The sequence below is a fragment of the Pseudoalteromonas sp. J2K-J979 genome, from assembly GCF_058169715.2.
Window position 1 is genome coordinate 2,070,001 of the sequence record NZ_CM200281.1, and the last position, 57,671, is coordinate 2,127,671.

At 41.3% G+C, this 57,671-nt stretch carries 50 protein-coding genes and 12 tRNA genes (2 of these 62 only partly in view); 29 read left to right on the plus strand and 33 right to left on the minus strand.

From position 1 onward, the window contains the following. On the plus strand, positions 1–1,248 hold the 3' portion of the coding sequence (locus AC3KVK_RS09470; protein WP_490313755.1) for an alanine/glycine:cation symporter family protein. The gene continues 165 nt to the left of window position 1, outside the view; only the last 1,248 of its 1,413 coding nucleotides appear in the window; its start codon lies beyond the left edge, outside the window; it ends in the stop codon at positions 1,246–1,248. Between the two features lie 41 nt (positions 1,249–1,289). Here the strand turns inward: AC3KVK_RS09470 and AC3KVK_RS09475 are convergent, their stop codons facing one another. The 17 genes from AC3KVK_RS09475 to AC3KVK_RS09555 all read right to left on the minus strand — a co-directional run bounded on the left by AC3KVK_RS09475 (position 1,290) and on the right by AC3KVK_RS09555 (position 7,748). Continuing rightward, positions 1,290–1,817 (minus strand): hypothetical protein, encoded by a 528-nt coding sequence (locus tag AC3KVK_RS09475; RefSeq protein ID WP_490313754.1) that lies wholly within the window; start codon positions 1,815–1,817, stop codon positions 1,290–1,292. A gap of 87 nt (positions 1,818–1,904) precedes the next feature. Next, positions 1,905–1,991: transfer RNA gene (locus tag AC3KVK_RS09480), tRNA-Leu, on the minus strand. A 30-nt stretch (positions 1,992–2,021) separates the two neighbouring features. Next, positions 2,022–2,095: transfer RNA gene (locus tag AC3KVK_RS09485), tRNA-Cys, on the minus strand. A 16-nt stretch (positions 2,096–2,111) separates the two neighbouring features. Beyond that, positions 2,112–2,187, minus strand: a tRNA-Gly gene (locus AC3KVK_RS09490). A gap of 35 nt (positions 2,188–2,222) precedes the next feature. Next, positions 2,223–2,309: transfer RNA gene (locus AC3KVK_RS09495), tRNA-Leu, on the minus strand. A 38-nt stretch (positions 2,310–2,347) separates the two neighbouring features. Further along, positions 2,348–2,423: transfer RNA gene (locus tag AC3KVK_RS09500), tRNA-Gly, on the minus strand. A 41-nt stretch (positions 2,424–2,464) separates the two neighbouring features. Next, positions 2,465–2,551, minus strand: a tRNA-Leu gene (locus AC3KVK_RS09505). A 40-nt stretch (positions 2,552–2,591) separates the two neighbouring features. Then, a tRNA-Gly gene (locus AC3KVK_RS09510) sits at positions 2,592–2,667 on the minus strand. A gap of 41 nt (positions 2,668–2,708) precedes the next feature. Then, a tRNA-Leu gene (locus AC3KVK_RS09515) sits at positions 2,709–2,795 on the minus strand. Positions 2,796–2,828: 33 nt separating this feature from the next. Then, positions 2,829–2,904, minus strand: a tRNA-Gly gene (locus tag AC3KVK_RS09520). 46 nt (positions 2,905–2,950) lie between these two features. Next, a tRNA-Leu gene (locus AC3KVK_RS09525) sits at positions 2,951–3,037 on the minus strand. A gap of 34 nt (positions 3,038–3,071) precedes the next feature. Beyond that, positions 3,072–3,145, minus strand: a tRNA-Cys gene (locus tag AC3KVK_RS09530). A 13-nt stretch (positions 3,146–3,158) separates the two neighbouring features. Continuing rightward, positions 3,159–3,234 (minus strand) — tRNA-Gly (locus AC3KVK_RS09535). 173 nt (positions 3,235–3,407) lie between these two features. Beyond that, positions 3,408–3,959 (minus strand): CDP-diacylglycerol--glycerol-3-phosphate 3-phosphatidyltransferase, encoded by a 552-nt coding sequence (gene pgsA, locus AC3KVK_RS09540; RefSeq protein ID WP_490312329.1) that lies wholly within the window; start codon positions 3,957–3,959, stop codon positions 3,408–3,410. A 41-nt stretch (positions 3,960–4,000) separates the two neighbouring features. Beyond that, on the minus strand, positions 4,001–5,827 hold the full coding sequence (uvrC, locus tag AC3KVK_RS09545) for an excinuclease ABC subunit UvrC (RefSeq protein WP_490312328.1): 1,827 nt from the start codon (positions 5,825–5,827) through the stop codon (positions 4,001–4,003). An 8-nt stretch (positions 5,828–5,835) separates the two neighbouring features. After that, a complete protein-coding gene (gene uvrY / locus AC3KVK_RS09550) occupies positions 5,836–6,483 on the minus strand; it encodes a UvrY/SirA/GacA family response regulator transcription factor (protein WP_490312333.1) in 648 nt (215 codons plus the stop codon). Positions 6,484–6,602: 119 nt separating this feature from the next. Continuing rightward, on the minus strand, positions 6,603–7,748 hold the full coding sequence (locus AC3KVK_RS09555; RefSeq protein ID WP_490312327.1) for a dicarboxylate/amino acid:cation symporter: 1,146 nt from the start codon (positions 7,746–7,748) through the stop codon (positions 6,603–6,605). Between the two features lie 673 nt (positions 7,749–8,421). Between AC3KVK_RS09555 and AC3KVK_RS09560 the strand changes: the two genes are divergently transcribed. Then, entirely contained in the window at positions 8,422–9,306 is an 885-nt protein-coding gene (locus AC3KVK_RS09560) for a LysR family transcriptional regulator (protein WP_490312326.1), read from the plus strand. Between the two features lie 101 nt (positions 9,307–9,407). On the opposite strand, the gene AC3KVK_RS09565 is transcribed toward AC3KVK_RS09560, so the two are convergent. Continuing rightward, entirely contained in the window at positions 9,408–10,163 is a 756-nt protein-coding gene (locus AC3KVK_RS09565; protein WP_490312325.1) for a Nif3-like dinuclear metal center hexameric protein, read from the minus strand. 155 nt (positions 10,164–10,318) lie between these two features. Here AC3KVK_RS09565 and AC3KVK_RS09570 point away from each other — a divergent pair, with 155 nt between their 5' ends. After that, the gene (locus tag AC3KVK_RS09570; RefSeq protein WP_490312324.1) at positions 10,319–10,666 is read left to right on the plus strand and encodes a hypothetical protein; all 348 of its coding nucleotides are present in this window, start codon (positions 10,319–10,321) and stop codon (positions 10,664–10,666) included. 96 nt (positions 10,667–10,762) lie between these two features. On the opposite strand, the gene AC3KVK_RS09575 is transcribed toward AC3KVK_RS09570, so the two are convergent. After that, positions 10,763–11,329, minus strand: a complete 567-nt coding sequence (locus tag AC3KVK_RS09575) for a DUF4136 domain-containing protein (RefSeq protein ID WP_490312323.1) — start codon at positions 11,327–11,329, stop codon at positions 10,763–10,765. Between the two features lie 92 nt (positions 11,330–11,421). Next, positions 11,422–11,844: a hypothetical protein gene (locus AC3KVK_RS09580; RefSeq protein WP_490312322.1), complete on the minus strand. Its 423-nt coding sequence runs from the start codon at positions 11,842–11,844 to the stop codon at positions 11,422–11,424. Between the two features lie 319 nt (positions 11,845–12,163). Here AC3KVK_RS09580 and ccoN point away from each other — a divergent pair, with 319 nt between their 5' ends. The 11 genes from ccoN to ttcA all read left to right on the plus strand — a co-directional run bounded on the left by ccoN (position 12,164) and on the right by ttcA (position 22,012). Beyond that, positions 12,164–13,597 (plus strand): cytochrome-c oxidase, cbb3-type subunit I, encoded by a 1,434-nt coding sequence (gene ccoN, locus AC3KVK_RS09585; protein ID WP_086743093.1) that lies wholly within the window; start codon positions 12,164–12,166, stop codon positions 13,595–13,597. Between the two features lie 10 nt (positions 13,598–13,607). Then, positions 13,608–14,228 carry a cytochrome-c oxidase, cbb3-type subunit II gene (gene ccoO / locus AC3KVK_RS09590; protein WP_193330828.1) on the plus strand — a complete coding sequence of 207 codons (621 nt, stop codon included), beginning with the start codon at positions 13,608–13,610 and terminating at the stop codon, positions 14,226–14,228. A 6-nt stretch (positions 14,229–14,234) separates the two neighbouring features. Continuing rightward, a complete protein-coding gene (locus AC3KVK_RS09595; RefSeq protein WP_086743091.1) occupies positions 14,235–14,420 on the plus strand; it encodes a cbb3-type cytochrome oxidase subunit 3 in 186 nt (61 codons plus the stop codon). Further along, a complete protein-coding gene (ccoP, locus tag AC3KVK_RS09600; RefSeq protein ID WP_490312321.1) occupies positions 14,417–15,382 on the plus strand; it encodes a cytochrome-c oxidase, cbb3-type subunit III in 966 nt (321 codons plus the stop codon). The genes AC3KVK_RS09595 and ccoP overlap by 4 nt, the downstream gene beginning before the upstream one ends. A gap of 93 nt (positions 15,383–15,475) precedes the next feature. After that, the gene (locus tag AC3KVK_RS09605; protein ID WP_490312320.1) at positions 15,476–15,967 is read left to right on the plus strand and encodes a FixH family protein; all 492 of its coding nucleotides are present in this window, start codon (positions 15,476–15,478) and stop codon (positions 15,965–15,967) included. 3 nt (positions 15,968–15,970) lie between these two features. Continuing rightward, a complete protein-coding gene (locus tag AC3KVK_RS09610; RefSeq protein WP_490312319.1) occupies positions 15,971–18,376 on the plus strand; it encodes a heavy metal translocating P-type ATPase in 2,406 nt (801 codons plus the stop codon). Next, positions 18,373–18,540 (plus strand): cbb3-type cytochrome oxidase assembly protein CcoS, encoded by a 168-nt coding sequence (gene ccoS, locus AC3KVK_RS09615; RefSeq protein WP_086743087.1) that lies wholly within the window; start codon positions 18,373–18,375, stop codon positions 18,538–18,540. Before AC3KVK_RS09610 ends, ccoS begins: the two co-directional genes overlap by 4 nt. Next, entirely contained in the window at positions 18,533–19,207 is a 675-nt protein-coding gene (locus AC3KVK_RS09620; protein ID WP_490312318.1) for a sulfite exporter TauE/SafE family protein, read from the plus strand. The genes ccoS and AC3KVK_RS09620 overlap by 8 nt, the downstream gene beginning before the upstream one ends. Before the next feature lie 35 nt (positions 19,208–19,242). Beyond that, positions 19,243–19,977: an FNR family transcription factor gene (locus tag AC3KVK_RS09625; protein ID WP_490312317.1), complete on the plus strand. Its 735-nt coding sequence runs from the start codon at positions 19,243–19,245 to the stop codon at positions 19,975–19,977. A gap of 89 nt (positions 19,978–20,066) precedes the next feature. Continuing rightward, positions 20,067–20,993 carry a universal stress protein UspE gene (gene uspE, locus AC3KVK_RS09630; RefSeq protein WP_490312316.1) on the plus strand — a complete coding sequence of 309 codons (927 nt, stop codon included), beginning with the start codon at positions 20,067–20,069 and terminating at the stop codon, positions 20,991–20,993. A 107-nt stretch (positions 20,994–21,100) separates the two neighbouring features. Then, positions 21,101–22,012 carry a tRNA 2-thiocytidine(32) synthetase TtcA gene (gene ttcA / locus AC3KVK_RS09635; RefSeq protein WP_490312315.1) on the plus strand — a complete coding sequence of 304 codons (912 nt, stop codon included), beginning with the start codon at positions 21,101–21,103 and terminating at the stop codon, positions 22,010–22,012. A gap of 61 nt (positions 22,013–22,073) precedes the next feature. On the opposite strand, the gene AC3KVK_RS09640 is transcribed toward ttcA, so the two are convergent. Beyond that, a complete protein-coding gene (locus AC3KVK_RS09640; RefSeq protein WP_490312314.1) occupies positions 22,074–24,098 on the minus strand; it encodes a S9 family peptidase in 2,025 nt (674 codons plus the stop codon). Between the two features lie 61 nt (positions 24,099–24,159). After that, entirely contained in the window at positions 24,160–25,689 is a 1,530-nt protein-coding gene (locus AC3KVK_RS09645) for a fumarate hydratase (protein WP_490312313.1), read from the minus strand. A gap of 161 nt (positions 25,690–25,850) precedes the next feature. Here AC3KVK_RS09645 and pabB point away from each other — a divergent pair, with 161 nt between their 5' ends. The 3 genes from pabB (at position 25,851) to AC3KVK_RS09660 (ending at position 29,211) form a co-directional block, all read left to right on the plus strand. Beyond that, the gene (gene pabB / locus AC3KVK_RS09650) at positions 25,851–27,194 is read left to right on the plus strand and encodes an aminodeoxychorismate synthase component I (protein WP_490312312.1); all 1,344 of its coding nucleotides are present in this window, start codon (positions 25,851–25,853) and stop codon (positions 27,192–27,194) included. A 3-nt stretch (positions 27,195–27,197) separates the two neighbouring features. Next, entirely contained in the window at positions 27,198–27,758 is a 561-nt protein-coding gene (locus tag AC3KVK_RS09655) for an NUDIX hydrolase (RefSeq protein WP_490312311.1), read from the plus strand. Between the two features lie 76 nt (positions 27,759–27,834). Further along, positions 27,835–29,211 (plus strand): L-serine ammonia-lyase, encoded by a 1,377-nt coding sequence (locus AC3KVK_RS09660; protein ID WP_490312310.1) that lies wholly within the window; start codon positions 27,835–27,837, stop codon positions 29,209–29,211. 110 nt (positions 29,212–29,321) lie between these two features. On the opposite strand, the gene cysB is transcribed toward AC3KVK_RS09660, so the two are convergent. Continuing rightward, positions 29,322–30,299: an HTH-type transcriptional regulator CysB gene (gene cysB / locus AC3KVK_RS09665; RefSeq protein ID WP_490312309.1), complete on the minus strand. Its 978-nt coding sequence runs from the start codon at positions 30,297–30,299 to the stop codon at positions 29,322–29,324. A 175-nt stretch (positions 30,300–30,474) separates the two neighbouring features. Between cysB and AC3KVK_RS09670 the strand changes: the two genes are divergently transcribed. The 3 genes from AC3KVK_RS09670 (at position 30,475) to AC3KVK_RS09680 (ending at position 33,587) form a co-directional block, all read left to right on the plus strand. Beyond that, positions 30,475–32,073 (plus strand): response regulator, encoded by a 1,599-nt coding sequence (locus AC3KVK_RS09670; protein ID WP_490312308.1) that lies wholly within the window; start codon positions 30,475–30,477, stop codon positions 32,071–32,073. A 1-nt stretch (position 32,074) separates the two neighbouring features. Next, positions 32,075–32,761, plus strand: coding sequence for a sensor histidine kinase (locus tag AC3KVK_RS09675; protein WP_490312307.1), 687 nt, complete (start codon positions 32,075–32,077; stop codon positions 32,759–32,761). 61 nt (positions 32,762–32,822) lie between these two features. After that, complete coding sequence (locus tag AC3KVK_RS09680) at positions 32,823–33,587, plus strand: hypothetical protein (RefSeq protein WP_490312306.1); 765 nt, start codon at positions 32,823–32,825, stop codon at positions 33,585–33,587. 605 nt (positions 33,588–34,192) lie between these two features. Here AC3KVK_RS09680 and topA read toward each other — a convergent pair. Both topA and AC3KVK_RS09690 read right to left on the minus strand, forming a co-directional pair. Continuing rightward, entirely contained in the window at positions 34,193–36,841 is a 2,649-nt protein-coding gene (gene topA, locus AC3KVK_RS09685) for a type I DNA topoisomerase (protein WP_490312305.1), read from the minus strand. Positions 36,842–37,085: 244 nt separating this feature from the next. Next, complete coding sequence (locus tag AC3KVK_RS09690) at positions 37,086–39,788, minus strand: Ig-like domain-containing protein (protein WP_490312304.1); 2,703 nt, start codon at positions 39,786–39,788, stop codon at positions 37,086–37,088. 164 nt (positions 39,789–39,952) lie between these two features. Between AC3KVK_RS09690 and AC3KVK_RS09695 the strand changes: the two genes are divergently transcribed. Then, positions 39,953–41,281 carry a dicarboxylate/amino acid:cation symporter gene (locus AC3KVK_RS09695; protein ID WP_490312303.1) on the plus strand — a complete coding sequence of 443 codons (1,329 nt, stop codon included), beginning with the start codon at positions 39,953–39,955 and terminating at the stop codon, positions 41,279–41,281. A 57-nt stretch (positions 41,282–41,338) separates the two neighbouring features. On the opposite strand, the gene sohB is transcribed toward AC3KVK_RS09695, so the two are convergent. Both sohB and AC3KVK_RS09705 read right to left on the minus strand, forming a co-directional pair. Beyond that, the gene (gene sohB, locus AC3KVK_RS09700) at positions 41,339–42,355 is read right to left on the minus strand and encodes a protease SohB (RefSeq protein ID WP_490312302.1); all 1,017 of its coding nucleotides are present in this window, start codon (positions 42,353–42,355) and stop codon (positions 41,339–41,341) included. Positions 42,356–42,461: 106 nt separating this feature from the next. Then, complete coding sequence (locus AC3KVK_RS09705; protein WP_490312301.1) at positions 42,462–44,891, minus strand: VolA/Pla-1 family phospholipase; 2,430 nt, start codon at positions 44,889–44,891, stop codon at positions 42,462–42,464. 193 nt (positions 44,892–45,084) lie between these two features. Between AC3KVK_RS09705 and AC3KVK_RS09710 the strand changes: the two genes are divergently transcribed. Then, the gene (locus tag AC3KVK_RS09710; protein WP_490312300.1) at positions 45,085–45,828 is read left to right on the plus strand and encodes a YciK family oxidoreductase; all 744 of its coding nucleotides are present in this window, start codon (positions 45,085–45,087) and stop codon (positions 45,826–45,828) included. 83 nt (positions 45,829–45,911) lie between these two features. Here AC3KVK_RS09710 and rluB read toward each other — a convergent pair whose 3' ends face one another. From rluB to rnm, 5 genes are all read right to left on the minus strand, one after another. After that, complete coding sequence (rluB, locus tag AC3KVK_RS09715; protein ID WP_490312299.1) at positions 45,912–46,772, minus strand: 23S rRNA pseudouridine(2605) synthase RluB; 861 nt, start codon at positions 46,770–46,772, stop codon at positions 45,912–45,914. Then, positions 46,769–47,359 carry an SMC-Scp complex subunit ScpB gene (scpB, locus tag AC3KVK_RS09720; RefSeq protein ID WP_490312298.1) on the minus strand — a complete coding sequence of 197 codons (591 nt, stop codon included), beginning with the start codon at positions 47,357–47,359 and terminating at the stop codon, positions 46,769–46,771. Before scpB ends, rluB begins: the two co-directional genes overlap by 4 nt. A 100-nt stretch (positions 47,360–47,459) precedes the next feature. Then, on the minus strand, positions 47,460–48,278 hold the full coding sequence (locus AC3KVK_RS09725) for a segregation and condensation protein A (RefSeq protein ID WP_490312297.1): 819 nt from the start codon (positions 48,276–48,278) through the stop codon (positions 47,460–47,462). Positions 48,279–48,284: 6 nt separating this feature from the next. Next, positions 48,285–48,905, minus strand: a complete 621-nt coding sequence (locus tag AC3KVK_RS09730; protein WP_490312296.1) for an L-threonylcarbamoyladenylate synthase — start codon at positions 48,903–48,905, stop codon at positions 48,285–48,287. A gap of 24 nt (positions 48,906–48,929) precedes the next feature. Next, positions 48,930–49,778 carry an RNase RNM gene (rnm, locus tag AC3KVK_RS09735; RefSeq protein WP_490312295.1) on the minus strand — a complete coding sequence of 283 codons (849 nt, stop codon included), beginning with the start codon at positions 49,776–49,778 and terminating at the stop codon, positions 48,930–48,932. A 470-nt stretch (positions 49,779–50,248) separates the two neighbouring features. Between rnm and AC3KVK_RS09740 the strand changes: the two genes are divergently transcribed. The 7 genes from AC3KVK_RS09740 to AC3KVK_RS09770 all read left to right on the plus strand — a co-directional run bounded on the left by AC3KVK_RS09740 (position 50,249) and on the right by AC3KVK_RS09770 (position 57,635). Next, the gene (locus AC3KVK_RS09740) at positions 50,249–51,823 is read left to right on the plus strand and encodes an anthranilate synthase component 1 (protein WP_490312294.1); all 1,575 of its coding nucleotides are present in this window, start codon (positions 50,249–50,251) and stop codon (positions 51,821–51,823) included. Beyond that, positions 51,820–52,410, plus strand: coding sequence for an aminodeoxychorismate/anthranilate synthase component II (locus AC3KVK_RS09745; protein WP_490312293.1), 591 nt, complete (start codon positions 51,820–51,822; stop codon positions 52,408–52,410). Before AC3KVK_RS09740 ends, AC3KVK_RS09745 begins: the two co-directional genes overlap by 4 nt. 4 nt (positions 52,411–52,414) lie before the next feature. After that, positions 52,415–53,422 (plus strand): anthranilate phosphoribosyltransferase, encoded by a 1,008-nt coding sequence (trpD, locus tag AC3KVK_RS09750; protein ID WP_490312292.1) that lies wholly within the window; start codon positions 52,415–52,417, stop codon positions 53,420–53,422. After that, complete coding sequence (trpCF, locus tag AC3KVK_RS09755) at positions 53,415–54,776, plus strand: bifunctional indole-3-glycerol-phosphate synthase TrpC/phosphoribosylanthranilate isomerase TrpF (protein ID WP_490312291.1); 1,362 nt, start codon at positions 53,415–53,417, stop codon at positions 54,774–54,776. The genes trpD and trpCF overlap by 8 nt, the downstream gene beginning before the upstream one ends. A gap of 7 nt (positions 54,777–54,783) precedes the next feature. Further along, a complete protein-coding gene (gene trpB / locus AC3KVK_RS09760) occupies positions 54,784–55,968 on the plus strand; it encodes a tryptophan synthase subunit beta (RefSeq protein ID WP_490312290.1) in 1,185 nt (394 codons plus the stop codon). Next, the gene (gene trpA / locus AC3KVK_RS09765) at positions 55,965–56,774 is read left to right on the plus strand and encodes a tryptophan synthase subunit alpha (protein WP_490312289.1); all 810 of its coding nucleotides are present in this window, start codon (positions 55,965–55,967) and stop codon (positions 56,772–56,774) included. The genes trpB and trpA overlap by 4 nt, the downstream gene beginning before the upstream one ends. A 219-nt stretch (positions 56,775–56,993) precedes the next feature. Continuing rightward, a complete protein-coding gene (locus AC3KVK_RS09770) occupies positions 56,994–57,635 on the plus strand; it encodes a CPBP family intramembrane glutamic endopeptidase (RefSeq protein WP_490312288.1) in 642 nt (213 codons plus the stop codon). A 31-nt stretch (positions 57,636–57,666) separates the two neighbouring features. On the opposite strand, the gene AC3KVK_RS09775 is transcribed toward AC3KVK_RS09770, so the two are convergent. Continuing rightward, positions 57,667–57,671, minus strand: partial view of a sodium-dependent transporter gene (locus AC3KVK_RS09775; RefSeq protein ID WP_490312287.1) — the 3' end only. Its footprint extends 1,420 nt past the window's final position; 5 of the gene's 1,425 nt are visible here — the last part of the coding sequence; its start codon lies off the right edge, out of view; the stop codon is at positions 57,667–57,669.

A 57,671-nucleotide genomic window follows, 5' to 3' on the forward strand; every position in this document is an offset into this window, starting at 1 on the left:
GATGGGATCTCTTCTTTTCAAGCTTTTTGTACCTCATTAGCCGCTCGTGTTGGTACAGGCAATATGGCGGGTGTTGCTGTTGCTCTCTACCTTGGTGGCCCAGGTGCAATTTTTTGGATGTGGGTGATTGCCCTGATCGGTATGGCCACGAGTTTTGCAGAAAGTACCTTAGCGCAAGTTTATAAAACAAGGGATGGTGAGGGTAACTTTCGAGGGGGTCCTGCTTATTATATGGAAATTGGCTTAGGCAAGCGCTGGATGGGGATGCTCTTTTCTCTATGTCTAATCTTAGCATTTGGTTTAGTATTTAATGCTGTTCAATCAAATTCTATCGCTGCTGCATTTGAAGTTGCATTTGATTTACCGAAGCACTATGTCGGCATTGCTCTTGTTATTGGCACTGCTGTGATCATTTTTGGTGGGATCAAAACTATTTCTCGTTTTGCTGAAGCTGTCGTGCCTGCAATGGCCACTTTGTATTTACTGATCGCCCTCTTCATAGTTATCACAAATTACTCTACATTGCCTGATGTATTCATGCTGATCATTAATAGTGCATTTGGGCTAGAACAAGCCGGTGCAGGTGCGATCGGTTATGGGATTATGCAAGCGATGGTTCAGGGAATCAAACGCGGTTTATTTTCAAATGAAGCTGGTATGGGTAGCGCAGCCAATGCTGCTGCGACTGCTACGCCAAACCCTCCACACCCAGCCTCGCAAGGATTTGTGCAAATGCTGGGGGTATTTGTCGATACCATTGTAATTTGTACAGCAACTGCTGCAATAATTCTCATCTCTGGTCAATTGGAACCTAACTCAGGTTTAACAGGTATTGCACTGACTCAAGCTTCGCTAGTCTCCCAAGTGGGCCCTTGGGGCGCTTATTTTATTGCTATCGCGATTTTATTTTTTGCGTTCACTTCCATCGTTGCAAATTATTCATATGCTGAAACAAACCTGTTATTCCTCGAACACAACCACGCCAAAGGAATGATGATATTTAGAATATTAGTGCTCGCCATGGTGATGTTTGGCTCGGTGAGTGAATTAGGGCTAATCTGGACTCTTGCAGATATTTCGATGGGTTTGATGGCTATCGTTAATATTATTTCACTCTTTATGCTTTCAGGTATTGTTTTATGGCTAAGTCATGATTACTTAAGCCAACTAAAAGCGGGTAAGATACCGGCTTTTGATCGTAGTCAACACCCCACTCTTGATAAGCAAATCCCTAAAGACATTTGGTAAATAATTGACACCATAGTGCAGGCACTATGGTGTCAAACGCTCTAGTCATCGACATTTAGTTTGATAATTGTTTCCTTTAAATCTGAAACGATATTATTACTGTTAAAGATTATTAGCTGCTTCACATCAGAGAATATAGAGCTATCATCATGCTTCGAGCTCATCACTACAGCTTTCGATTCCACATCGATCAGCTGCGCTGTTAGCTGAACAGTCGCATAAAACTCTTTTCTAGTCGCTTCAACCCCTTCTGCAGAACTTAAGATAACTCCTTGGGCATTCAACGCTTTGGCTAACTGAAAGATCGCTTTAGTTCGGTTTTGCTTGAAAGCCTCAACTAAATTATATTCAGTCAGAAGAAAAGGCAACATCACAGGAGTTATTACTTCAATGTTGGTAGCGGTAGCCAGTTCATGCTCAAGGACTTCACCTAAAACAAGGCTATATGAACCTGAAGTAGGCGCTAGAATCACTTTACTCCATTTTTTACCAAGATAACGATCATTAAAATTGATTTGAGTACAACCGACAAAAAACACGCAAAGAAATAACGTTAAGAAGTATTTCATTTTTTCCATAGCCAAAAATTATAATAACATTAATGTTAATATAATTGTAACTTAATGAAAAGTCATGATTTAAATGTTATTTTGATTTGGTGCCCGGGGCCGGACTTGAACCGGCACGACTTGTTAGTCGAGGGATTTTAAATCCCTTGTGTCTACCGATTTCACCACCCGGGCATCGGGTTGCTTTCGCAGAGTGAAAATAAATGGAGGCGGAACCCGGAGTCGAACCGAGGTGGACGGATTTGCAATCCGCTGCATGGCCACTCTGCCATTCCGCCGAATTTATTTTTAATTTGGAGCGGCACACGAGGCTCGAACTCGTGACCTCAACCTTGGCAAGGTTGCGCTCTACCAACTGAGCTAGTGCCGCATAAAAATTCGGTATGTTGATAATTAAATTTTATATGGTGCCCGGGGCCGGACTTGAACCGGCACGACTTGTTAGTCGAGGGATTTTAAATCCCTTGTGTCTACCGATTTCACCACCCGGGCATCGGGTTGTGCTTTCGCACTGTGATTAAAAATTAATATGGAGCGGCACACGAGGCTCGAACTCGTGACCTCAACCTTGGCAAGGTTGCGCTCTACCAACTGAGCTAGTGCCGCATCATATTAATTCTTCGGTATAAATTAGCTTTATTCACAAATGGTGCCCGGGGCCGGACTTGAACCGGCACGACTTGTTAGTCGAGGGATTTTAAATCCCTTGTGTCTACCGATTTCACCACCCGGGCATCGGGTTGTGCTTTCGCACTGTGTGATTAAAAATTAATATGGAGCGGCACACGAGGCTCGAACTCGTGACCTCAACCTTGGCAAGGTTGCGCTCTACCAACTGAGCTAGTGCCGCATCATATTAATTCTTCGGTATAAATTAGCTTTATTCACATATGGTGCCCGGGGCCGGACTTGAACCGGCACGACTTGTTAGTCGAGGGATTTTAAATCCCTTGTGTCTACCGATTTCACCACCCGGGCATCGGGTTGCTTTCGCGAATGTGATTAAATTATTGGAGCGGCACACGAGGCTCGAACTCGTGACCTCAACCTTGGCAAGGTTGCGCTCTACCAACTGAGCTAGTGCCGCAAAATAATTTCGGTATTGCTAAATTGTCATTTCACTCAAAAAGAGATGGTGCCCGGGGCCGGACTTGAACCGGCACGACTTGTTAGTCGAGGGATTTTAAATCCCTTGTGTCTACCGATTTCACCACCCGGGCATCGGGTCACTTTCGTGATGTGAAATCTAATAAATGGAGGCGGAACCCGGAGTCGAACCGAGGTGGACGGATTTGCAATCCGCTGCATGGCCACTCTGCCATTCCGCCATATTTATTTAATTGGAGCGGCACACGAGGCTCGAACTCGTGACCTCAACCTTGGCAAGGTTGCGCTCTACCAACTGAGCTAGTGCCGCTTCATAAAAGCTTTTAGTTTGGTGTCCTAGGTGCTTACCCCTAAATTTGTTGTTGGGCTAGTGCCTTTCAACGAGGACGAATTCTACAGAGATTATCTTTATCGTCAATACAAAAAATGTCACTTTTGAACTGTTTGCTTATTTTTTATCTAAAGCGCTGTTTAATTGAACGTTTAAATGCTGCTTTTTCGTAATTCAGACCATGCCGCAACTAGATATTGCACCATAGACCAAAAGGTTAGCAAAGTTGCAATGTAAAATAATGCAAAACTCAACTGTGTCATCCAAGGTTCAAATTGCCAAATCAAGCCTATAATCGCCAACATTTGAGCAGCCGTTTTAACTTTACCCAATTGTGATACAGCGACATTACCTCGTTTACCCTGCTCTGCCATCCATTCACGTAATGCTGAAATCACAATTTCACGACTAATTATAATCATCGCAGGTATGGTTATATAAAGGCTTTGATAATGCTCGACGAGAATCACCAATGCGACACTGACCATTACTTTATCAGCAACAGGATCGAGAAATGCGCCGAAGGGAGTGGATTGTTTTAGCTTTCTCGCTAAATAACCATCTAAAATATCAGTGACTGATGCTAACCAAAAAACAAAGGCCGCAGCAAAAAACGCCCATGAATAAGGTAAATAGAAAATCACCATAAAAACGGGGATTAATGCAAGTCTAAAGGCTGTAAGGGTATTTGGAATATTCCACATAACTACTAGGGGGTATCTTTTTAGTTATCTTGCATGAAGCGTTAGCTTTTGTCATGCAAATGATTAAATATCTTTTCAGCCAACTCAACGCTGACTCCGGGTACTTTTTCTAATTGGCTGGCACTGGCATCAAGGACGCCTTGCATACCACCCAAGTATTTTAACATGGCTTGCCGTCTTTTTTGTCCTACTCCTGGTATTTCTTCTAAAATAGATTGAGTACGCTGTTTTTGGCGTTTATTGCGATGACCAGCAATGGCAAATCGGTGTGACTCATCTCGTATATGTTGTATCAAATGCAAGGCTATTGAATCTGTGCTGAGGTTAATTGTTTTGCGCCCTGCGTCCACTAATAACGTTTCTAGCCCAGCTTTTCGACTCACTCCCTTAGCTACGCCAACCAATAAAGGGAGCTTGTCTAATGACCAATTCGCAAAAAACTGTTCTGCTTGGGAAAGCTGTCCTTTTCCGCCATCTATAAAAATCACATCTGGCACTTTTTCAATGTCGGTCATTTTGCCATAGCGTTTTTTAAGTGCAAATGCCATTGCCGCGTAATCATCACCTCCGGTGATCCCCTCGACATTAAAACGACGGTATTCTTTTTTGTTCGGTCCTTGACTATCAAAAACGACACACGAAGCCACTGTGTTTTCACCCATTGTATGGCTAATATCAAAACACTCCATACGCTGAATATCATCTAAATTCAGTGCATGCTTTAAGGCAGCAAAACGTTTATTAATTGAATCTTGCGCACTTTGCTTAGTGATTATACTATTTAAGGCGTTTTTATTGGCTAACTCTAAATACTGGGCCCGCTCACCTCGCTGTACAATTTTAAGTGCAACCTTTTTCTCTGCTATTTGAGTTAATGCTTCGCTGAGCACCGTCACTTCATCACATGCAAAGGGTAATACTAACTCTTTAGGGATCCGACTAGTACGGCCCACTGATAAATAATATTGCGCTAAAAATGAGGATAATATTTCTGTCCGCTCTGAGTCTTTGGGAATTTTTGGATAAAACGTATTACTGCCTAATATTTTATGATCACGGATCATTAACAAATGAATCGCAGTGAGGCCATTCAATGATTCGAAACCAATCACATCCATCTCTGCCAAATTTCCGCTGACCGATTGCTGCTCTTGCATCTTACGCAGTAACAATATTTGGTCTCGTATTTTTGCAGCCATTTCAAAGTTTAACTCAGCGCTAGCCACTTCCATTTTCTCAACTAAAGCTGCAATTACTTGGGATGATTTACCGCTTAAAAACAATTTTACATAATTTACTTCTTGTTGGTATTCATCTGCAGAGATTTTATCTACACATGGGGCTGAACAGCGTTTTAGTTGATATTGTAAGCAAGGGCGAGAACGAGCTCTGTAATAGGCATCTTCACATTGACGAACAGGAAAAATCTTTTGCATTAACCGTAAACTTTCAGACACGGCCCCGGAACTTGGAAACGGCCCGAAGTATTCACCTTTTTGCTTACGTGCACCACGATGAAATGCAATTCGTGGATGTTTATGATCAGTCACTAAGATATATGGGTAAGATTTATCATCACGTAATAAGATGTTGTAGCGCGGCATATATTGCTTGATCAAGTTATTTTCAAGCAACAACGCTTCAGTCTCAGTGTTCGTTAACGTAATTTCGATATTGGCAATATTTTTAACTAACGCACGGGTTTTGCTTTCTGGAATATTCGCCCGAAAATAGCTACTCACACGTTTTTTTAAATTCTTTGCTTTGCCTACATAAATAACTTGTTGGTCACTATCGAGCATACGATATACACCGGGTTCACTCGATAACGTTTTTAAAAATTCTGCAGGGGTAAATTCGCTAGACAAAAGGTAAACTATTCGGTATCGATTTCAATCATTTTATGACGGATAGCTAAATGTGTGAGTTCGACATCACCGCCAATCCCAAGCTTTTCAAACATCCGGTAACGGTAGCTATTGACTGTTTTAGAACTCAAGTTTAACTGATCGGCGATATTCTGCACCTTTTCACCTCGTGTGATCATCAGCATTATTTGCAGTTCACGATCAGATAAGCTTTTAAATGGGTTTTCATCACTACGACCACTAAATTGCGCCAAGGCTATCTGCTGAGCGATTTCGGGGGCAATATAACGCTGACCAGAATTAACTGCTCGGATCGCATTGACCATTTCATCGTGTCCACCCGTTTTGGTTAAATAGCCATGTGCACCTATTTGCATCACTTTGCTTGGGAATGGATCTTCACAATGTACCGTTAGCACGATGACTTTGACATCGGGGCAATAACGACAGATTTTCTTCGTTGCCTCAAGTCCACCCATGCCAGGCATATTCATATCCATCAACACAATATCTGGATGATTCTGACGACAAAATGTAACCGCTTCTTCTCCGGTTTTGGCTTCGCCTACCACTTTAAAACCACGAATGTCATCTAATATACGTTTTATACCAGTTCTTACCAGCTCATGGTCATCAACTAAAAGTACATTAATCAAAGCAGGTTCCTCATTTACAAATGCCGTCATTAAAAGATCACGATTAAGCCACGATCAAGATACCATAATTAGCTACAAACGCTATCACTATAAACAATTAAATCGATGAGATTAACTGCCTATTTTGATTGTGAAAATTTATCAACCCACAATGCGATAATCCCATCACCCGTTACGTTGCAGGCCGTGCCAAAACTGTCTTGTGCCAGATAAAGCGCTATCATTAATGCGATAGCTGCTTCGTCAAAGCCTAACATGGTTGTCAATAACCCCAAAGCTGACATCACGGCACCACCTGGCGCACCTGGCGCCGCTATCATTACAATACCCAGCATAAATATAAAAGGTAACATTCCTGCTAAGGTTGGTAAGGCTAAATCGGGAGACAAAAACATCACTGCTGTTGCACAAGTCACGATTGTAATCGTCGAACCTGATAAATGTATCGTTGCACACAAAGGAACACAAAAATTGGCTATCGGCTCTTTTACTAGATTCTTTTTACTCGATTGTAAAGATACAGGGATAGTTGCCGCACTCGACATCGTCCCTAAAGCGGTAAAATACGCTGGAAGCATATTCTTAATAAGTTCTATTGGACTGCGTTTTAGAGCAATCCCTGTTGCAAGATATAGTAAAGTTAGCCATAACCAGTGCATGGTCAATGCCATCATAAGCACTAAAGCGAAGGTCTTTAACGTATCAAATACGGTACCTGCCACAGTCATTTCAGCAAACACACCGGCTATGTAAAAAGGTAAAGCCGGAATAATCACTTTTGACAATAAGGTATCTATAACATCACGCCCTTGATCAGATAGTAGTTTTAACTCTGTCAGGCCCCGATTACTTATAGCAATACCAAATACGAAGGCCATTACTAAAGCTGTCATTACCCCCATCAAAGGTGGTATTTCTAACGTAATTAATGCCTGTACTTCTGATGCTGTTTGACTATCAAAGCTTAATTCGCCGCCTAAAGTTGGAATGAGCATACTCGAAATTAAGTAAGCCAACGTCCCCCCGATTATGGTCGAACCATAAGCAAAACCGACTGTTTTACCTAACAGAGAGCCTGAGTTTTGCGGTAAGCTTGCAATTCCTGATGTAATGAAAAACAAAATAATCAGTGGAATTGTAAAACCTATTAACTCACCAATCAGTACTTTGGCAGTATAAATAATCTCAACGACTAATGTTGGGGCGTACATACCAATCAAGAAGCCAGCGATAATACCCAGCACCAGTTTTACGATTAAGTTCATTGTCATTCCCGTATTCGAATCAAGGTTTGTTAATTTCAATGCATCCTTTTATCACTATTTAACGAGTTATAAACAAAAAAAAGTCGAATAACAGGTTAAGTGCTTTGTTTTTAAACAAAGCTGCGGTGTCAACACTTACGCTCGACATTTAAACAAGCCATGAAACGAGATAAAGTGACGTGCTAATACAGACATCTGACAACTCCATAATTAAATATGCCAATTCGATGAGGAAGAGATATTATTTTGCATTTTTCTCTCACATACAGCGGCTATCCACTCTCATCAATTATTAAAAATAAAAGCCATTTTTATGGCTTTACCACTCAGACATAGAAAACTAAACATTATTATCCCTGCTTTATTTAGCTGAGCATGTCATCAGCACTTGTATCAGCGATACCTATTTGAGTGAATAAAATGAATAGTGACGGGATTGATACAAAAACGGTTGAGAATGAAGTTAATTCACATTAATCAATCTAAACTGAAAAACAAAAACGCTGCAAAGTGAAAAATAACTATGACAACGCTGTCTTTTGTTGCATTATTGTTTATATGGAGACATAAAAACACAATTAATAGCCATCTAGATGTTGAAGCATCTAAAAACTAGCAGTATGATACGGTTTACATTATGGTCTCTCACACCCAAACATGAGAAATATTAAAGATGATTGACATTAAACACTTAAAAACCATAGCCACTCTGAAAGAGACCGGTTCTTTAGTAAATACAGCTCGTGAGTTATTCTTAACTCAATCAGCATTGTCACATCAGATTAAAGATTTAGAGAATAAGTTAGATTGCCAACTATTTGAACGTAAAACACATCCTGTACGTTTTACTCCCCAAGGCATGCTGTTGCTCGAGCTAGCTTATGATGTTTTACCTAAGGTTGAAGCAACTAAATGTCGATTAAAAGAAAGTCTAAATCAACCAATTTCACAACTGCGTTTAAGTGTAGAATGTCATGCCTGTTTTCATTGGTTACTTCCTACAATAAAAGAATTCAATAACTTCTGGCCTGATATAAAAGTCGATTATGAACGTGGCTTTAGCTACGATGCTATTCCAGATTTATTGAGCGATGAGTTAGATCTTGTCTTAACATCAGATACACGAGAACCCGATAAACTCGAATACGCCCATCTCTTTGATTTTAAGTTAAAATTAATTGTGTCACCGGACCATCCTCTGGCAAAAAAAGCGTATGTCACTGCACTTGATCTAAAGGATGAAACCATAATTTCATACCCTATACCGAAAGAGCGTCAGGACATCTTTAAGCATTTTATTCAAAATGCTCGCTACGATGGCAATTTAAAAACAGTCGACCAAGGATTACTGATCTTCCAACTCGTCAGTGCAGGAATGGGTGTCGCGGCATTACCTGACTGGCTAGTTACCCCTTACGAAAGCCAAGGGCTAATAAAATCAATCCCATTGGGTGCTCTGGGTTTAACACGGCCCATGTATTTAGCAATGAAAAAAAATATGAAAGACAATCCAGTTTATAGGCATTTCCTAAACACCTGCAAACAAAACAGGCGCTAACAAGCATAATCCATTAACGAAGTGTCAGATTTAAAGCAACATTGAGGTGGACTAGCTGAAGCTAGCACCTCAGTTTATATGGTTTAAAAAAAGAAAAATAATCACACAGGATTATCAATATCTATAAATTGCACATCGAGTCCATATTTTGTGGCCAAATACTCTCCTAATGCTTTAATGCCATAGCGCTCAGTTGCATGATGTCCTGCAGCAAAAAAATCGATGTTTTGTTCCACAGAGCTATGTATCGTTTGCTCTGAGGCTTCGCCAGTTAAAAAAGCGTCAATTCCCTGCTCCGCAGCTAAATCTATATAATTCTGGCCACCGCCAGTACACCACGCAATCGTTTCAATGGGCTTGTTTCGCACGTTTGAAACAAGCGGTTCACGATTTAAAACCTGTGATATTTTTTTTGAAAACTCATCTGCTGACATCGGTGCACGCAGCCGCCCTTTAACAGCAACACTGGGTGATGGACCTGCTTCAAGTCCTGCTTCACACTCAATATCAAGTAACTGAGCCAATTGCGCGTTGTTTCCAAGTTCACGGTGAACATCGAGCGGTAAGTGAAAAGCAAATAAGTTAATATCATTTTTAATCAGCGCAGCGATACGACGTTTTTTCATGCCCGTAATCGGATACGCCTCATTTTTCCAAAAGTAGCCGTGGTGTACAAGAATTGCATCCGCCTTCAACTCAATAGCTGTATCTATCAATGCTTGGCACGCTGTAACCCCCGTCACAATTTTTGTTATGTGCTCCTTTCCCTCTACTTGCAACCCATTAGGGCAAAAATCTCGGATTTGACTCGGTTTTAACACATCATCTAATACCGATATTAATTCACTTCTATGCATATCACTCTCGTCAAATAAATGGTTCAAAACAGCACAATTGTTAGGAAAAAAGCGCCGATAATAAAGAAAAAATCGCAAAAAATTGAAAATTAATGCAAAAATGGGTATAACTAATTTATTCAATACAATCCTCGTATCTAAAAATAGGATATACGATGAGCACTCTTGATAAAACAGAAGTTTTAGCATCTTTCGAAGCCGCTTATGAAGCTGCCAATGGTAAAAAGCCTGACATTACAGCTAAAGCCGGCTGGTATAGCGTTGATGGTGGCAAAAATATGCGTTTAGCTGATCTGAATGATTTAATCGCGACATTCGGCTCTGAGCCGGCCCCTAAAGCGAAAAAAACAACAAAAGAAAAAGATGCGTCACCGGTTGTAAAACCAATGGCTGACTTTACACTTACTCGAAGCAATGACGAAGGCTACACAGCTGAAGAACTGTGGATTGTGACGTTAGCAGAAAAAGATCACGATTGCCGTTTGCCACGTGGAGTGGTGTAAACTGCTAAGCTGTCCATTGATTAAAAAACCTCGTTAACAATAACGAGGTTTTTTTTGTTCATTCGTTAGAAATAATGTTATTTCTAACGAATTTACTTAAAGATTTACCAGAGTCTGGTCAACGACAGTGTTGATTAACAAATCTAAGTTTTCAGTATTACTTTTAGTAATCTTTTGTGTCGCCCAACCATGCCATGCTGGTTGCTTCGTTTTTACATCATACACATCAATAGCCAGTTTACCTTCGGTATAATTACGAACGGTCGTTTCTGTTCCCATACCGATGCTGCCATAACTTCCGTAATAAGGGCTCCCCCAACCAAAACCGCCTCTATACGTCACAGGATAAGAGTCAACCTTAACTTTATCACGGCTTCCCACTGTATAAGAAATGGTTAAATCAGCGTCTTCAGGGTTTGCGACGAGCGTATAACCCTTTGCTTGCATGTTACGCTCTATGGCATTATCGATTCGTACTTTAATAATGGGGTTAAAATCTGCTGGAGCTTCTAAAACATGCGTATTTTTCAACCAAGCAAACGTTTTTGCATTTGAAATATCAACATTTGGGTTTTTATCAAAATTAACACGTGGGCCTGAAGCTGCACATGCAGTTAGCAACATGACAACTGCACTCATAATGACTATTTGTAAACGTTTCATTTTTTCTTCCTTAATGGGGTAAAAATATCTCAAAAGATTAATCACATTGAGATGAACCCATTATTAACGAATAAAATTTAAAGCGCGAGCAATTATTGATTTCGTACCCCAATAAAGTACAAGATTTCTATTACCTGCGCCTTTGATGGTTCTGTTTGGTTTTGTAATAAGATACTAAGCTGCCACATCATATCAGGAGAAGAACATGCACCAACCATAGCTTGCGCATGCCATTGAGGACCGTTTTGTTCAAAAAAAACTGGGATCATCCCCATGTACATATCGACGCCTGTCATTTTGGCGCTTTTTACATGCCAGTTTTCAGGAAGCGTTAATGAGATGTCAAACGGTGTTTCGGGCTGGACATCTTGATTGTCTAGCGAGAGCGCAATTCCACCACTATAGTTACATAATTGATTCGGCCGGCAAGTTGCAGATTGATCTAAATTAATAGGGCTCGGTTCACAGCCTAGGAGTAGAATACTACTCAGAAAATAGAATAAAACACGTACCATGTTCGGTTGACCTTAGTTGAATAACGCGAGGGAGTATAAAGGGAGTGCTTCAAAACATCTAACATTGGTGAAAAATAAAGCGACTAGGCACTAAAAATTTGATTGAAGTCATAAATTTGCCCAATTGCGCTATCTTTTTTTTACTAAAAATTTTATCATTTCCCCGCAAAAATAAGGGTTTCTCGAGTTTATTTTCTGGAATGTTCAAAGGGTTTTGAACGTTTTAGATAACAAACTTGTTGAAAATAAGCAGGCCCCATTCGTAATTGAATGGGAAATTCATTTCTTAATGCAAGTAAATTGCAGCGGAAGCCGGAAAATGAGCCAAACAGTAGCATCACAAACTGAGTACAACTATAACGTTGTGCGCCAATTCACTATTATGACAGTGATTTGGGGTATCGTTGGTATGGCTGTTGGGGTTCTGATTGCTGCCCAGTTAGTCTGGCCAGCACTGAACTTTGATACACCATGGTTAACATACTCTCGACTGCGTCCGTTACACACGAACGCTGTTATATTCGCATTTGGTACGAGTGCACTATTCGCCACGTCTTACTACGTGGTTCAGCGTACATGTCAAACGCGTCTTTTTTCTGACAAATTAGCCGCTTTCACCTTCTGGGGTTGGCAGCTTGTGATCGTTCTAGCCGCGATTACTCTACCGCTCGGTTATACCAGCGGTAAAGAATACGCTGAACTAGAGTGGCCAATTGATTTATTAATCACCGTCGTTTGGGTTTCATACGCCATTGTCTTCTTTGGTACACTAATCAAACGTAAAGTCTCACATATTTATGTGGCGAACTGGTTTTACGGTGGTTTCATTATTACTGTTGCTGTACTTCACATCGTGAATAGCATGGCAGTGCCTGTATCTATGACTAAATCATATTCGATTTATGCAGGTGCAGTCGATGCAATGGTGCAATGGTGGTATGGTCACAACGCAGTAGGCTTCTTATTAACGGCTGGTTTCTTAGGTATGATGTATTACTTCGTACCAAAGCAAGCAGGTCGCCCAGTTTACTCATACCGTTTATCAGTTGTTCATTTCTGGGCGCTAATTTCACTTTATATTTGGGCTGGTCCTCATCATTTACATTACACTGCTTTACCAGACTGGACTCAGTCATTAGGCATGGTTATGTCAGTCATACTATTCGTACCATCTTGGGGTGGAATGATAAACGGTATCATGACGTTATCAGGTGCATGGCACAAGTTACGTAATGACCCTGTTCTTCGCTTCTTAGTGGTTTCATTGTCTTTCTATGGCATGTCGACCTTTGAAGGCCCGATGATGGCGATAAAATCAGTTAATGCATTATCTCATTACACTGACTGGACTGTCGGTCACGTACATTCAGGTGCTTTAGGTTGGGTTGCCATGGTATCTATTGGTGCGGTTTATCACTTAATCCCTAATTTATTCGCCCAATCGCGTATGTACAGTGTCAAACTTGTTAATACACACTTCTGGTTACACACTGTTGGGGTTGTTTTATACATCGTTGCAATGTGGATTTCAGGTGTTATGCAAGGACTAATGTGGCGTGCTGTAAATTCAGACGGTACATTAATGTACAGTTTCGTTCAGTCGTTAGAAGCGTCTAAACCTTTCTACTTCATGCGATTTGTAGGTGGCGTTTTCATCGTTGCCGGTATGTTAATTATGCTTTACAACACGTATCGCACAGTGACAGCCAAAAAAGGTTCACTTCAAGCTGACGCTGAAGTACAACCAGCATAAGGGGTTAGAAATGAGCGAAAATAATTCACAAAACAAACATGAGATTGTCGAAAAGAACGTTGGCTTGATGGCTATTTTAGTCGTCTTTGCTATCAGTTTCGGCGCATTAGTAGAAATCACACCTCTTATGTTCCAAGACGACACGACAAAACCTGTTGACGGCTTACGCCCACTCACAGCGCTTGAAATGGAAGGTCGTGACATTTACGTCCGTGAAGGGTGTTATAACTGTCACTCGCAAATGATCCGCCCTTTCCGTGATGAAGTGGAGCGTTATGGTCACTATTCAGTGGCTGGTGAAAGTGTTTGGGATCATCCATTCCAATGGGGTTCTAAGCGCACAGGTCCTGACTTAGCTCGCGTGGGTGAGCGTTACTCAGATGACTGGCATTATGCTCATTTAATGGATCCACGTTCAGTGGTTCCTGAGTCAAACATGCCAGCTTACCCTTGGTTAGATAAAAATGTACTGGATGGCCAATTAATTGCCAAGAAACTAGAAGTGTTTCAAGGCTTTGGTGTGCCATATACCGATGAGGATATCGCCGGTGCAGAAGCTGCAGTAAAAGGCAAGACAGAAATGCAAGCCCTTATTGCTTATCTTCAGCAACTTGGTACTCACTTGAAGTAATTAATTATGGATTACGGAACATTCAGAGGTATTTTCACTCTGGTTTTATTGGTACTTTTTATTGTGATTGTGTTGTGGGCATACAGCAAACGAAGCAAACGTCGCTTTGATGATGCTGCAAATGCTATTTTTGAAGATGAAAAAGTGCATCACAACACTCTTGGTGATCAGGAAAAGGAGTCTGAGAAATGACTAGCTTTTGGAGTATATGGGTCATCGTACTGACCTTAGCATGTCTCGCTATCTGCCTAGGCCTATTAGTTTGGAACTTGAAAAACTATGCCGGTGTAGAAGAAGGTGAGTCTTGTGGTCATGAATTCGATGGCATAGAAGAATTAAACAACCCCTTACCGAAGTGGTGGACATATATGTTCTTCGCAACGTTTGTGTGGTCTGTTTATTATCTTGCAGCTTACCCAGGTCTGGGTAACTGGGAAGGTTTAGCTAAGTGGACAAGCTCAAATCAAGGTGTTAAATCTTTGGCTGAATCTAAACAAGCTTCGCTTGATGCTCAAGCAGCAGGTGAGACAGTTCAATTAGACGCAGAGATCCAACGCGCAGAAGAACGTTTTGGTCCCTTGTTTGAATCATTTGCCAAGCGTGACATCTTAGATCTTGCGCAAGATGAGCAAGCACTCGAAATCGGCCAGCGATTATTTTCGCAAAACTGTGCTCAGTGTCATGGTTCAGATGCACGTGGTGGAGTTGGCTTTCCAAACCTAACGGATCAAGATTGGTTGTACGGTGGTTCACCAGACCAAATCAAAGCAACGTTATTACATGGTCGTGTTGCTGCAATGCCAGGCTGGAAAGACGCGCTTGGTGAGCAAGGTATCAAAGAAATGACTGCTTATGTGTTGAGTCTCTCAGGACGTAAGGTCAATCAAAAAGATGCTGAAGCAGGTCAAGCGAAATTTGCGATGTGTGCAGCGTGTCATGGAATGGATGGTAAAGGCTCTGTAGCCCATAATCTACCATTTGGTGCGCCAAACCTAACTGACAACATCTGGTTATATGGTGGTTCTCAACGAGCTGTTGAAGAGTCATTAAATAATGGCCGTGCGGGTGTGATGCCTGCGTGGAAAGAGATTTTAGGTGAAGATAAAGTACATATTCTCACCGCCTACGTCTATAGTTTGTCCTTGGACAAATAATTGTGAAAAAGCCTCCGCCTTGGAGGCTTTTTTTTAGGTTTTTATTTCAAATTCCAGTAAAATACCCTCACTTACATTCAGATAGAAACTATTATGCAAACTCTTCCTTGGTATAAACAATTTTGGCCGTGGTTTATTCTTTCTATTCCTGCGATCACTGTCGTTACGTGTATCTTTTTTATTGTCTATTCCGTGCAAAAAGGCCCTGATATGGTGGTTGATGATTATTATAAAAAAGGCAAATCTATCAATCTTGAGTTAAGTAAGTTTCAAAAAGCAAAAGCCCTGTTTCTTCATGGTGATTTGCACATAGATAACGATCGGGTCAGTTTTACATTCACTAAAGGAGATGCCAGTAAAGTAACGGCTTTAAAGCTAGCTTTCTACCACCCCACTCTCAAAGTGAATGATTTCGAAATGACCTTAACTAAAAATAGCCATGGCGCATTCACTGGCTTTTCTGACCATATTACACAAGAGCGCTACACTGTTTTTATTGAGCCGATGGATCAAAGCTGGAAAATGAAGGAAAACATCATCCTACCCGCTACAGAAGCGATTAAAATTTTTCCGGAATACAAATAAATCATGAGCAAAACCTGTTTTCACTGTCTTGAACCCATTCCTCTTGGATTCACTCAACATATTGAATTTAATCACCAACCACAACCTGTTTGCTGTTTAGGTTGCCAGGCCGTGGCCGAAGCCATCATTCAAGGTGGAATGACCGACTATTATAAGTTCAGGACAGAAGCCGCAGGGAAAGTTAAAGAGCTGATCCCCGAACAGCTCGCAATGTTTAAAAGTTATGACGATGAAGACATACAAGCAGATTTTATTACCAGCCAAGATGAACAAGCTGAATTATTGCTCAGTATAGAGGGGATCAGTTGTGCTGCCTGTGCTTGGTTAATTGAAAAGCAATTATTAGGCTTAGCCGGAATTATCCGTGTTGATGTCAACACATCGACTCATCGTGCCCTTATTCATTGGCATCGCCCAAGTATTAAACTCAGTCAAATTATCGAATCTTTAGCCAAAATTGGCTATCAAGCCTACCCGTTCCAAGCCGATGAAGAAGAACAGCAAAAAAAACAAGTGGCTAAATCTTACATCCGCCGCTTAGGTGTTGCTGGTTTAATGACCATGCAAGTGATGATGTTCGCATTTGCTATGTATTTTGGTATGTTTTCAGGCATGGATGAAGACTTTGAACTGTATTTCCGCTGGATCAGCTTCAGTCTTGCCACCCCGGTTATTTTATATTCCGCCATGCCATTTTTAGTCAATGCCATTCGAGGTTTAAAAGCCAAACAACTCAACATGGATTTACCCGTTTCTCTGGCTATTTTTGGCGCTTATGCAGCCAGTAGTTGGGCCACATTTTTTGAAACAGGTGAAGTTTATTTTGAATCTATTTGTATGTTTTCCTTTTTACTTTTATTAGGTAAATATCTAGAATTTAGAGCGCGATTAAAAGCGACCGAATTTACGGCAAACTTACAAAAATTACTGCCCTTAACAGCTCGTTTGGCCAATAATGATGGTGAGGAAAAAGTCATCGCAGCCAAGCGCCTAAAGCTCAATGATTTAATCCTGATCAAACCCGGAGAAACGATCCCAGCCGATGGCATTGTAACCAAAGGTCGCACCACTGTTGATGAGTCGATGATGACGGGTGAACATCAAGCGGTGAGCAAAAAGCAACGCGATCAAGTCTTTGCCGGAACCATCAATCATGATGGTGTCATCACAGTACAAATCAATCAAGTCGGTCAGAATACGCTACTTAATCAAATTGTAACCTTGCAGCACCAAGCATTAGCCAGCCGCCCTAGAATCGCTGAAGTCACTGATAAAGTGGCGCAGTGGTTTGTCGCTATTTTACTTATTTTTGCTTCAATAACGGCCGCAGTGTGGTACCAAATCGATTCAAGTCATGCCTTTTGGATTACGATTGCGGTGTTAGTCGCAACTTGCCCATGTGCTTTAAGTTTATCGGTCCCCACCGGCCTCACTTGCTCGGTGGCTAACTTAACACAAAAAGGTGTATTAATTAAAAAAGCGCATGTGCTCGAAACATTAACTAAGATTGATACTATCGCCTTTGACAAAACGGGGACACTAACCGAAGGTCGATTTACTATCTTGAATCACCGTTTCTACCCTGAGCATTTACCACAGCAATTTAATGAATCACATTTACTGGCATTAGCGCATGTTTTAGAGCTTCATTCAGAGCATCCGATAGCAAAAGCATTTACACAGCCTAGCACTGAAAAACACATTGCAATTAACCCAGCTGACATCGATCATGTCGAAATCCACACAGGACTGGGCATTTCAGCAGAGTATCTCGGTATTCAGATTGCCATAGGGCAAAATGGTTGGTTTGATACAGTCAACACGTCATGTCAGGTGGTATTATATATCGACAAAAAGGCTGTTGCCTCTTTTGAGCTCAGTGATAAAGTCAGAGATCACGCTGAACAGTTACTTCGGTATTGTGACGAACAGCACATCCAGAGTCACATTCTAACCGGTGATTCATCTGAAGCGGGTTCCAAATTAGCCGACACGCTGGCGATAAAATATGTGAAAATTGGCTGTACACCCAGTGATAAACAGCACTATGTTGAAACTTTACGCAGTAAAGGTCACATTGTTGCCATGGTAGGTGATGGAGTCAACGACAGCCCAGTGTTTAATAGCGCCCATTTATCGATTGCGATGGCCAGTGGTGCGGATATTTCTAAAAATACCGCAGATGTTGTATTACTAAACTCTGATTTAGATGCTTTGCAACAACTTCATCAGATTAGTCTAAAGACCAGACGTATCATCAAGCAAAACTTAGCACTGTCATTGTGTTATAACGGCTCTATTCTACCGCTCGCGGCAATGGGTCTTGTTCCGCCTTGGGCTGCGGCCATTGGCATGTCGGCCAGCTCGATCATTGTGATCACTAACTCATTAAGGCTACTAAAAATATGAGTATCATTTATATCTTAATTCCTATCGCTATTTTATTGGTGATCATTGCTTTAGGGATTTTCTTTTGGGCTGTTCGCAGTGAGCAATTCTCTAATTTAGATAAACAAGCTCACAGTATTTTATTTGAAGACGATAAAGAGCAGCACAACAAAAGTAATGATTGACTCTTTTTATCTCACTGCATTTATGATGGGCTTACTTGGTAGCGGCCATTGTGTTGCGATGTGTGGAGGTGTTGCTTCTTCCTTGCAATTAGCCGTAAAAGATCCTAAACAAGCAAAAATATTTACAGTATTTTATAATCTAGGCCGCTTAGTAAGCTACAGCCTGGCCGGTGCATTAGTAGCTGGTGTCGGTAGTTATTTTGCCAGCCAATCTTTACTTCTGTCACAAATTCTTAGTTATCTAAGCGCCTTGTTTATGGTACTGGTTGGTTTATACGTTATGAGGTTAGCGGCAACACTCAATTGGCTCGAGTCACTCGGCAAATTCGCTGTATGGCAACACCTTGTAAAATTTAATCGACACCTAATGCCCCTTGACTCAAAAACAAAAGCATTAGCCTATGGCGCCTTGTGGGGCTGGTTACCTTGTGGCTTGGTGTACTCTGCATTAACGTGGTCTATCTCAGCTTCCTCAGCGCTAGAGGGGGCTTTATTTATGGCGTTATTTGGCTTAGGTACGGCCCCAGCTATGGTATCTTTAGGTTGGACAGCGCACACTGCTGCAAAATGGCTCAACAAACCGATTTTTCGGCTAATCATGGGCAATTTCTTAGTATTTTATGGTTTCTACCTTTTTACTATTGCGGTGCTCAAAGCGGTGCATTAAGCTAGGCAACATTCCCAGTTGTGTATGGATGATCAATGGAATTCAAGAACAAACTCGCGTCAAAATCACAGTGCACGATCAGCTGTAATAACTGTAGCATCAGTCAGTTATGTATCCCATTTACATTAAACAATGATGAAATGGACAAGCTAGATGAAATCATCGAACGTAAAAAACCGCTCCATAAAGGTGACTTTTTATTTGAATCATCACAGCCTTTAAAAGCTATCTATGCCGTCCGTTCGGGGTCATTTAAATCATATACCTTGTCAGAACAAGGTGAAGAGCAAATTACAGGTTTTCACCTTGCCGGTGATATCGTCGGATTTGATGCCATAAACAAAATGCAACATCAAAGTTATGCTCAAGCCATGGAAACAGCGATGGTATGTGAAATCCCTTATACAACGCTTGATGAACTCAGCGGAAAATTACCGAAACTGCGCCAACAAGTGATGCGAATGATGAGTAGTGAAATTAACTACGATCAAGAAATGCTGCTTTTACTGAATAAAAAAACAGCAGAAGAACGATTGGCTGCTTTTTTGGCTAACCTCTCACGCAGGTTTGGTGAGCGCGGTTTTTCTAAAAAAGAGTTTCGCTTAACTATGACTCGTGGTGAAATCGGCAATTATTTAGGCCTCACAGTAGAAACCATTAGTCGCTTATTAAGCCGTTTTCAAAAAGCTGAAGTGATTAAAGTTGAAGGTAAATTCATCACAATCATTAATGCTGAGGAATTAGATAAGATTGCTGCAATTAAACCTTGATCTGACACAAACAAACCCGAGATTTATCTGCTAAACGTCCCATTATCACTTACACTTAATTTAACCTAATTAAGTGTAAGGCTATTGAAATGAATTCAATTAAAAAAATTCTCGCCGTCATTGATCCAAGCAAAGAACAACAAAAAGGATTATTGCGGTCGTTTGAATTAGCAAAAAAATCAGGCGCATCTATTACTGCATTTCTTTCCATTTATGATTTTTCATATGAAATGACGACGATGCTGTCCCATGATGAACGCGATGCAATGCGAGAAGCCGTGATTCTATCAAAGCAGCAATGGATAGAGAGCTTAATCGATCCCTACCAAACGGAACTTACAATCAATTGTGAAGTTATTTGGCATAACCGGCCTTTTGAAGCAATTATCGCCCATGTGATTGATAATGATTATGATCTTGTAGTCAAAGGCACTCATCAGCACGATACGCTAAAATCAGTGATTTTTACGCCCACAGACTGGCATTTAATACGTAAGTGCCCCACACCTGTACTACTCGTTAAAGAACATGCTTGGCCGGAAAATGGCCACGTCTTAGCTGCTGTCCATGCTTCGTGTGAAGATAAACAACATCAAGATCTCAATCATCGCATCATTAAAGATGCGCAATTTGTCGCACAATTAGCAAAAGCAGACGTTCATATCGTTAATTCATACCCCGGCACACCAATAAATATTGCCATTGAAATCCCTGAGTTCAATGCTTCTGAATTCAATGAATCCGTCAAGGCTCATCACCAAACATGTACACAAGCGATCGCTACTCAGTACGATATTGACTTCAAACGATGTCATGTAAAAGAAGGGCTGCCAGAAGATATAATTCCGATGATTGCCAACAAAATAGATGCTGAATTAGTGGTGATTGGTACTGTTGGTCGAACAGGTTTTAGTGCTGCTTTAATTGGTAATACCGCCGAACATGTTATCGATAGTTTAAACTGTGATGTGCTTGCACTTAAACCTGAAGGTTACATCAGTCCCTTGCAAAAATAGCAGTACCGTTACAATAAAAAGTGATATTGATTGATATCACTTTTTAACTGCGCAAAATCCTCCTATAATACGCCCCTTAATTTTGAAGTACGGATCAAGGGGCATCAATGTCACATTCACTCACAGCAAAAGCGAAATATAACTTTAACAAGTTACAAAAACGTTTACGCCGTTATACCGGTCAAGCGATTGCAGATTTCAATATGATTGAAGAAGGCGATCGGATTATGGTCTGTATGTCAGGAGGGAAAGACAGTTACACTATGCTTGATATTTTACAAAATCTTCAACGATCTGCCCCTATCAATTTCGAACTTGTAGCCGTCAACCTAGATCAAAAACAACCCGGCTTCCCAGAGCATATTTTACCCGAGTATTTTCAATCATTAGGTATTGAATACAAAATAGTTGAAGAGGACACTTATAAAATAGTGACCGATATAATCCCCGAAGGCAAAACCACCTGCTCACTTTGCTCTCGCTTACGCAGAGGTATTTTATATCGCACAGCCACTGAAATAGGTGCAACTAAAATCGCATTGGGTCATCACAGAGACGACATGGTAGAAACCTTATTTCTAAATATGTTTTATGGTGGAAAACTCAAAAGCATGCCGGCAAAATTAGCATCAGATGATGGCCAACATATGGTTATCCGCCCACTTGCTTATTGTAAAGAAGCCGATATTGCCGCGTATGCAGAGCAAAAAGAGTTTCCGATAATTCCATGTAATTTATGTGGCTCACAAGAGAATTTACAGCGTAAAAATATTAAACTGATGCTACAAGAGTGGGACAAAACTCATCCAGGGCGTATTGAAACTATTTTTACAGCAATACAAAATGTTACGCCTTCACATTTAGCAGACCCTACTTTGTTTGATTTTGCGAATTTACAAAAATCAGATGTACCTCTTGGTGAAGGTGATATTGCTTTAGATAAACCAGATGTTCCGGCTATTCCTGTCGGATTCGAACACACTGAAGCAACTGATGCCATTGCGATTGAACTGAACTAATAAACAGTCGCAAAAATAAAAAACCCGAGACAACTGCATCGGGTTTTTTAATGGCGTTTGATTATTGTTGAGTGTGTTTTTTCATCCAATTAAATACTTCATCATACCAATGTATCAGGTTGTCTTGATTCAAGATCCAATGATTTTCATCAGGGTAAACCACTAACCGAGAGTCAATCCCTTTACGCTGTAATGTCGTAAACGCACCTAATCCTTGCGCATACGGGACACGATAATCTTTTAGGCCATGGATTACTAGCATAGGTGTTTTCCATTTTTCGACATAGTTTGCAGGATTGAATTTTTTATAATCCCCCTCTTTTTGCCAAAATTCGCCACCCATTTCATGCTCAGCAAACCAGAGCTCTTCTGTGGTTTGGTGAAAACTCTCCATATCGAACAAACCAGCATGGTTTACTAAACAATTGAAACCATCGGTCCAATTCCCTGCAATCCAGTTCATCATATAACCACCGTAAGATGCCCCTAACGCACACGCATTCTTTGCATCTAACCAAGGCTCTTGTTTTGTAATATATGCCATGCCTTTTTTCAGATCTTCTAACGGCTTTCCACCCCAATCACGTGAAATCGAATTTGTAAATTCTTGGCCATAACCGATAGAACCGTGAAAATCTATCATGACAACGCCATAGCCTTGCGCAGCCCACAATTGGGCATTCCAACGATAGTGGAACATATTGCCAAATGAACCTTGTGGGCCACCATGGACTAAAAAAGCAATCGGGTATTTTTGTCCTTCTTGGTAATTCCAAGGTTTGACTAAATAACCATACACTGCTTCTTTGTTCCAACCTGGAAAGCTAAATTGTGATGACTCGCCAAACTGAACCGCTGCTAGATTCGCTTGATTTACATTGGTTAGCTGAACAAGTTCAGAGCCATCAATATTAATTTGAAAAAGGTCTTTCGGAGAGTTTAAGGTGTGACGGCTAAAAATAATTTTATTATCAGCCAATTGCACATCACCGGCGATGCCGTCTGAATAGACCTTTCTTACATCACCAAAATGTGTACTAATTTCGTAGATACTCTTTTGTCCAATATCTTGTGTCGTGACATAAACGGCACGATTATTTGGGGAAAAGGTATAACTCGAAATGCTTCTATCCCAAAGTGGTGCCACTTCATCTAACTTACCAGTTTTTAGATCTTTGATCATTAAACCAAACCGATCGGCTTCAAAACCTGGTTTTTTCATCGCTAGATAGGCCATAAAACGGCCATCAGAAGAAAACTGAGGCTGTGAGTCCCACGCTAAATTATCTTTGGTTAAGTTCTCAATGTCGCCCCCTTGAACAGGTACTTTGAATAAATCAAAGTTTGTTGTCCAAGCTTGATCACGACTGGGGGCTTTCGCTGAAAATACAACATGGCTGCTGTCTGGTGTAAACGTCACTTCCTCCATACCTGAAAAAGGTTTAGCCGGAATGTCGGTATCCCATCCTGCTGTAATATTTTTCGCGTCTGCAATTGGCTGCTCAGTAAGATCAGCAACAAAAAGATGGCTACGCAGCCTATCCGACCAAGTATCCCAATGACGCATTAATAACTGGTCGTATACCATCGCATGGTGTTTTTCGTTATTAAATTCAGCCGTCTTTTTTACTGTACAAGCTATCGTGTCACAACTTGGCACCACTTCAAGCGCAAGTGCGAGTTTTTTGTTGTCAGGTGACAGTGTAAAGCCGTTCACAGAAAGAGCTAAGTCTGTTACTTGTACAGCCTCTCCGCCCGATAAATTTAATGACCAAACTTGAGACTTACCAGAACGATTCGCTAAAAAGAAAATGCTTTTTGCGTCATTGCTCCAAGTGACTGAGTGCTCTGAACTGGGGTGGCTAGTTAACTTAAGATCAGCAGTATTATTGTTTAGCGATTTTAAATATAAATCACTGCCTTTTGGCGTTTTAAGTGAGTAGATAACTTGATCACCTGCTGGCGACAAAGCTATATTGCCAATTTTATTAAATGCATTCAATTTTTCTACGGTCAGTGGCTCAGCCGCTTGCACGTGAGAAGCTAAACTTGCCAGCATAGCAAGACTTAGTGCGCTTTTTATCATCTTACACCTTGTTATTATTAATAATAAAAAAGAGCGCAAATGCGCTCTTTTTTCTTGTCGTTTATTTGCTTAGTTCGTTGTCCAACTCAGCAATTTTTGCTTTCCAAATTGCTGGGCCTTGAGTATGGGCATTAGCTCCTTCACTATCGACAGCCACAGTAACTGGCATGTCTTCAACTTCAAACTCGTAAATTGCTTCCATTCCTAGATCTTCAAAGGCAACTACGCGTGCTTTTTTGATTGCTTTAGATACTAAGTAAGCCGCCCCACCGACCGCCATCAGATAAATTGATTTATTCTGTTTAATTGACTCGACCGTTGCAGGTCCACGCTCAGCTTTACCAATCATGCCAATAATGCCCGTTTTTTCAAGCATCATATCGGTGAATTTATCCATGCGAGTTGCAGTCGTTGGACCCGCAGGCCCAACAGCTTCATCTCTAACTGCATCCACTGGCCCGACGTAATAAATAAATTTATTATCGAAGTCGACACCTTCAGGTAGCCCTTGACCTGAGTTGATCATATCTTGTAGACGTTTATGAGCCGCATCACGACCCGTTAAAATTTTGCCTGAAAGTAGGACTGTTTCGCCCATTTTCCATTCTTGCGTATCTTCTTTAGTCAACGTATCTAAATTCACTCGACGTGTATCTGCACCGACTTCGAATGTCACTTCTGGCCAATCTTCCAGTTTCGGAGCTTTTAATTCAGCAGGCCCTGAGCCATCTAAGGTGAAGTGCACATGGCGAGTTGCCGCACAATTTGGGATCATCACAACAGGCTTAGACGCCGCATGGGTTGGCGCTGTTTTGACTTTTACATCAACAACTGTGGTTAACCCACCTAGACCTTGCGCACCAATGCCTAATTTATTCGCGCGTTCGAATATTTCAAGGCGAAGCTTGTCTTCAGTCGTCTCTGCGCCGCGCTCCATTAATTCATGAATATCAACCGGGTCCATTAAGGATTCTTTTGCAAGTACCGCGGCTTTTTCTGCCGTGCCGCCAATCCCTATTCCTAACATCCCTGGCGGGCACCAGCCAGCTCCCATTGTAGGTAACGTTTTTTCAACCCACTCGGCCACGTCATCTGAAGGATTAAGCATCACCATTTTTGTTTTGTTTTCAGAGCCACCGCCTTTTGCAGCAACCATTACTTCTACTTCTCCGCCAGGGACTAAATCAATATGGACAACAGAAGGGGTATTATCTTTGGTGTTTTTTCGACTACCAGCAGGATCGGCTACAATCGAGGCACGTAGGGGGTTATCTGGATTCAAATAGGCACGACGAGTTCCTTCATCAACCATTTGTTGCACGGTTAAATCGGTTTTATCCCACGATACATCCATCCCTACTTTTACAAAGCAGGTAATAATGCCTGTGTCCTGACATAATGGACGCTTGCCCTCTGCCGACATACGCGAGTTAATAAGAATTTGTGCAATTGCATCTTTGGCCGCTTTCGATTGCTCTTTGTGATAGGCTTTTTCGAGTGCTTGTACAAAATCAAGTGGGTGATAAAAAGAGATATATTGTAATGCATCTTCGATGCTATCAATAAAGTCTTGCTGACGGATCATGCTCATGGTCGGTCCTTTAAAGTCGTTAAACCAATGACGGAGGCTTTAGTTTACATTTACTCTTGTTGATCTTGCAACGAGAGCTGAAAATGCTACCAGTTTCGTTTATTATCCTCTCTATAATACCCTCCAAGCCCCTTTGCGGCCAGTCTGGTAAGTAGAAGTTAATGATAAACGAACAATTATCGTGCAAAAAATTTGACATTTCGCTTAATTGCACTCAATTATTTGCACAATTTGCTGAGACCCCTTGGGCCATCTTGCTCGATTCAGCCAATCCAAACAACAAACAGCGGCAGTTTGATATCATCGCAATTGAGCCGATTGCCACCATTGAAGCTATCAATAATCAATGTCTATTAAATGGTCAAAACTCTACTCTTTCGCCCTTTACTGCATTAGCTGAACAGTTAGCTCAATTCACATCACTTAAAGCGCCTCACTCATTGCCTTTTTCTGGCGGATTACTTGGTTATTTTTCTTATGATCTAGGCCGGTACTTAGAAAAGCTCCCCAATCTTGCACAAAAAGAAATTACCCTTCCTGATATGGCCGTCGGTGTGTATCCTGATGCGTTAATTTATTCTTATGAACAACGAGCTTGGTTTTACATTGCTCAACCAGGTTACGACCGCTTAGCCTTATACCTCAATAATGCATCTATCGATGGTGCCACACCTCAATTTTCTCTTACCAGTGACTGGCAATCAAACTTAGATAAGTCCAGCTACGCCAAAAAATTTCAGCAAGTACAAGCTTATCTTCGCTCAGGCGATTGTTATCAAATCAATCTTGCACAGCGATTTAAAGCAAATTACCTAGGCCAGCCATGGCAAGCATATTTAAAATTGCGAGGGGCTAATCAAGCGCCATTTTCAAGCTTCATTAACCACCCACAGGGCTGCATCGCGTCCATTTCTCCTGAGCGGTTTATTCAAGTCGATAATGGTCACGTGCTAACAAAGCCAATAAAAGGCACATTACCCCGCAGTGATGATCCAAAAGAAGATAAATTCAGAGCTGAAAAACTGTCACAATCTCCTAAAGATAGAGCCGAAAATGTGATGATTGTTGATTTATTAAGAAATGACTTAGGTAAAGTGGCTGCTGCTGGCAGCGTAGAAGTCCCACACTTATTTAAGATAGAAAGTTACCCAGCGGTCCATCACTTAGTGAGCACAGTGACGGCCACACTCGCTGAGGGGAAAACTGCGCTCGATCAATTAGCTGCAGCGTTTCCTGGAGGTTCAATAACTGGCGCTCCCAAAATACGTGCAATGGAAATCATTGAAGAACTTGAGCCCGATAGACGCTCCGTTTATTGTGGTTCAATTGGCTATATCTCGGCGTGCGGCAATATGGACACTAGCATTACTATTCGAACTCTCGTTTTTAACCAACAACAAGTATTTTGTTGGGCCGGAGGTGGGATAGTCGCAGATTCGAATATCGATGCTGAATATCAAGAAACGTTCGATAAAGTCAACAAAATTTTACCCATTTTAGGTTAAATAATGACACTCAGTGAATTTATCAATCGCTTTCAATTACTGTCGTTAACCAGTAATCAAGGCTTTCCACATCCCGCAAAAAAAAGTGCAGTCTTGATCCCTGTTTGCGAGATTAATAACAAACTCCATCTTTTATTTTGCAAACGACCCAGCTATCTCAAGCATCATCCTGCAGAGATCTGTTTCCCTGGAGGCAAACTTGAGCAAACAGATGGTTCACTGCAAGCTGCGGCACTCCGTGAATGCCATGAAGAACTGGGGTTACAAAAACAGCATATTCAGCTCTTGGGCGAGCTTGATTCGTATTGGACATTAACAGGTTTTGAAATAAAACCCTTTGTTGGGCTCGTCGAAGACTTGAGCGCAATCCAGTTAGATGTGAATGAAGTTGAATCTGTGTTTTATATCCCATTTACTGATCTGGCGTTAAGCCAAAATTGGCAACCACTTTCATTCATCAGGTCGAATAAAAAACGCCAACTCCGTGCTTTCAAAACCCCTTATGGCTTACTCTGGGGAGCGACTGCTCAAATAACTCTCAATCTGGTCAAACAAGTTTCCTAGAGCTGCATTTGTTGGTTGCATCATATTGTATACAAGTTATGATTAGCGCCCGTTCAAGGTTTTAAGAGTATTTTATATGATCAGTGCATTCGATATGTTTAGTATCGGTATTGGCCCTTCTTCTTCTCACACCGTTGGCCCAATGCGCGCTTCACGTCTTTTTGTTGCAGAGTTACAACAACTCGGCTTGATGGAGCAAATAACTGAAGTTAAAGTTGAATTGTTTGGCTCTCTTGGTCAAACAGGTGTTGGGCATGGTTCTGGAAAAGCCGTTATTTTGGGGCTGGCTGGCTATGATCCTGAAACCATTGATGCTGATCAAGTTGATGCTATCTTAGCTAAAATCGAACAAGAACAAATTATCTACCTTGACCAATCTCACCCAGCTAAGTTTCCGACCCAAGGGGCAATAGTCTTCCATCGTCGCAAAACACTTCCAAAGCACAGTAATGCGATGGAAATTATCGCTTATAAAGGCAAAGAAATTTTACACCGCCAGATATATTATTCTATCGGTGGTGGGTTTATTGTCTCAGAACAAGATTTTGATTCCGAAAAAGACGCTGCAATCGAAATACGTACACTGAACCCCGCTCCGTTCGATTTTAATTCCGCAAAAGAACTACTCGCGATGTGTAAAGAGAATGGTTTCAGTGTTTCAACGTTAATGATGAAAAATGAAAAAACATTACGTGATGAAGAAACCATCAAAGATGAGCTTTATAACCTTTGGAAAGTAATGAAAGCTTGCATCGAACGTGGGATCCGCACGGAAGGGATTCTTCCTGGAGGCTTAAGAGTCAAACGACGTGCGCCAAGTCTATATCTACAGCTAAATGTTGAAAGTAATGATGATCCACTCAGAGCGATGGATTGGGTTGACTTATTTGCATTAGCAGTCAATGAAGAAAATGCGGCTGGAGGACGAGTTGTCACAGCCCCTACAAACGGCGCTGCTGGTATTATTCCTGCTGTTTTGATGTATTATCATAAATTTGTCAAACGTGTAGACCGTGACATTGCCACACGCTATTTACTCACAGCTGCTGCAATTGGGATTTTGTATAAAAAAAATGCCTCTATTTCAGGTGCTGAAGTGGGTTGTCAAGGTGAAGTCGGTGTGGCTTGCTCTATGGCAGCTGGAGCGTTAACTGAAATTGTTGGCGGAAATGTTGAACATGTCGAAAATGCGGCTGAAATAGGCATGGAACATAATTTAGGCTTAACCTGTGATCCTGTTGGTGGTTTAGTTCAAGTCCCCTGTATAGAACGAAATGCAATGGGAGCGGTAAAAGCGATTAATGCATCTCGGTTAGCACTGCGCGGATCAGGTGATCAGAAAGTGTCTCTCGATAAAGTTATCAAAACCATGTGGGAAACAGGCAACGATATGAAAACCAAATATAAAGAAACTGCTCGTGGTGGATTAGCAGTGAATATCATCGAATGTTAGTGTTTATGACTGCTCATGCATAAATTAGCAGCGTATCCATGCTAATTAAAATGGAACATAAAACATGAAACATAAAAAAGCGGCTAACAAGCCGCTTTTTTTATGTTTATTTATCTAACGGGTAAATCAATATCTGCAAACAATGCATCTACATCATCTTGATTGCGCAGTAAACTTGCTCTTTCAACCCGCTCTTTCGTTAGATGAGGAGCAAATCGCTCAATAAAATCATACATATAAGTACGTAAGAATGTACCTTTTCTAAAACCAATCTTTGTCGTACTGGCTTCAAATAAATGACTTGCGTCAATACAGACTAAATCTTGGTCAGTCTGTTTATCAATCGCCATCGACGCGACCACCCCAACACCTAACCCTAACCGAACATATGTTTTAATGACATCAGCATCAGTAGCCGTAAAGACAATTTGCGGCTCTAGGCCATGCTTACCGAATGCTTTGTCTAATTCTGAGCGGCCAGTAAAGCCAAATACGTAGGTAATGAGTGGATATTGTGCGACATCTGCAATGGTAAGGTTATTTACTTTTTGCGCCAGTGGATGATTTTTAGCAACAACTATACTGCGATTCCAATGATAACAAGGCAACATCACTAAATCAGAATATAAATGCAGTGCTTCTGTTGCAATAGCAAAATCAGCATCTCCTCGCGCAGCTGCATCGGATATCTGTTGGGGTGTCCCCTGGTGCATGTGTAAAGACACTTTAGGAAACTTTGTCATAAACCCTTGGATTACTTGCGGAAGTGCATAACGCGCTTGTGTATGCGTTGTTGCTATATTTAACTTACCTTGATCAGGTAAAGTGTGTTCATTTGCAACAGCCTTGATCCCTTCAACTTTAGATAAAATTTCTCGCGAAATATTGATGATATCTTTGCCTGCAGGCGTAACGTGCGTTAAGTGTTTGCCACTTCGGCCAAAGATTTGAACACCCAGCTCATCTTCAAGCATCCGAACTTGCTTAGAAATGCCAGGTTGTGATGTGTAAAGGCTTTCAGCGGTAGCAGAAACGTTGAGGTTATGATTGAGCACTTCAACGATGTATCTAAGTTGTTGTAATTTCATGATCGTTTTAGTCTATTCTTATTACCTTTATTTATAATCGTTTGCGCTAGCTATTCCAAGTGTTAATTAAAGTAAATCAGTATTTTTACTCAAAAAAGTACTTTTTCACCAATATAATTACTAGTTTAGCCACAAAGCGCTACATTTAATAAATGGTCAAACGAATTTCGCAATTATGAACAATCCTCTACAACGTTATACACATCTTAAGTTTCTTGTAGTTGATGACTTTACTGACTTTCGGCAATCCATTAAACAAATGGTTGAAAGTTTTGGCGTCAAGCATGTCGATACGTGCAGTGATGGCGAAGAAGCTATTAGTAAATATGCTGAACATCAACATCATGTTGTTTTAGTTGATTATAACTTAGGCGATGGTTTAAGTGGGTTACAAGTTCTCGAAGAGCTCAATTATCGCCAATTATTAAAACCCGGTACCTTGTATATTCTCATTACAGGCGAAACAGCCATGGAATTGGTGATGGGCGCCTTAGAATATCGTCCTGATGATTATTTAGCAAAACCATTTACGAAAAGTACCCTCAAAACGCGACTCGATAAGCTGGTACTGATACAAGAAGTGTTTCAACCTATTTATTCTGCGTTATCCAGAGGAAAAAACATTTCTGCCATAGAGTTATGCGATAGCTTAATGGAAAAAAACAAACGTCTCTCTATGCAATGCCTGCGTTTAAAAGGTGATATTTATCTCAAAGCAGGGCTATATCCCAAGGCCATTAATATTTTTCAGACTGTGATAGAACAACACGAATTGACCTGGGCTCAAATGGGACTTGCTCGTGCATTTAGTGGCATCAATCAATTAGCGGACGTACAAACAATTTGTAAGAAAATCATCGCTAAAAACAAGTATGCGCTCGAAGCATATGATTTATTAGCCGAATCAGATTGTGCAATGGGCAATTTTGAACATGCATATGCATTAATTAAAACAGCCTGCGATCTGTCTCCAAATACCCTGATACGCCAGCGTAAATTGGGTCAATTAGCATTAAGGTATTTAGAGCTTGAACCTGCACTGAATGCTTTTAAACGCGTGGTGAGCTTAGGTCGGTTTTCTGTCAAAATTAGACCCGATGACTTTGTCACCTTATTACAAATTATGTTGCAAATTCAATTTGGATCATTCGGAGGTTTATCGTTGCGCGTTGCCAAAGATTACGCTTCTTTATATCGTGAGATAAACCGCAAATATCCCAGCGATATACAATTAGCAATCGTGGTTAATCTGCACCAAATTTTACTTAAATATTTATCAAACGATAAAGATATTGCCATGGATGAAATACAACAACAGTTGACTCGATGTCACTCTCTGCCCGATGCTTTGAAACCTTACTTAATAAACCAAATTACTTTTGTAGAGCAACGCTTAGAAGAGCCTGATATAAAACAATCTATCTCTAAGCAGTTTTTATCACATCAAGCCGAGCAGTTTACTCAAGAGAATATCGAAAAAGCCAATAATTACAACCGACAAGGGATGTTAAAATTTAAAGAAAAAGATTACTTAACCGCTAAAAAAGCGTTTAAGACAGCGCTAATTAACTCCCCTAACAATGTTAATATCGCATTGAATTTACTACAATGTTTATATCGACTTGCCGCTGATAAACAATTTAAGCAGGTTGAGCCGGCTCTAATTTCATTATGTGCTCAATCACTAGAAACAATCGATCCTGGCGATCACCGATTTGCTCATAGTCAAAATTTATTTAACCACCTCAAAGCGCTTCTAGCCAGTAAGGTTTAATATGTCTCATTCTCCCCTTGATTTCTCAACCGTACTTGCAGCTAGTATGCATGATATGAAGAATTCATTGTGCTTATTATTGCAATCTATCGACACTATTAGTTCTGAGCTCGAACATACACCAAAAACTCGGACAGAGTTTGCACAATTCCATTATGAAATTGCGCGATTAAATTCAAATTTACTGCAGCTCCTTGCCTTGTATCGCAATAGCCACGCCAGCTTACCTCTCAACATTGAGGAGCACTACATAGATGAGCTATTTGAAGAGCTATTAACCAAAAATGAGCTTTATATTCAGAACAAAGTGCTACACTGTAGTATTGAGGTGGATGACGAACTGTGTTGGTTTTTCGACCATGATCTCATCAGTAATTTACTCAATGATATTCTCGTTAATGCGATGCGTTACTCTAAATCAGCAATTCGACTGAGTGCATCAATCAAAGAGAATATGTTACAAATACAAATAATGGATGATGGTGATGGTTATCCTGATGAAATGCTTGAAAAAGCAACAGACGAAATGTCACCAGCAACACTCGCACAAAGTCGGACAGGTTTAGGGTTATATTTCGCTAGTTTAATTGCAAATGCCCACACTAATAATAATAATCAACATGGCCGAGTGATGCTAGCTAATGGTGGGCAACTTAATGGCAGTGTATTTACCCTAACACTACCCTAAGTTTATAAATTTATGTAATATTAGAGAGATAAGCCATGATCAATATTAAAGAGAAGTATTTATGATAGCCGCTATCATCGTCACATTAATAGTAGCACTGATCGTCATTGCGGTTTGGGTTCATGCCATTCAGCAACACAAAGAGAAACAGGAAGTCGAACGACGTCAAGAGTTAACAAAGTACAAAAAAATCATCGAAGAAACAGAAGACATCCTAATGAATGCCGCTAACCTGCCCATGTCTTCAGCACTCATTGGTGTCATGCATAAGCGTATCGTCGATTCTTTGAAAGCAATGTGCGAGTTGTCACCAAACTCAAAAGAATTAAAGTCACGACTCGTTGAATCAAACGAACGTATGCAAAACTCACAAAGTAGTGACAGCTCAGCCAATGATAAGGTTGCACTTCCTGACAATGACAAACAAATCATAGCATTAGTGCAGGGGATAAAAAAATTACGAAATCTACTACGTTCAGAGCACTCTAAAGGAAAGGTCGATACCCAGCTATTTTTAAATGAAGATAAACGTCTTGAAAAGCTGCAACTCAGGATCAATGTTGATAGTCAAGCTAAACGAGGAATGGCTGCTCGCTCTGCTAATATGCTCGGCTCCGCTCGCCAGTATTTCGAAAAAGCACTCGCGACTCTTGCTGCTCAAACGTACACAGATGATTATATAACATCAAAAAGAAGCGAAATTGAAAGCTTCCTTGAAGAAATCACAACTGAATTAAAAGTGACCAATGCAACTGATCGTAAGAAAAAAGCAGAACAAGAGCAAGATGACTTAGATGTGTTATTTGCGCCTAAAAAGAAATGGTAAGACTAGAATACTAATGCAGTTATATTAACTCAATTGTTCACTGTAAAAACAACTTATACTTAATAGTGCTTAATCTACTAAAGGTTTCTGATGTATTCAGAAGCCTTTTCTTTTGCTGCTAACTCCTAAATTTTAGCTCGCTCAAGGCATCGCCCACGTTCTGAGAGATAATTCAACTGAGTAATTTCGATGACTCGGACGTTAACATAAAATCCATTAAAGGCAATTTATAAAAAATTAGGCTTAGCCATACCCTGTAGAAATTGTGAATACAGTAAAAATTATCATGAAAGGAATGCCTTAACGCCGAGACTGTTAAATTTGTGTTGAGCGAAGCCAAAATTTTCGGGGTTCAATGATATAAAGCTTAGGGATCCATGAATTGTTTTTCATCCTAGTTCTCTAATACTGCTAAACTGCTAAGCTTTTTAAAGCTCGGTTGAACTGAACTTACTTTATGGAAATGGATTCAATGTAGAGTAATACATTAATACCGTTCAAGCGACTGAAAACTTAAACATATAAATCCAGATTTAAAAAAGCATTCCAATAAAAAACGCCAGTCAGGAGTTAACTGACGGGCGTTTTTAATGACGCGGTTTAAATTAAGATTTCTCTTTGCTCTTCTTAGCTGTTTTCTTTTGTTCTTCGACCCATTTGCCCTCTCGGAAATGAGCAGTCCAACCAGTCGCCTTACCATCAACCTCAGACATAACGTATTGCTCCTTTGCTTTGCGGCTGAAACGTACTATCGCTTCCTGACCATCTGGATCTGCAGCTGGAGCATCGGCTAAATAATGAAACTTTGGTGAAATACGATCCCTAAAACGCTGCAATTCAAGTACTTTAGGTGCACGCGTTTCTCGAGACTTAGGAAACGTTGATGCTGCTAAAAAGATACCAGCTGCACCATCACGCAATACAAAATATGCATCAGACTTCTCACATTCTAACTCAGGTAAATGTGTTGGATCTTCTTTGGGCGGCGCTGCTTCACCATTTCGGAGTAATTTACGCGTATTTTTGCACTCTTCAGCCGTACAACCAAAATATTTACCAAAGCGACCAGCCTTGAGTTGCATGTCTGCACCACATTTATCACATTCGATTAGCGGCCCTTCATACCCTTTGAGCTTAAAGGTACCATTTTCGATAATATACCCTTCACATGCTGGATTATTTCCGCATACATGTAACTTACGCTTTTCATCAATCAAATATGAATCCATTGCGGTTTCACAAATTGGACAGCGCTTCATTAGCATTAAACTTTCAGTTTCGGCATCTTCGGAATCAACAGCGAGCGCTTCATCCCCGCTGGTTAAGTTCATGGTCTTAGTGCAGCGTTCTTTTGGAGGTAAGTTATATCCGGTACAACCAAGAAACACACCAGTAGAAGCAGTGCGTATACCCATTTCACGCTGACATGTTGGGCACTCAATATCCGTCACAACCATCTGATTTTGACGCATTCCTCCAGCTGACTCTTCTTTACCTGCAATCTCCAATTGAGTCGAAAAGTCCTGATAAAAAGTATCAAGCACATCCGTCCACTCAAGATTGCCGAGTGCGATGTCATCTAATCGGCCTTCCATTTTGGCGGTAAAGTCAAAATCTAAGAGTTCAGAGAAGTTTTCCACCAAACGATCGTTGACTATTTCGCCCATTTTTTCCGCAAAAAAACGGCGGTTTTCAACTCGTGCATATCCTCTATCTTGAATCGTTGAGATAATTGCCGCATAGGTCGATGGACGACCAATCCCTCGCTTTTCTAACTCTTTCACTAAGCTAGCCTCACCAAATCGCGCCGGGGGCTTAGTGAAATGCTGCTGAGGGTCAAGCGCTTGCAAGTTCAGGACATCGCCAACCTCTACTTTAGGCAATGCTTGTTCTTCTTCATTCTTTTTACGTACTGCGGGCTGTACACGAGTCCAACCATCAAACACTAACACACGCCCTTTTGCTTTTAGCTGATAATCTGCGGCTTCTACTGTGATGGTCGTTAAGTCATACTGAGCAGGTACCATTTGACATGCAACAAATTGACGCCAAATCAACTCATAGAGTTTTTTAGCATCGGCTTCTACACCATCTAAATCACCTGACATAAAACTGACATTTGATGGACGAATTGCTTCGTGTGCTTCTTGAGCATTACCTTTGGAACTATACGAAATTGGATCTGCTGGTAAATATTGCGACCCGTACTTCTTTTCAACATATTCGCGACAGCTAGCAACAGCATCAGTAGATAAGTTGGTCGAGTCTGTACGCATGTATGTGATGTAACCCGCTTCATATAAACGCTGAGCTAGCATCATTGTCTTTTTAACACCATAACCTAAACGTGTACTGGCTGCTTGCTGCATTGTCGAAGTAATAAAAGGAGCACTTGGCTTACTTTTACTCGGCTTTTTCTCGTTATCAATAACTTTAAATGGCGCAGATTGTAGTGCGGTAACAGCTGCCATTGTTTGTGATTCACTAACAGGTTTAAAGGCCGATTGATGATATTTCGTGACCGCTAAACGAATTTGTGCTTCCTTCGCTGTCACATCAGCATGAAGATCCCAAAACTCTTCAGGGACAAATGCTTTAATTTCACGTTCGCGCTCAACAAGCACTCGCACTGCTACCGATTGAACTCGTCCTGCAGATAAACCTCTGGCTACTTTTTGCCAAAGTAACGGAGAAACCATAAAACCTACTACACGATCGAGAAAACGACGCGCTTGCTGTGCATAGACCATGTCAGTATTTAGTTCACCGGGTGTAGAGAAGGCTTGTTGAATGGCATTTTTAGTGATTTCATTGAAAACAACGCGTTTATACTTCGATTCGTCGCCTCCGATCACTTGCTCAAGGTGCCATGCGATGGCTTCCCCTTCTCTATCCAAGTCCGTTGCGAGATAAATTTGGTCGGCATTTTCTGCTAATTTTTGTAATTCTTGAACAACTTTTTCTTTACCTGGCAGCACTTCATAATGAGGCTCCCATCCTTTTGCAGGATCAATGCCCATCCGAGCGACTAAATTAGTATAGTCACGTGCTTTTTTATAAGCGGCCTTTTCTTCAGGATCCATTTTACGCACTTCAGCAGGTGTTTTGGTTGCTGGTGCTTTTTTGTTTTGGCCGGAAGTAGGAAGATCGCGGATATGCCCAACACTGGACTTAACAACAAAATCCTTCCCTAAGTATTTATTAATTGTTTTAGCCTTAGCCGGTGACTCTACAATTACTAACGATTTACCCATGTCTGCCTATTTATGAACAATTAGTATTCAAATTGATTAGTTACACCCATTTTGGGCTCTATTATTAAAGGTATATCGACAAACTGCCAGTGTGACAAGCAATAAATTAAAAGTTTTTTTAATAAATTGCTATTTTTGCTAGTTTTTCGAACTAATCGAATGCTTTTTGAGTCGTACTCTTATTTGATAAAAGCAAAAAACGGCATTAAGAATACTCTTAATGCCGTTTTATATTAGTTAACAACTAGTTTATTGTGATTGGAATACTGCCTAGGGTCGTAGACACACCAGAAGGAGACGTTGATGAGATAATCAAACTACCTGACTTAGGTTCCTTTTCTCCTTTAACTGATACTGAAAACGCAAGACCACCTTTATGGTTGTCGCTTGGCCAAGTATATTCTCCTCCCGCTACAACAGAACCCACAGTTGCTACAGCAGAAATGATCGTCCCTGCAGGCATTGGTTGGTTATGTAAATCAGAAATAATGAAAGATGTACTATCAGTATTTTCACCCGTCATCACTAATGGTTTCGCATCTCCGACTGTACTATACCCTGTGCTGCCCGACATCACTAGTACGAGGCTTCTACGGACATTCAATGATTTTTGAGATGAACAGCCTTCATGAGCTGGTATAGAACATAAAACGCCATTATATTTATTATCTTTTCCTGTAAATAGCCCATCGCTATTAAAGTCAACAAACTCTTCTAAAGCTCCACTGTTATTAACATCTCCTCCTTCAGATGGGTTATAAAGGCCATCTTCATTGTGATCAACGAACGCCTCTTTGAGGTCATAAGGTTTGCCACTAATATTTGTGCCTAAAAATGCTGTCATTTCAGCAGCATCAAAGCGTCCATTACCATTTAAATCAGGAAACGACTCTTCACCAATCGCTGTCGCAGTAATGGTTGCACGACCACCGAATTTCTGTCCCATAGTGTTAAAGACTTCTGGTTTATGATTAAGATTATTCAAATCTCCTAAAATGTGACCTTCAGGACGAGGGAATTGACTGGTCCACTTAACAGAACACACCCCATTAACTGTGGTACATGACGATTCAATTGAACCTCCTTCGGTAGTAAAAGTCACCGCTGTACCATCAGGCACTGGGTTATTAAACGCATCCGCTAATCGTGCGGTTATATCAACTTGGTTACCATCTATATCCCAACCTTCAGGGTTAAGAACTGATGCTGATAAACTAAAGCTGTCTTGATCAGGAATACCTGTCGAAACAACCAACACACTCGACTGAGAACTAATCACAGGATCTGAACCATTAATTACAGCTGTAACCCTTACAGAAGTTGCAATAGTGCCGGAATTAACCACTGTTTGAACAAGACCTTGGCTGTCCGTTGTACCGCTTTTGGGTATAATTGTAATTCCACCTAAAGTAGTATTAAGCGAAAAATCAACCACTTGATTGTTTACCGGATTACCATTGGTATCAAGTACTCGGAATACAACAGTAGAACTTTCAGAGCCACCCACAGCACCCGTACCTAGTAACGCAATATTTTCCGGCGAAGCTGAAATAAATTCGATGCTGCCCACATTTGCAGGCAATACTGTCACAACACCGGTTGCTGATAAGTTGATACCACCGGCATTAGCAGTCACATTTATTGGATCGGCACCCACACACCCTTTAGCCAGGTAAGTACTATTTGCAACACCATTAGATGTTGTAATAGGAGTACTTAGTTTTGCTGTCGGTGTCGTTAAAGTTGAACAACTAGAGCTAAAGTTAATTTCTACAGGCTCGTTAAATAAAGTTCCTTCATCATCAACTATTTTAACAGAAATCACTGTCGTCCCACCGGCTGAAATTTCAGAAAGACTAATTTCAGCTTTGCCTTCAACAAATGGGTCACCAGAGCCCATAATGACAGTCGATGAGCCAACTACGAAGAGCTTTTTGCCCGTTTCACCCGTTTCGATAGACGCGGTTATTGTACCCGCCCCTAATAAAGAGCCTGCAATAATATCAACTGTCGCTTGGTGATTGGCATCAGTGATAGCTGTCTTAATCGGTATTTCACCTACGGTTGATTCGAACGAGACAATAACTGGCGCAGTAATCCCGTTTACAGTCGCAATTACACGGCCAGGTTTAGAAGCCGCTATATTTGTAATGTCGTTACCATCAAGATCAACCAATTGCATTGTGATGTTTATATCACCGACCACACCGGTATCATCACCTTGAGTTTGAAAATCCAACGACTCTGATTCGCCTGAATCTAAAGTTGCCGTCACAGTTCCTGCACCTTTGACACTACCAGCAGTTAAATTAAGTCGCGCAACACCTGCAGAATCTGTCAAAACAGTGCCTGAAGTGGGTGATAATGCTCCCAATGTAGTGCTAAATGTCACTTTCTTATTGACAACTACTGACCCTTCTTTAGTTAACGACGCTGAAACGATTGCCGGCGCGGCTGCAGAGATTGAGCTTGAAGACAAAGAAAGAGCGATAGTAATATTACCATCCCCTCCGGTATCACCCTCATCACCAGTACTGGTAAAGACATGTTCAACCGATATAGATGAGCCACTCGGCACAGCATAAGAAGCACTGACTTTACCCGCACCAGCTACGCTACCAGCACGAAGTCTAATAACGGCTTCCCCTGAAGAATTTGTCTGTGCCGTGCCTGCTGCAGGATCCAACACCCCAATTTCACCGTCGAGCGAAAAAGAAATGAGCTTATTCGCGTCAGGTTGACCGTTTTTAGTAAGTTTTGCAGTAAGCTTGCCTGGGAAGTCCTTAGACACTGTTGAGATGCCTTCCCCTGAGTCATAACTGGTCATGGTAACCACTAATTGATAGTTATCATTTGAACCTGTTCCGGAATCTAGACTTCCACCGCCACCGCAGGCTGCGAGCGCTAAACTGAACAGCATAATACAGAGTAAGCGTATTAAAGGCATGTACCTCTCCCTAGCTTGTTATAATTATAGAGTTATTTACTCTATCTTAACCTATTCGCAATGTAAAAATCATAGCATTTTTGAAAAAAGTTACAGCTTTTAGCTTTAATAATTTAATTTGGCTGGTAGGCTATGTAAAATTTTAATAATAGTAGTTATTTTTTATGACTAAAAGTACCTCTCTCAGTCTAACCAGCCGTATTATGATCGGTATGGTGCTCGGCATTATATTAGGCTCTATCCTTAAATTGATTATTGGGGATGGAGGCGAACGATACATCTCTCTGGGGCTATTTGATTTAGCCATCAAAGGTTTCTTTGTAGATGGCTTATTTCATATTGGAGGGGCCATTTTTATTGCTAGTTTAAAAATGCTAGTTGTTCCTTTAGTATTTATTTCGTTGGTCTGCGGTACTTGTAACCTAAGCGACCCAGCAAAACTTGGACGATTAGGCGGAAAATCCATCGCGCTTTATCTATTAACCACTGCAATAGCCATAACGGTTGCAATTAGCTTAGCCTTATTTTTTAGTCCTGGTGAAAATGTTGCGATTCCAACTGATGCCGTTTTTGACAATAAAACCGCCCCCAGTTTAGTACAAGTAATTATTAATATGTTTCCGACCAACCCGATTAGTGCGATGGCCAATGGCAATATGCTTCAAGTAATTGTATTTGCATTATTATTCGGCATTGCAATGGCACTTAGCGGTGAAGCAGGCAAACGGCTTGGACTAATTTTTGATGACTTAAACGTTATTATTTTAAAACTAGTCACTCTATTGATGAATGTTGCTCCTATAGGAGTATTTTGTTTAATGGCTAAGCTTTTTACCACCATAGATGTTGAAGTCATTTTCAGTCTTGGTAAATACTTCCTTGTTGTGGTTCTGGCCTTATTTATCCATGCCTTTATCAATTACAGTATCTTACTTAAATTATTAGCTAATTTGAGCCCTGTTATTTTCCTTAAAAAAATGAAAGATGCAGCACTCTTTGCCTTTAGTACTTCGAGTTCAAGCGCAACAATGCCTATCACACTTGAAACTGCTACGAAGAAACTCGGGGCTAATAATAGTGTAGCCTCATTCACTGTTCCTTTAGGTGCGACTATCAATATGGATGGCACAGCCATTATGCAAGGGGTTGCGACCGTATTTATCGCGCAAGTATTCACCGTCGACTTAACCGTTTCTGATTATTTGATGGTCATACTCACTGCGACACTTGCATCAGTTGGCACTGCAGGTGTTCCGGGCGTAGGGTTAATCATGCTGGCCATGGTACTTAACCAAGTTGGCTTGCCCGTAGAAGGAATAGCCATCATTATGGGTGTAGACAGGCTTTTAGATATGACTCGAACAGCAGTCAATGTTACTGGTGACTGTATGGTGACTTGTGTGGTCGCAAAATCAGAAGGTGAATTCGATCAAAATATATTTAATGATATGAATGCAGCAAAAGAGCTCGAAGAAATCCACTTCAAAAAGTAAGCATATTATATAAAATGCCGAATAATCTCGGCATTTTATATATTTTACATAACGTTTTTAATGAGGTTTTAATACATTCATCGCTGACATGAGTTTTATTAGCGCTTTTTCGATAGAGACGCTAAACCCAATACCTAGTTTTTCTGTCATGGTCTTTTTCATCGTATACTGGACTTTAAAAATCTGACGCACTTTGTTCGCTTCAAGTAAAATATCATCACTGGTAGCTATTTTATCCACAAGCCCTTTATCAAAAGCTTGAGTAGCAAACCAGTGCTCACCTGTCGCCACTTCAGACATCACTAAATTTGGACGCTCTTGACTCACAAATGTTTTGAATAACTCGTGAGTTTGTTGAATTTCATCACGAAATTTGTCTCTTGCTTGATCAGTGTTTTCACCAAACAACGTCAATGTGCGCTTAAATTCACCTGCAGTAATTTGTTCAAAATCAACATCATTCTTTTTTAAAATTTTATTAAAGTTTGGGATCTGTGCAATAACGCCTATTGAACCAATAATAGAGAATGGCGCTGCAACTAATTTATCAGCTACGCATGCCATCATATAGCCGCCACTTGCCGCGACTTTATCAACGCAAACTGTCAGCTCAACTCCTGCATTTTTAATGCGCTGTAATTGAGATGCAGCCAAGCCGTATCCATGGACAACTCCACCACCACTTTCAAGACGAATCAAAACTTGATCATGATTAGGCCGGGCTATCGTTAATATAGCTGTTATTTCTTCACGTAATTGCTCAACCTCATGTGCATCTATGCTACCTTTAAAGTCAATGACATATAGATTTCCTTCTCCTCTTTTATCAGATGATTTCTCAGCTTTTTTTTGCGCTTTTTTCCATTTTTTAAGCTCACCTTTTTCCAACGTATTGGCAAGAAAATCTGCTTTAAGTTCATCAAGCTCAGCCGACACATCTTCGAGTCGGATCTCTCCTTTTTTACTTGACGGTTTATGAGTAGCACTGGCAAAAAATGCCATAATGATGGCGACCGCAATTACAAAAGTAATTGTTTTGGCAAAAAATAAGCCATATTGATATAAAAATTCCAAAATAGAACCTCATTAAAAAATTTATTGCAATTTATCATGTCAGTCGGAGAAAAAATAGGTAAAAAAAAGCCGCTTGGAAAGCGGCTTTTTTTAATTTCAAATACACTTAGTCCGCTAATAAACTACTATCACCAACCACTAACATGTGACCACGGCTAGCCAAGAAAGTCGCCATTTGCAATTGCATTTCAGCATTCGCACGCGCACTTTCTTCGACTGTTGCCCCTGCACCATCACGGGGTGCAGGAGTTAATAAGGAACCATGATGACCTTTAATAAACTTAGTCACATAAGACATAGGATCTGCTGTCATCTGCGTTTCAGTCGCAACAGTTAATCCTGCCATGTTAGCAAACGGAATTGTACTGGCAAGCGGGTTACTCATTGTATAAGGCGGAATCACAGTATCCATCTTATTCTCCATACCATCCCCAATGATTAAACTTAAATGAACCGGGGTCCCTGTTGCTTGAAGTGCCGACGCATAATTAGTCGAATCTGCCACATCTAAAACTGTTTGAGCGGCAAACGTGAATTTTGTAAAAACAGCTTGGATATTAGCAATTTTATCTGCTTGACCTGACTGTTGTAATGAAGCCATAAACTCAGCATAAGCGCAGGTTACAAACGCTTCCGGATCGGCTGCATAAGCTACACAATTTGCAGGAACTGATTGTACAAAAGCCAAAAACTCCACTGACTCATCCGTACCTGCAGAGCTCAGAACAGACGCTTGAATAAACGGGCCAAATTCTTGTGATTCAAGTAAGAAACTAGCAACACCGCCGCCGCCACTAGACAATGACGCGCTTGATACTTTAAACATAGCATCAACCATTGGATTCCCGAGAGTTTGATTCGCGTGAGTTATAAACATTGGAGCAACCACTGAGCCCAATGACTGACCTACAAAGCTAACATCTTGGCTATTGATATTAGGCACATTGATAAAATTCAAGCCCAATCGAAGCGCTAATAAATCAGCTGCAGATTGACGTAAATTATCACGTGCCACTAACAACGAAGACAAGTTCATGTAATGTAAAACGGATTTAGTTGATGCATTAAAATCATCTTGACCATCCGCATCGACATCAATGCCACGAGTACCATGCATTGGGTGATCAATCGCAACGGTTGCAAAACCTTGGAGTGTTAAAGCGGCAGTGACTGCAAGCATGTCTTCTTTTTGACGAGTGATACCATGCTGTAAAATCACGACAGGCCAACCACTTTCTGGCATTGCAAGCGCTGGTAAGCCTTGTGTAGAACGTACATAGTTAATTAAAGATAAATCAGTATCTGGTGTTGTAAATTGAACATCAGCATTTTCTAATCGTTGAACTTTTGGCACTGAATTATATTTAGTTAAGTGCTTTTGTGCGTCAAGCCCCAAATCACGAAGTTTGCCTTCACTTAATGCATAACAGAGTCCATCTGCTTCACTGACAGGATCGCTTGGATATGCATCACCAGCAATGGCTTTGTAGCCTGCGACAGTTACAGCATTATCACATAAGCCTTGCCATGTGCTTTGTGCTAAACCTTCAAGCCCACTGGCTTGTGGCATTTTGTTATAAATAGGTAATGTTATTGTGCCTTTTTGATATTTAACTGCACTAAACAACGGATTGATATCTGTCATACCCAAACTAGCAAAAACATCAGCAACACTTATAAGCGGGGCGTCTGTATTTATTGCAACACGAGGAACAGCAGCCGGGTTCAATTGTAGATTTGCTGCCATAAGTTTTTTCGCTGTTGCCAACGCAGTGCCCACAGATTGCATCGTCATCGCGCCTGAATAAATAATTTCATCTTTGGTGATCATTCCGTTTGATGTAATTACATTTTCATAGCTATTGATAACCGTTTGAAGCTGTTTTTGCGCTGGTGTAACCAATGGCAGCGTATTAATATCTTGCTTAACTAAGCTGTAAGTTGAAGATGGTTTTACCGCACGGCCTTCACTATCTTTTACACCTGTTGTCAAAACATTAATGTACGACGTACCTGGTTTGAATGGCTTTAATGGGATAATAGCAATGCTATCACCTACAGGTTTAGTCGCAAAATCAATACCATAAGCAAGTTCACCAACAAGTTTACAGCCGAGTCCTGCTGGAACGCTTGCACAATCTTCGTCAACTAAACTAGCCCCCATCACCACTTCAAAAATTCGCACCGAGCCAGGTGTAACAACAGAAGTTTGATCCAATGACACATTGGCAGGGAAAACTAAATCAATCACATAAGGTGTTTGTGTCGACCAACCATCGAGCGCACCTATCGCTGTTTGTGTATCAGCATAGTTAATATGCTCAGCGGCTTCACCGGGCATATTTAACGTACCATCTGTGGTACCACCAAACAGTAAATCATTCGGTACAGCTAACACACCATTTGACGGGTCAAACGCAACTGTTGAGGCTGGGATCACTGGGATCTCTTTATTTTTGATATCTTCGAGGCTTTCGCCTCCACCACAACCAGTTAATGCGGCGGTAATTGCGAGTGAGAGTAGCACTTTCTTCATATTTATAGCTCCGATCCCGATCTTCTTATTTTTAATAGTTATTGAAAAATATGTTCGGTGATTATTATTCAGACATTAGACCAGTTAAAGTTAACGTAAACGAAATACTTTCGCCACTAAATTTTACATAAATTCCACAACTTCATTAATTTGCTGTGATAAAATAGCGCAAAATTCATTATTGGATATTCTAATGCAAAACGAGCAAAAACATCCCCTAGAACTTCAAAATAAAGTTATTTTAATTACTGGTGCAGGTGACGGGATTGGACGTGTTGCTGCACTTGAGTATGCGAAAGCCGGTGCAACTGTTATTTTATTAGGTAAAACAGTCAACAAACTTGAATGTGTTTATGATGAGATCCTACAAGCTGGCGGCCCTCAGCCCGCCATTGTTCCATTAGACCTAAAAGGCGCGACAAAACAACATTACCGCGATCTGGCAGCAACAATTGAAAATCAATTTGGTCGTTTAGACGGCCTATTAAACAATGCTGGTATTTTAGGTTCGTTAGGACCACTTGAGCATTTCTGTGTATCAACATTCGAAAATATTATGAAAGTCAATGTCACCGCTCAGGCTGTGTTAACCAAATATATGTTTCCTATATTGCGCAAATCAGACAATGCTTCAATTATATTCACTTCTTCTGGGGTGGGTCGCGAAGGCCGTGAATTTTGGGGAGCGTATGCGATATCAAAATTTGCCGTTGAAGGTATGATGCAAACATGGTCTAAGGAAGTCACAAAAACCAATATCAGGATAAATTGCATTAATCCTGGCGCCACTCAAACAAGTATGCGTGCTTCTGCTTATCCAGGTGAAGATCGCACTAAATTAGCCAAAGCAATTGATCTAATGCCCACATATTTATACCTAATGAGCGATCGATCTATTGGCATCAATGGTCAATCAATAGATGCACAGCAAAAGTAACAATTCACAACTTGGTCAATATGAAAAAACCGCTCAAAGCTGACACTTTGAGCGGTTTTTTCATTCTGTAACCAGAAAGCTGTTTAAGTACGTTTTTTTACAGGCGTACGTTGCTTATGCTTTTTAACTGCTTTACGAATGCGGGAAATTTTAGCACGCTTATCTTTGCGTTTTTCAGGGATCACAGATAGCTTAGTCTCCGTTTCGCGGCCTAAGCCGACTAATTTTCGTAAATAGTTAACTTCGGTTAAGTTTAACTCTTCCCAGCCGCCCTGTGGCATACGCTTTCCTAGCTCTAAATCACCATAACGAACACGGATCAAACGTGATACTTCAACATCTTGGGATTGCCACAAGCGCCTCACTTCTCGATTTCGACCTTCGGTTAAAATAACATTAAACCATTTATTAATCCCTTCGCCACCGTGAGGTTTAATTTTCAAAAACTTAGCGGGGCCATCTTCAAGCTCAACACCTGTTGTTAAAGTTTTGAGAGTTTGTGTCGTAACTTCACCAAACACTCGGACTGCGTATTCACGCTCAACTTCATATTTTGGGTGCATTAAACGATTGGCTAACTCGCCATCGTTAGTAAACAGTAATAAACCGGAAGTATTAACATCAAGTCGGCCAACTGCAATCCAGCGATCATCGTCTAAACGCATTAAGCGATCAAACACTGTCGGTCGCCCTTCGGGATCTTTACGAGTACACAATTCCCCTTCAGGTTTGTGATACATCAAAACACGACAAATACGCTGCTCAGGTTCCTCTATTTTTACAGTATGGCCATCAAGGCGGATCAACTGATGAGGTTCGACCCGATCACCTAATCTCGCGACGTTGCCATCAACACTGACACGATTGGCTTCGATAAATTTTTCTATCTCACGGCGAGAGCCTTTACCAGCTCTGGCTAATACTTTTTGCAGTTTTTCACTCATTTGGACAGTTCACTCACTGAAGGGTCTCTTAAAAGCTGGTTAATCTTACTTTCTTGCAACGGCGGTAATGGGGGCAGTTGCTCTAAACCAGCTAACGAAAAATAATCTAAAAATTCTTTTGTTGTTGCGTACAATGCAGGACGGCCCGGCACATCTTTATGCCCGACAGCCTCAATCCATTGCCTGTCTTGTAATTGTTTCATAATCTGGCTACTGACTGTGACGCCTCGTACCAGCTCTATCTCACCTCGGGTGATTGGCTGACGATAAGCTATCAAAGATAACGTCTCCAGTAATGCCCTAGAGTATTTAGGCGCTTTGTCAGGCCATAGTTTACCTAACCAAGGGGCCAAGCTCGCATGACTTTCGAATCGATAACCCGATGCAACCTGAGTCAAACAGATACCTCGGTCATTATAGTGTAGCGTTAATTCATCAATACACTGTTTAATCCGCTTTTTGGAGACATTAAATTCCTCCAATACCGTTGATTTGAGCATTTCAATGGTCACAGGCTTTCCCGCCACAAAAATACTGGCTTCAATTAATTGGGTTAATTGTTGATCAGAAATCGGGGAGTGACTCATGCTATAACCTAACAAACATCAAATTCTAGCGATGCGAAGTAAAACAAAAATTTGGACTGCATTATGACAGTTAATGCACAGCAAATACATTATTTTATTTTTACAAACTTTGTGGCAGGTGAGCTTCTTTTAAACGTAAATAAAGTTGAGAATCAAACGTTGGATGCACACATTCAATCAGTCCTTCTTTTATTAACTCAAGTAAAGCAATAAAAGTAACGACGACCCCACTTCGGCCCTCGTGTAAATCAAATAATAATGTAAACTCAACAAAGTCACTTTGCTCGCTTAACATAGATAGGATCCGACTCATACGCTCACGGGTCGAGAGTACTTCAGCACTGATTTGATGATGTGTAAAGACTTGCGCTCTGGCCATGACGTCAGATAATGCCACTAGCAATTCTTTGATATCTACATCAGGAAACAAGGCTTCTGGCGCTTCTTTTACTGGCGCTTGGAGTTCTACTAGATAAATATCTCGTTCTAAGCGAGGAACCTGATCCAATTTTTGCGCAGCTTGTTTAAATTGCTCATATTGTTGTAAACGCCGAACTAATTCCGCACGGGGATCTTCTTCATCCGAGGCAAGTTCTTCATGTACGGGCAGTAAAAGACGCGATTTAATTTGCGCCAATAAAGCCGCCATTACGAGATATTCTGCAGCTAGTTCAAGCTTAAACTCTTTCATCAATTCGACATATTGCACATATTGGCAAGTAATAGAATGAATCGATAGCTCAAGAATATCCAGTTTATGGCGTTTAATCAGATACAGTAATAAGTCAAGCGGCCCTTCAAACGCTTCCAATGCAACTTCAAGTGCATCTGGAGGGATGTAAAGATCCTGGGGTTGTTGCGTAAACGCCTCACCATGTAAAAAGGCTAAAGGCAAAACGCGTTGAACGGGAGTCGTCATCAGTACCTATTCAAAAGGAGAGACATCACCGCAACCGACACGCAGAATTTCAATGTTGTCTTCTGATAAATCAATCACGGTTGTCGCTTGTTCAATTAAATAACCACCATCAATAATTAAATCGACTTGTTTTTCAAGCAAATCACGAATCACTTCAGGATCAGATTCAGTATGTGGCTGCCCTGGCAAAATTAACGAGCACGACATTAAAGGCTCACCTAATTCTTCAAGGAGTGCTTGCGTAATCTTGTGGTCAGGCACACGAATGCCTATTGTTTTCTTTTTATCATTCAGCAAACGCTTCGGGACTTCTTTTGTGCCTTTAAAAATAAAAGTATACGGCCCTGGAGTGTTATTTTTAACCAATCTAAATATTTGATTGTCAACTCGTGAATAGGTCGATAACTCTGATAAATCACGACACACTAAGGTTAAGTTGTGATGTTTTTCTAACGCACGGATTTTTTGAATTCGCTCCATGGCGACTTTATTACCAATACTGCAACCAAGCGCATACCCTGAATCTGTTGGGTAAACAATTACGCCCCCTTTTTGGATAACGTCGATTGCTTGACGAATCAACCTCGCCTGGGGGTTATCCACATGTATTTGAAAAAATTGACTCATCGTTGTTCCATTCCTTTTTGTCTTTTATGGCTTCATACTTTCAGTTGACCATGATTGCCACACGGCTGCACAGTCTTTAGGTAAATATAAATTTTTCCCTAACTCCAACCAAGTCGTTGGAAAATGAAAGTCTGAACCTTGTGAACCTAATAATTGATACTCTTGACTCAATTGCCCTAAAAATTGCCGTTCAGTAGGCGCTTGTTGAGGTTGAGCGACTTCCATCGCTTGGCCACCCGCGGCTTTATAGTCTTGTAATAACTGCCTGAGCCATTTATTCGACAACTGATATCGGCCAGGATGGGCTAAAACCGCTTGACCACCCGCGGCATTGATTGCGTTAATAGCCGTTTGCATGTCACACCACTCACTCGGGGTATAACCAATCTTCCCCCGAGCAAGGTATTTTTTAAAGACAGCAGGCACATTCTTTGCGTGGCCTTGCGCCACAATAACCCGTGCAAAGTGCGCCCGTGTAACTTGTGCATTGCCCGCTAACTCTTTGGCAGATTCATACGGCATTTCAATGCCATGTTTCGCCAACCTAGCGCCGATTTCCATTGCTCTGGTTTCACGTTTTCGCTGTTGTTCGCCGAGTAGAGTCAACAAGGCGCCATTTGTTAAATCGATGTTCAAACCAACAATATGAATTTCAAAACTTTTCCACTTAGTTGAAATTTCAACACCATTAATTAGTGTCAGTGGTAAATTATTATCAGCAATATATGCATGGCTTTCTGCCAAAGCGTCGATAGTGTCATGATCTGTAATTGCAAGCACATCCACTTTTTTTTCAATCGCGCGATCAATGAGGTCAGCAGGGCTTAAGCTGCCATCAGAATAAAGTGTATGACTGTGTAAGTCGTATTTCATGGAGTTAAATCAATATATTGCGTCGCATTAGTGGCGTAATTATAGCAGTCGTCTTGGCATAAAAGATATGCTTAGTGTGTTTATAACCAATTCACCATGATTTGTTAAAATAATAATATACAATTTTGTAGCAAAAACCTTGACACTAGTACCGCTTATCCTGTTTACTAAAGGCCTCAATAGACAAGGCAAATAACAATGATGAATCAATCAGTTCAAACACTTTCAATTATTTGGTGGTGGCACTCGTAATCAGCGGGTGAGAACTGTCGTGTCTAACAGTTTTTTAAACCCGCATCTAGCGGGTTTTTTTATATGTAAAATTTGAGGTTAATAATGAACAACTTAATGACAAATCAAACAACTTGGTGGTGGCGCTTGCCTTAACGGGAAGGATGACTTGTGTCTTAAGTTTTTCATACCCGCCATGTACAACATTGCGGGTTTTTTTGTTTTAGAGGGAATGAGTTTTGATTTTTAGCCATATAACAACCAGACCGGGGGAAGTGACCAGTATTACACTCGCTCGTGAATACATTGCCAGCCCACTATCGGTTTATGCAACGTTAAATAAAAAAAATTCACTATTATTAGAATCTGCAGAAATCGATTCTAAAGACAGTGTGAAAAGTTTAATTTTAGTCGATGCTGCCATTCGTATTGAATGCCAAGGTGATCACGTTACCTTGCATGCACAATCAAATAACGGCCGACAATTACTGCCTTATTTAGCTGAACACGTTGAACACTGCGCAGTTGATTTGCACACTGATCGCCTCACGCTACATTATCAGGCACCTGCAAGTGATTTAGATGAATATAAACGCTTAACATCTGATAACGCATTCAGTGCCCTGCGAACCTGCATAAACAAGATAAAAAGCACCACGGCTCACCCCTTTGCTCTATTTCTTGGTGGTGTTTTTGCTTACGATATGGTTGCTAACTTTGAACAATTACCCGATGTCAGCAGTCAAGATAACAGCTGCCCAGACTATGTGTTTTACTTAGCCGAAACATTAGTGGTCATCGACCACCAAAAACAAACCACTGAACTCATTGGCAATGTTTTCAATGGACCCGATGTACATGCCAATTGCTTTGAGGTAGGACAGCAATTAGAAGAGCTCAATCAACTGTGTACAGATAGCCATGCATACCAACCTGAGTTATGCCAAGCTGATACCCGTATTGATGTTGATATCAGTGACGAAGACTTTTGCCAACAAGTTGTCAGCTTGAAAAAACACATTGTTGATGGTGATATTTTCCAAGTCGTTCCATCTCGAACGTTTAGCCTAGCTTGCCCTGATCCTTTGGCTGCTTACAAACAATTAAAAATACAAAACCCCAGTCCTTACATGTTTTATATGTATGACCAAGATTTTATTTTATTTGGAGCGTCACCCGAGTCTGCATTGAAATACTGCACTGACACAAAACAAGTCGAGGTTTATCCTATTGCCGGTACCCGCCCGCGCGGAAAAAATGCCGATGGGACAATTAACCCAGATTTAGACAGCCGTATTGAACTTGATTTACGTAACGATGAAAAAGAGTTGGCAGAACACTTAATGTTAGTTGATTTAGCACGCAATGATGTTGCTCGAATCGCAATCCCTGGGACACGGTTTGCGAAAGAGCTGCTAAAAGTCGATCGTTATTCACAAGTGATGCATTTAGTGTCGCGAGTTGTTGGACAACTTAAGCCAGAGCTCGACGCGCTGCACGCCTATCAGGCTTGCATGAATATGGGGACTTTAGTGGGAGCTCCAAAGGTTAAAGCCGCTGAACTTATTCGTCACACAGAACAAAAAAGACGAGGCAGTTATGGTGGCGCAGTTGGCTATCTCACTGGAGGTGGCTCGATGGATACCTGTATCGTGATCCGCAGTGCATTTGTTCGAAATAACAAAGCCTATGTTCAAGCCGGCGCCGGTGTTGTATTTGATTCAAACCCACAAGCCGAAGCTAACGAAACACGAGCAAAAGCGCAAGCTGTCATTAAAGCCATTCAAACCACGTTGTCCGAGGTAACATTATGAAATATAAGATTTACTTCCTAGATAATTTCGATTCATTTAGTTATAACTTGGTTGATGAGTTTGCACAACTTGGGGCCGAACTCATAGTGTATAGGAATAATGTCAGTGCGCAGTTTATTGTCGATAAAATGAACAGCGAAACATCTCCAGTCATTTTAGTATTATCGCCCGGCCCAGGCGCGCCAAGCGAAGCAGGTTGTTTAATGGAGTTAATCGCACTCTGCAAAGGCCGGTTCCCAATCCTAGGCATTTGTTTAGGCCAGCAGGCATTAACGCAAAGTTACGGAGGTGTGATTGGTCATGCAGGTCAAACGGTGCACGGTAAATCATCCAATATTACCTTAGCTGCTCACCCAGTTTTTGAAGGGTTAGGTGAGACGATGCCAGTGGCGCGCTATCATTCTTTAATGGCGACAGTCGTTCCAAAAAGCCTATCGGTCATTGCTGATTTTGAAGGGATCCCAATGGCCATTTATCACCAACAAGATAAGGTGATCGGTTACCAATTTCATCCAGAATCTATCTTAACGCCAAGCGGCTCAGTATTACTGCGTCAAAGTTTAGAATATTTAAGCCAAGCAGGATAAGCACATGGAAACTCTTATTCATCAATTGATTGAACAAACTGATTTATCATTCTCACAAGCCACTGATTTTTTTGACGCTGTTATGAAAGGTCAAGTGAACGAAATACAACTCAGTGCTGCATTAATCGCGTTAAAAATCAAAACAGAAACCGCCGATGAAATTGCCGGCGCAGCCAAAGCAATGCGCGCTAATGCTGTTCCTTTTACAGCTAATGCTGCAATGACAGCCGATAGTTGTGGCACAGGAGGCGATGGCTCAAACACGATTAATATCTCAACCACTGCCGCAATCGTCGCTGCGGCCTGTGGGTTAATGATGGTTAAACACGGTAATAAAAGTGTCTCGAGTAATTCAGGCTCTGCAGATTTACTTACAGCTCTTGGAATTAACATTCACATGACACCCGAGCAAGCCAGTCAATGTCTTGAACAAACTGGGTTTACGTTTTTATTTGCACCGCTCTACCATCAAGGTGTCAAACACGCGATGCCTGTACGCACTACGCTCAAAACCCGCACGATTTTTAACATACTTGGCCCACTTGCCAACCCTGCAGCACCTGACATTCAACTGCTCGGCGTCTACGACCCAGCCTTGTGCCAACCCATGGCTGAAACATTGCGTACATTAGGCTGCAAGCGCGCAATGGTGGTCCATGGTGCTGGTACCGATGAAATCGCCTTGCATGGTGAAACTCAGGTAGTTGAGCTCAACCAAGGTGAGCTGAGTCAATACACCTTAACCCCGACTGATTTTGGTTTGAATCACTTTCCACTCAGTGACCTCGCAGGAGAGGGACCTGAGTCTAATGCACAAGCCAGTATTGCTATTTTATCTGGTCATGGCACTGAAGCTCATAATGCCGCCATTATTGCGAATGTCGCTGCGCTATTGTACCTAGCAAATCAAGCAGAATCATTCAGTGACGCAGCCAACAAAGTACGCACTGTGTTGCAAAGTGGCTCTGCGCACCATACTTTAAACAAGATTATTGAGGCAAGTCATGGCTAATGTATTAGAAAAAATTGTTGCTGATAAAAAGTTAGAAATCGCCGGTCGCAAGGTCGCTGAGCCACTCGAAAGTTTTATTCAAAATGTTACACCAAGCCAACGAGATTTTCATGGGGCACTGGCAGCTCCTGGCACTCACTATATTTTAGAGTGCAAAAAAGCCTCCCCTTCTAAAGGATTAATTCGTGGTAGCTTTAATCTCGATGAAATCACCACAGTTTATAAAAAATACGCAACCTGTATTAGTGTCTTAACCGACGAAAAATACTTCCAAGGTAGCTTCCACTATTTAAAAAAGGTGAGAGAGTCGGTTGAGCAGCCACTGATCGGCAAAGATTTTTACATAGATGAATATCAGGTGTATTACGCCCGTTTACATGGCGCCGATGCGATTTTATTAATGCTCTCAGTGCTCGATGATTGTCAATATCAAACCCTTGCTCAGGTCGCAAAATCGCTTAATATGAGCATTTTAACTGAAGTGAGCAATGAAGATGAGGTCGTGCGTGCGTTAGCTTTAGGTGCCAATATTATTGGCATAAATAACCGTAATCTCCGTGATCTTAGTACAGATTTAGCCACAACAGAGCAGCTTCGCGCACTGATCCCAAATGATACCGTCGTTATCTCCGAATCCGGTATATATACACATGCTGATGTAAAACGATTACGCCCTCTGTGTAATGGCTTTTTAGTCGGCAGTTCATTAATGGCCCAATCCGATTTAGATTTAGCCTGTCGAACACTGATTTACGGCCAAAACAAAATCTGCGGGTTAACCAGAACTGACGACGCTCTAGCCGCGTATAAAAATGGCGCCGTCTACGGCGGCTTAATTTTTTACCCTAAGTCCCCCCGTTTTGTCGATTTTGATTGTGCCCAAGCAATTGTTCAAAGTGCCCCTTTAAAATTTGTCGGAGTCTTTGTCAATGCTGAACTCACTGATATCATTGAGCATGCAAACCGACTGCAATTGAGTGCAGTGCAACTACATGGTCAAGAAGATTCGACTTTCATTGCCTCTTTAAAAGCACAGCTGCCTGATTCGTGCGAAGTATGGAAAGCCCTGAGTGTCGATAAACATCTGCCTGATTTAGTGAGTGGCGCTGATCGTTATCTCTTCGATACACACAGTGAGACATTAGCCGGTGGTACAGGAGAACAATTCGATTGGCGATTATTAGACAAACAAGCCGACTTTATGTTGGCTGGCGGGCTCAATAGCCACAATATAAAACAAGCCCGTGGCACACATGCCATTGGTTTAGACGTCAACTCTGGGGTCGAAATCAGCCCTGGAAAAAAATGTTCAACAAAAATCGCAGCAGTATTTGCAAATTTAAAGAATGAATGAGGTAAAAATGCAAAATCCAGCCTATTTTGGTGAGTTCGGCGGTATGTTTGTGCCTGAACTCTTAGTTCCTGCTCTCAAACAGCTCGAACGAGAATTTAACCTTGCACAGCAAGATCCCGCTTTTCAAGCCGAGTTTAAACAATTACTCAATGAGTATGCAGGCCGACCTACGCCTTTGACTCTGACCCGTAATTTAATCAACAATCCAAAGGTCAAATTATACTTAAAACGTGAAGATTTACTTCACGGCGGCGCACATAAAACCAACCAAGTGCTCGGTCAAGCCTTGTTGACTAAACGTATGGGAAAAAAAGAAGTTATCGCAGAAACGGGGGCCGGCCAGCACGGTGTAGCCACAGCGCTAGCCTGTGCTTTACTCGGCTTAAAATGCCGCGTATACATGGGTGCAAAGGACGTTGAACGTCAACAACCCAATGTATTTAGAATGAAACTGATGGGCGCCGAAGTCATCCCTGTCACAGCAGGCTCCGGTACTTTAAAAGATGCCGTTAACGAAGCCATGCGCGATTGGTCTGCCAACTATAAAGATGCGCATTACTTGTTAGGCACGGCTGCGGGTCCGCACCCATTCCCAACTGTGGTGCGCGAATTCCAAAAAATGATTGGTGAAGAAGCCAAACAGCAAGTATTAAAAGCAGAAGGTCGTTTACCTGACGCAGTGATTGCTTGTGTAGGCGGCGGCTCCAATGCGATTGGGATGTTCACCGACTTTATTGATGAACCCTCAGTGAAATTAATTGGTGTTGAACCTGCCGGTAAAGGCTTGAACACCGAAGAGCATGGCGCAGCGTTATGTAAAGGAACGAAAGGAATTTTACACGGTGCCTACACCTATATTATGCAAAACAGTGATGGTCAGATTGAAGAGTCATACTCAGTCTCAGCTGGGCTTGATTACCCAGCAGTGGGGCCACAACATGCATTTTTACATGAAACTGGTCGCGCGCAATATGTCGCGATTACGGATGATGAAGCACTCGAAGCTTTTCAATCTTTAGCGCGTAATGAAGGGATTATCCCAGCGCTTGAGTCAAGTCATGCACTGGCTTACGCATTAAAAATGGCCGAAGCACTCACAGAAGAGACTGTACTTGTGGTCAACCTTAGTGGCCGCGGCGATAAAGACTTAACCCATGTTCACAGCGTATTATCTGCAGGAGGCAAACTATGAGCCGTTATCAAGCCACATTTGAACAACTCGCCGCCAAGCAACAAGGTGCATTTGTTCCTTTTGTTACTATTGGCGATCCCAATGCAGCCTTAAGTGTTGATATAATTAAAAGCTTGATTGATGGTGGCGCGGATGCGTTAGAACTAGGCATCCCATTTTCTGATCCAATCGCAGATGGACCAGTCATTCAAGCTGCGAATATTCGCGCACTGGAGCAAAAAATCAATACTGATGATTGCTTTGCCATAATTAAGGAAATTCGCCAATACAATGCGGATATCCCTATTGGACTGCTGTTATATTCAAACTTAGTGTTTGCCAAAGGGCTCGAGCATTTTTACCAACAAGCAAAAGCCGCGGGTGTTGACTCAATTTTGATTGCGGATGTACCTCTGCATGAATCTAAGCCATTTCGGACAGCTTCAAAAACGGCGGGCATTGAACAAATTTTCATCGCGACTCCAAATGCTGATGATGATACGTTGCGCACCTGCGCATCGTATGGTCGCGGCTACACTTACTTACTCTCACGTGCAGGTGTAACAGGCACAGACAGCCAAGTGCAACTGCCAGCAGATGCGATGATTAAAAAACTCGCTGAATACCGTGCGGCTCCGGCATTACTTGGCTTTGGAGTGTCATCACCCGAACATGTCAAAGCAGCGCTTGATTCAGGCGCAGCAGGGGCGATTTCAGGCTCTGCTGTGGTTAAAATCATCGAGCAACACCTCGAACACCCAACGGCAATGCTGGACGAATTAAAGGCCTTTGTCACTCGAATGAAAGCCGCGACACATCGCGACTAATATGCTAAGAAAATCATTCAAGCAAAAATAGGAAGCACTGGCTTCCTATTTTTTAATTATAGTTACGCTGATATTCTCGCGTACTGATGCAATATCACATCCACGATCACTAAAGATTCACAATACCCACCCACTCACTTGCTAAACTGTATAAAACGTAGCAACACAATATCTCGGCTTGCTACACACTCTTTTGATAGTTTGCGAGTGCCTACCTCAATGAATTACAGCCAATACCGTTGGTTTGAGTTATGTGTCATTTTTATTTTACTGCCGCTTTGTGGCTACTTGGTTAAAGAATATTTGCGTGCTTTACTTATTCCTGTGCTGCTATTACTTACAGCCTGGTGCTTCACCCTACTGCTCAAAGACCCCAAATTTAAACGCTTCCGTTTAACTAATTTTAATCAAATTAGTAGCGCTAAAAAGCGCATACTGACCTTATTCAGTGTCGGTGCAATCTTCAGTTGCGCATTTTACGCCATGCTCAATCAGGAACATTGGTTTGCTTTACCACTGCAGACCCCGATGAACTGGTTACTGCTTCTTGTACTTTACCCACTCGTTTCTGTGCTACCACAAGAGCTCATCTTTCGGACTTATTTTTTTCATCGCTACAAGAAAATTATTCCCGATAAACGTTGGCGGATACTCCTGAGCGCTGTCACATTTAGTTTGGCGCATCTTATCTACGATAATTGGATAGCCGTGGCATTGTCATTTTTGGGCGGACTTATGTTTGCTTATACTTACGCATATACGCGCTCTACGCTGGTGTGTGTGTTGGAGCACAGTGTCTGGGGATTATGGTTGTTTACATTGGGATTAGGGCAATACTTAGATGCAGGGGCAATCGGATAGCGCTTCGGCTTGCCCGAAGCGCATAGACTCGTTAAA

Bases quoted from the DNA above. Each gene is read 5' to 3' on its own strand.
- AC3KVK_RS09475 (WP_490313754.1), bottom strand. From the start codon at position 1,817: ATGAAATACTTCTTAACGTTATTTCTTTGCGTGTTTTTTGTCGGTTGT.
- pgsA (WP_490312329.1), bottom strand. From the start codon at position 3,959: ATGTGGAATATTCCAAATACCCTTACAGCCTTTAGACTTGCATTAATC.
- AC3KVK_RS09555 (WP_490312327.1), bottom strand. From the start codon at position 7,748: ATGAACTTAATCGTAAAACTGGTGCTGGGTATTATCGCTGGCTTCTTG.
- AC3KVK_RS09560 (WP_490312326.1), top strand. From the start codon at position 8,422: ATGATTGACATTAAACACTTAAAAACCATAGCCACTCTGAAAGAGACC.
- AC3KVK_RS09565 (WP_490312325.1), bottom strand. From the start codon at position 10,163: ATGCATAGAAGTGAATTAATATCGGTATTAGATGATGTGTTAAAACCG.
- AC3KVK_RS09570 (WP_490312324.1), top strand. From the start codon at position 10,319: ATGAGCACTCTTGATAAAACAGAAGTTTTAGCATCTTTCGAAGCCGCT.
- AC3KVK_RS09575 (WP_490312323.1), bottom strand. From the start codon at position 11,329: ATGAAACGTTTACAAATAGTCATTATGAGTGCAGTTGTCATGTTGCTA.
- AC3KVK_RS09580 (WP_490312322.1), bottom strand. From the start codon at position 11,844: ATGGTACGTGTTTTATTCTATTTTCTGAGTAGTATTCTACTCCTAGGC.
- ccoN (WP_086743093.1), top strand. From the start codon at position 12,164: ATGAGCCAAACAGTAGCATCACAAACTGAGTACAACTATAACGTTGTG.
- ccoO (WP_193330828.1), top strand. From the start codon at position 13,608: ATGAGCGAAAATAATTCACAAAACAAACATGAGATTGTCGAAAAGAAC.
- AC3KVK_RS09595 (WP_086743091.1), top strand. From the start codon at position 14,235: ATGGATTACGGAACATTCAGAGGTATTTTCACTCTGGTTTTATTGGTA.
- ccoP (WP_490312321.1), top strand. From the start codon at position 14,417: ATGACTAGCTTTTGGAGTATATGGGTCATCGTACTGACCTTAGCATGT.
- AC3KVK_RS09605 (WP_490312320.1), top strand. From the start codon at position 15,476: ATGCAAACTCTTCCTTGGTATAAACAATTTTGGCCGTGGTTTATTCTT.
- AC3KVK_RS09610 (WP_490312319.1), top strand. From the start codon at position 15,971: ATGAGCAAAACCTGTTTTCACTGTCTTGAACCCATTCCTCTTGGATTC.
- ccoS (WP_086743087.1), top strand. From the start codon at position 18,373: ATGAGTATCATTTATATCTTAATTCCTATCGCTATTTTATTGGTGATC.
- AC3KVK_RS09620 (WP_490312318.1), top strand. From the start codon at position 18,533: ATGATTGACTCTTTTTATCTCACTGCATTTATGATGGGCTTACTTGGT.
- AC3KVK_RS09625 (WP_490312317.1), top strand. From the start codon at position 19,243: ATGGAATTCAAGAACAAACTCGCGTCAAAATCACAGTGCACGATCAGC.
- uspE (WP_490312316.1), top strand. From the start codon at position 20,067: ATGAATTCAATTAAAAAAATTCTCGCCGTCATTGATCCAAGCAAAGAA.
- ttcA (WP_490312315.1), top strand. From the start codon at position 21,101: ATGTCACATTCACTCACAGCAAAAGCGAAATATAACTTTAACAAGTTA.
- AC3KVK_RS09640 (WP_490312314.1), bottom strand. From the start codon at position 24,098: ATGATAAAAAGCGCACTAAGTCTTGCTATGCTGGCAAGTTTAGCTTCT.
- AC3KVK_RS09645 (WP_490312313.1), bottom strand. From the start codon at position 25,689: ATGAGCATGATCCGTCAGCAAGACTTTATTGATAGCATCGAAGATGCA.
- pabB (WP_490312312.1), top strand. From the start codon at position 25,851: ATGATAAACGAACAATTATCGTGCAAAAAATTTGACATTTCGCTTAAT.
- AC3KVK_RS09655 (WP_490312311.1), top strand. From the start codon at position 27,198: ATGACACTCAGTGAATTTATCAATCGCTTTCAATTACTGTCGTTAACC.
- AC3KVK_RS09660 (WP_490312310.1), top strand. From the start codon at position 27,835: ATGATCAGTGCATTCGATATGTTTAGTATCGGTATTGGCCCTTCTTCT.
- cysB (WP_490312309.1), bottom strand. From the start codon at position 30,299: ATGAAATTACAACAACTTAGATACATCGTTGAAGTGCTCAATCATAAC.
- AC3KVK_RS09670 (WP_490312308.1), top strand. From the start codon at position 30,475: ATGAACAATCCTCTACAACGTTATACACATCTTAAGTTTCTTGTAGTT.
- AC3KVK_RS09675 (WP_490312307.1), top strand. From the start codon at position 32,075: ATGTCTCATTCTCCCCTTGATTTCTCAACCGTACTTGCAGCTAGTATG.
- AC3KVK_RS09680 (WP_490312306.1), top strand. From the start codon at position 32,823: ATGATAGCCGCTATCATCGTCACATTAATAGTAGCACTGATCGTCATT.
- topA (WP_490312305.1), bottom strand. From the start codon at position 36,841: ATGGGTAAATCGTTAGTAATTGTAGAGTCACCGGCTAAGGCTAAAACA.
- AC3KVK_RS09690 (WP_490312304.1), bottom strand. From the start codon at position 39,788: ATGCCTTTAATACGCTTACTCTGTATTATGCTGTTCAGTTTAGCGCTC.
- AC3KVK_RS09695 (WP_490312303.1), top strand. From the start codon at position 39,953: ATGACTAAAAGTACCTCTCTCAGTCTAACCAGCCGTATTATGATCGGT.
- AC3KVK_RS09705 (WP_490312301.1), bottom strand. From the start codon at position 44,891: ATGAAGAAAGTGCTACTCTCACTCGCAATTACCGCCGCATTAACTGGT.
- AC3KVK_RS09710 (WP_490312300.1), top strand. From the start codon at position 45,085: ATGCAAAACGAGCAAAAACATCCCCTAGAACTTCAAAATAAAGTTATT.
- rluB (WP_490312299.1), bottom strand. From the start codon at position 46,772: ATGAGTGAAAAACTGCAAAAAGTATTAGCCAGAGCTGGTAAAGGCTCT.
- scpB (WP_490312298.1), bottom strand. From the start codon at position 47,359: ATGAGTCACTCCCCGATTTCTGATCAACAATTAACCCAATTAATTGAA.
- AC3KVK_RS09725 (WP_490312297.1), bottom strand. From the start codon at position 48,278: ATGACGACTCCCGTTCAACGCGTTTTGCCTTTAGCCTTTTTACATGGT.
- AC3KVK_RS09730 (WP_490312296.1), bottom strand. From the start codon at position 48,905: ATGAGTCAATTTTTTCAAATACATGTGGATAACCCCCAGGCGAGGTTG.
- rnm (WP_490312295.1), bottom strand. From the start codon at position 49,778: ATGAAATACGACTTACACAGTCATACACTTTATTCTGATGGCAGCTTA.
- AC3KVK_RS09745 (WP_490312293.1), top strand. From the start codon at position 51,820: ATGAAATATAAGATTTACTTCCTAGATAATTTCGATTCATTTAGTTAT.
- trpD (WP_490312292.1), top strand. From the start codon at position 52,415: ATGGAAACTCTTATTCATCAATTGATTGAACAAACTGATTTATCATTC.
- trpCF (WP_490312291.1), top strand. From the start codon at position 53,415: ATGGCTAATGTATTAGAAAAAATTGTTGCTGATAAAAAGTTAGAAATC.
- trpB (WP_490312290.1), top strand. From the start codon at position 54,784: ATGCAAAATCCAGCCTATTTTGGTGAGTTCGGCGGTATGTTTGTGCCT.
- trpA (WP_490312289.1), top strand. From the start codon at position 55,965: ATGAGCCGTTATCAAGCCACATTTGAACAACTCGCCGCCAAGCAACAA.
- AC3KVK_RS09770 (WP_490312288.1), top strand. From the start codon at position 56,994: ATGAATTACAGCCAATACCGTTGGTTTGAGTTATGTGTCATTTTTATT.